Annotated in this window: 55 protein-coding genes (1 of these 55 running past the window's edge); 38 read left to right on the top strand and 17 right to left on the bottom strand. The window is 67.2% G+C overall.

Going from position 1 to position 57671, the window contains the following annotated elements; all coding sequences use genetic code 11:
• The 8 genes from fliM to fliF form a co-directional block, all read right to left on the bottom strand.
• Window positions 1-326, bottom strand: the start of a protein-coding gene (gene fliM, locus BM004_RS38010) for a flagellar motor switch protein FliM (protein WP_093131148.1). It extends 676 nt beyond the left edge of the window; 326 of the gene's 1002 nt are visible here — the first part of the coding sequence; the start codon lies at window positions 324-326; its stop codon lies beyond the left edge, outside the window.
• A 24-nt stretch (window positions 327-350) separates the two neighbouring features.
• Window positions 351-854, bottom strand: a complete 504-nt coding sequence (gene fliL, locus BM004_RS38005) for a flagellar basal body-associated protein FliL (protein ID WP_093131146.1) — start codon at window positions 852-854, stop codon at window positions 351-353.
• Between the two features lie 150 nt (window positions 855-1004).
• Complete coding sequence (locus BM004_RS38000; RefSeq protein WP_093221729.1) at window positions 1005-2450, bottom strand: flagellar hook-length control protein FliK; 1446 nt, start codon at window positions 2448-2450, stop codon at window positions 1005-1007.
• Between the two features lie 25 nt (window positions 2451-2475).
• Complete coding sequence (gene fliJ / locus BM004_RS37995) at window positions 2476-2931, bottom strand: flagellar export protein FliJ (RefSeq protein ID WP_093131142.1); 456 nt, start codon at window positions 2929-2931, stop codon at window positions 2476-2478.
• Between the two features lie 50 nt (window positions 2932-2981).
• Complete coding sequence (gene fliI / locus BM004_RS37990) at window positions 2982-4406, bottom strand: flagellar protein export ATPase FliI (protein WP_093131140.1); 1425 nt, start codon at window positions 4404-4406, stop codon at window positions 2982-2984.
• A 56-nt stretch (window positions 4407-4462) separates the two neighbouring features.
• Complete coding sequence (fliH, locus tag BM004_RS37985) at window positions 4463-5293, bottom strand: flagellar assembly protein FliH (protein WP_093131138.1); 831 nt, start codon at window positions 5291-5293, stop codon at window positions 4463-4465.
• The gene (gene fliG, locus BM004_RS37980; RefSeq protein ID WP_093131136.1) at window positions 5280-6278 is read right to left on the bottom strand and encodes a flagellar motor switch protein FliG; all 999 of its coding nucleotides are present in this window, start codon (window positions 6276-6278) and stop codon (window positions 5280-5282) included. Before fliG ends, fliH begins: the two co-directional genes overlap by 14 nt.
• Window positions 6268-8031 (bottom strand): flagellar basal-body MS-ring/collar protein FliF, encoded by a 1764-nt coding sequence (fliF, locus tag BM004_RS37975; protein WP_093131134.1) that lies wholly within the window; start codon window positions 8029-8031, stop codon window positions 6268-6270. The genes fliG and fliF overlap by 11 nt, the downstream gene beginning before the upstream one ends.
• A 292-nt stretch (window positions 8032-8323) precedes the next feature.
• On the opposite strand from fliF, the gene fliE reads away from it, so the two are divergent.
• From fliE to BM004_RS37855, 24 genes are all read left to right on the top strand, one after another.
• On the top strand, window positions 8324-8650 hold the full coding sequence (fliE, locus tag BM004_RS37970) for a flagellar hook-basal body complex protein FliE (protein WP_093131132.1): 327 nt from the start codon (window positions 8324-8326) through the stop codon (window positions 8648-8650).
• A gap of 171 nt (window positions 8651-8821) precedes the next feature.
• On the top strand, window positions 8822-10480 hold the full coding sequence (locus BM004_RS37965; RefSeq protein WP_093221727.1) for a flagellin N-terminal helical domain-containing protein: 1659 nt from the start codon (window positions 8822-8824) through the stop codon (window positions 10478-10480).
• A 172-nt stretch (window positions 10481-10652) separates the two neighbouring features.
• The gene (locus BM004_RS37960; protein WP_093131128.1) at window positions 10653-11009 is read left to right on the top strand and encodes a flagellar protein FlaG; all 357 of its coding nucleotides are present in this window, start codon (window positions 10653-10655) and stop codon (window positions 11007-11009) included.
• A gap of 56 nt (window positions 11010-11065) precedes the next feature.
• On the top strand, window positions 11066-12511 hold the full coding sequence (gene fliD, locus BM004_RS37955) for a flagellar filament capping protein FliD (RefSeq protein WP_093131126.1): 1446 nt from the start codon (window positions 11066-11068) through the stop codon (window positions 12509-12511).
• 35 nt (window positions 12512-12546) lie between these two features.
• Complete coding sequence (gene fliS, locus BM004_RS37950) at window positions 12547-12966, top strand: flagellar export chaperone FliS (RefSeq protein WP_093131124.1); 420 nt, start codon at window positions 12547-12549, stop codon at window positions 12964-12966.
• Between the two features lie 40 nt (window positions 12967-13006).
• On the top strand, window positions 13007-13339 hold the full coding sequence (locus BM004_RS37945; protein WP_256220259.1) for a flagellar protein FliT: 333 nt from the start codon (window positions 13007-13009) through the stop codon (window positions 13337-13339).
• Window positions 13340-13403: 64 nt separating this feature from the next.
• A complete protein-coding gene (locus BM004_RS37940; protein WP_093221725.1) occupies window positions 13404-14774 on the top strand; it encodes a flagellar hook-length control protein FliK in 1371 nt (456 codons plus the stop codon).
• Window positions 14771-15058, top strand: a complete 288-nt coding sequence (locus BM004_RS37935; RefSeq protein ID WP_177206762.1) for an EscU/YscU/HrcU family type III secretion system export apparatus switch protein — start codon at window positions 14771-14773, stop codon at window positions 15056-15058. The genes BM004_RS37940 and BM004_RS37935 overlap by 4 nt, the downstream gene beginning before the upstream one ends.
• 335 nt (window positions 15059-15393) lie before the next feature.
• Complete coding sequence (gene flhD, locus BM004_RS37930; RefSeq protein ID WP_256220258.1) at window positions 15394-15768, top strand: flagellar transcriptional regulator FlhD; 375 nt, start codon at window positions 15394-15396, stop codon at window positions 15766-15768.
• Window positions 15765-16352: a flagellar transcriptional regulator FlhC gene (gene flhC, locus BM004_RS37925; RefSeq protein WP_093131120.1), complete on the top strand. Its 588-nt coding sequence runs from the start codon at window positions 15765-15767 to the stop codon at window positions 16350-16352. The genes flhD and flhC overlap by 4 nt, the downstream gene beginning before the upstream one ends.
• Before the next feature lie 75 nt (window positions 16353-16427).
• Window positions 16428-17288, top strand: a complete 861-nt coding sequence (gene motA, locus BM004_RS37920) for a flagellar motor stator protein MotA (RefSeq protein WP_093221720.1) — start codon at window positions 16428-16430, stop codon at window positions 17286-17288.
• A 36-nt stretch (window positions 17289-17324) separates the two neighbouring features.
• Window positions 17325-18266, top strand: a complete 942-nt coding sequence (gene motB, locus BM004_RS37915; protein ID WP_093131116.1) for a flagellar motor protein MotB — start codon at window positions 17325-17327, stop codon at window positions 18264-18266.
• A 90-nt stretch (window positions 18267-18356) separates the two neighbouring features.
• Window positions 18357-20435: a chemotaxis protein CheA gene (gene cheA, locus BM004_RS37910; protein ID WP_093221717.1), complete on the top strand. Its 2079-nt coding sequence runs from the start codon at window positions 18357-18359 to the stop codon at window positions 20433-20435.
• Between the two features lie 97 nt (window positions 20436-20532).
• Window positions 20533-21777, top strand: coding sequence for an EAL and HDOD domain-containing protein (locus BM004_RS37905; RefSeq protein ID WP_256220257.1), 1245 nt, complete (start codon window positions 20533-20535; stop codon window positions 21775-21777).
• A gap of 87 nt (window positions 21778-21864) precedes the next feature.
• A complete protein-coding gene (locus BM004_RS37900; RefSeq protein ID WP_093131110.1) occupies window positions 21865-22740 on the top strand; it encodes a CheR family methyltransferase in 876 nt (291 codons plus the stop codon).
• A complete protein-coding gene (gene cheD, locus BM004_RS37895; protein WP_093221715.1) occupies window positions 22737-23426 on the top strand; it encodes a chemoreceptor glutamine deamidase CheD in 690 nt (229 codons plus the stop codon). Before BM004_RS37900 ends, cheD begins: the two co-directional genes overlap by 4 nt.
• 56 nt (window positions 23427-23482) lie before the next feature.
• On the top strand, window positions 23483-24508 hold the full coding sequence (locus BM004_RS37890) for a protein-glutamate methylesterase/protein-glutamine glutaminase (RefSeq protein WP_371271223.1): 1026 nt from the start codon (window positions 23483-23485) through the stop codon (window positions 24506-24508).
• A 31-nt stretch (window positions 24509-24539) separates the two neighbouring features.
• The gene (gene cheY / locus BM004_RS37885; protein ID WP_172839779.1) at window positions 24540-24935 is read left to right on the top strand and encodes a chemotaxis response regulator CheY; all 396 of its coding nucleotides are present in this window, start codon (window positions 24540-24542) and stop codon (window positions 24933-24935) included.
• Window position 24936: 1 nt separating this feature from the next.
• Window positions 24937-25578 carry a protein phosphatase CheZ gene (gene cheZ / locus BM004_RS37880; RefSeq protein WP_093131104.1) on the top strand — a complete coding sequence of 214 codons (642 nt, stop codon included), beginning with the start codon at window positions 24937-24939 and terminating at the stop codon, window positions 25576-25578.
• Between the two features lie 153 nt (window positions 25579-25731).
• On the top strand, window positions 25732-26889 hold the full coding sequence (gene flhB, locus BM004_RS37875) for a flagellar biosynthesis protein FlhB (protein ID WP_093131102.1): 1158 nt from the start codon (window positions 25732-25734) through the stop codon (window positions 26887-26889).
• Window positions 26886-28985, top strand: a complete 2100-nt coding sequence (gene flhA / locus BM004_RS37870; protein ID WP_093131100.1) for a flagellar biosynthesis protein FlhA — start codon at window positions 26886-26888, stop codon at window positions 28983-28985. Before flhB ends, flhA begins: the two co-directional genes overlap by 4 nt.
• Window positions 28982-31573 carry a flagellar biosynthesis GTPase FlhF gene (gene flhF / locus BM004_RS37865; RefSeq protein ID WP_093221712.1) on the top strand — a complete coding sequence of 864 codons (2592 nt, stop codon included), beginning with the start codon at window positions 28982-28984 and terminating at the stop codon, window positions 31571-31573. Before flhA ends, flhF begins: the two co-directional genes overlap by 4 nt.
• A 10-nt stretch (window positions 31574-31583) precedes the next feature.
• A complete protein-coding gene (locus BM004_RS37860) occupies window positions 31584-32375 on the top strand; it encodes a MinD/ParA family ATP-binding protein (protein WP_093131096.1) in 792 nt (263 codons plus the stop codon).
• 37 nt (window positions 32376-32412) lie between these two features.
• Window positions 32413-33147, top strand: a complete 735-nt coding sequence (locus tag BM004_RS37855) for an RNA polymerase sigma factor FliA (RefSeq protein WP_093221710.1) — start codon at window positions 32413-32415, stop codon at window positions 33145-33147.
• On the opposite strand, the gene BM004_RS37850 is transcribed toward BM004_RS37855, so the two are convergent.
• Window positions 33144-33656, bottom strand: coding sequence for a type VI immunity family protein (locus tag BM004_RS37850; protein ID WP_177206760.1), 513 nt, complete (start codon window positions 33654-33656; stop codon window positions 33144-33146). The two genes, BM004_RS37855 and BM004_RS37850, sit on opposite strands and share 4 nt — an antisense overlap.
• A gap of 243 nt (window positions 33657-33899) precedes the next feature.
• Here BM004_RS37850 and BM004_RS37845 point away from each other — a divergent pair, with 243 nt between their 5' ends.
• A complete protein-coding gene (locus BM004_RS37845; RefSeq protein WP_256220255.1) occupies window positions 33900-35879 on the top strand; it encodes a glycoside hydrolase family 15 protein in 1980 nt (659 codons plus the stop codon).
• Here BM004_RS37845 and BM004_RS37840 read toward each other — a convergent pair.
• From BM004_RS37840 to BM004_RS37825, 4 genes are all read right to left on the bottom strand, one after another.
• Window positions 35842-36183, bottom strand: coding sequence for a putative antibiotic biosynthesis monooxygenase (locus tag BM004_RS37840; protein ID WP_093131088.1), 342 nt, complete (start codon window positions 36181-36183; stop codon window positions 35842-35844). The genes BM004_RS37845 and BM004_RS37840 overlap by 38 nt on opposite strands.
• 42 nt (window positions 36184-36225) lie before the next feature.
• A complete protein-coding gene (locus tag BM004_RS37835; RefSeq protein ID WP_093221703.1) occupies window positions 36226-37119 on the bottom strand; it encodes an NAD(P)-dependent oxidoreductase in 894 nt (297 codons plus the stop codon).
• Window positions 37116-37700, bottom strand: a complete 585-nt coding sequence (locus BM004_RS37830) for a gluconokinase (protein WP_256220254.1) — start codon at window positions 37698-37700, stop codon at window positions 37116-37118. The genes BM004_RS37835 and BM004_RS37830 overlap by 4 nt, the downstream gene beginning before the upstream one ends.
• Window positions 37701-37767: 67 nt before the next feature.
• Window positions 37768-38529: a glucose 1-dehydrogenase gene (locus BM004_RS37825; protein WP_093131084.1), complete on the bottom strand. Its 762-nt coding sequence runs from the start codon at window positions 38527-38529 to the stop codon at window positions 37768-37770.
• Between the two features lie 166 nt (window positions 38530-38695).
• Between BM004_RS37825 and BM004_RS37820 the strand changes: the two genes are divergently transcribed.
• Together BM004_RS37820 and BM004_RS37815 are read left to right on the top strand one after the other, a co-directional pair.
• A complete protein-coding gene (locus tag BM004_RS37820) occupies window positions 38696-39649 on the top strand; it encodes a 2-hydroxyacid dehydrogenase (protein WP_093221699.1) in 954 nt (317 codons plus the stop codon).
• A gap of 15 nt (window positions 39650-39664) precedes the next feature.
• Window positions 39665-40735 (top strand): L-idonate 5-dehydrogenase, encoded by a 1071-nt coding sequence (locus BM004_RS37815; RefSeq protein WP_093221696.1) that lies wholly within the window; start codon window positions 39665-39667, stop codon window positions 40733-40735.
• Window positions 40736-40775: 40 nt separating this feature from the next.
• Here the strand turns inward: BM004_RS37815 and BM004_RS37810 are convergent, their stop codons facing one another.
• Entirely contained in the window at window positions 40776-41720 is a 945-nt protein-coding gene (locus BM004_RS37810; RefSeq protein ID WP_093221694.1) for an AraC family transcriptional regulator, read from the bottom strand.
• Between the two features lie 101 nt (window positions 41721-41821).
• Between BM004_RS37810 and BM004_RS37805 the strand changes: the two genes are divergently transcribed.
• Window positions 41822-42568 (top strand): SDR family oxidoreductase, encoded by a 747-nt coding sequence (locus tag BM004_RS37805; RefSeq protein WP_093221692.1) that lies wholly within the window; start codon window positions 41822-41824, stop codon window positions 42566-42568.
• 415 nt (window positions 42569-42983) lie between these two features.
• Here BM004_RS37805 and BM004_RS37800 read toward each other — a convergent pair whose 3' ends face one another.
• The 3 genes from BM004_RS37800 to BM004_RS37790 form a co-directional block, all read right to left on the bottom strand.
• Complete coding sequence (locus tag BM004_RS37800) at window positions 42984-43565, bottom strand: RBBP9/YdeN family alpha/beta hydrolase (RefSeq protein WP_093131074.1); 582 nt, start codon at window positions 43563-43565, stop codon at window positions 42984-42986.
• On the bottom strand, window positions 43552-44535 hold the full coding sequence (locus tag BM004_RS37795) for a tripartite tricarboxylate transporter substrate binding protein (protein WP_256220253.1): 984 nt from the start codon (window positions 44533-44535) through the stop codon (window positions 43552-43554). The genes BM004_RS37800 and BM004_RS37795 overlap by 14 nt, the downstream gene beginning before the upstream one ends.
• A gap of 105 nt (window positions 44536-44640) precedes the next feature.
• Window positions 44641-45696, bottom strand: coding sequence for a beta-keto acid cleavage family enzyme (locus BM004_RS37790; RefSeq protein ID WP_093221689.1), 1056 nt, complete (start codon window positions 45694-45696; stop codon window positions 44641-44643).
• Window positions 45697-45858: 162 nt separating this feature from the next.
• On the opposite strand from BM004_RS37790, the gene BM004_RS37785 reads away from it, so the two are divergent.
• From BM004_RS37785 to BM004_RS37740, 10 genes are all read left to right on the top strand, one after another.
• Window positions 45859-46893 carry an AraC family transcriptional regulator gene (locus BM004_RS37785; RefSeq protein WP_093221685.1) on the top strand — a complete coding sequence of 345 codons (1035 nt, stop codon included), beginning with the start codon at window positions 45859-45861 and terminating at the stop codon, window positions 46891-46893.
• Window positions 46890-49652, top strand: a complete 2763-nt coding sequence (locus tag BM004_RS37780) for a LuxR C-terminal-related transcriptional regulator (RefSeq protein WP_093221683.1) — start codon at window positions 46890-46892, stop codon at window positions 49650-49652. Before BM004_RS37785 ends, BM004_RS37780 begins: the two co-directional genes overlap by 4 nt.
• 159 nt (window positions 49653-49811) lie before the next feature.
• Window positions 49812-50693, top strand: a complete 882-nt coding sequence (locus BM004_RS37775) for a TauD/TfdA dioxygenase family protein (protein WP_371271221.1) — start codon at window positions 49812-49814, stop codon at window positions 50691-50693.
• A gap of 34 nt (window positions 50694-50727) precedes the next feature.
• Window positions 50728-51783 (top strand): beta-keto acid cleavage family enzyme, encoded by a 1056-nt coding sequence (locus tag BM004_RS37770; protein WP_093221680.1) that lies wholly within the window; start codon window positions 50728-50730, stop codon window positions 51781-51783.
• A gap of 41 nt (window positions 51784-51824) precedes the next feature.
• Window positions 51825-52796, top strand: a complete 972-nt coding sequence (locus BM004_RS37765; protein ID WP_093221678.1) for a quinone oxidoreductase family protein — start codon at window positions 51825-51827, stop codon at window positions 52794-52796.
• Between the two features lie 82 nt (window positions 52797-52878).
• Window positions 52879-53862 carry a Bug family tripartite tricarboxylate transporter substrate binding protein gene (locus BM004_RS37760; RefSeq protein ID WP_256220252.1) on the top strand — a complete coding sequence of 328 codons (984 nt, stop codon included), beginning with the start codon at window positions 52879-52881 and terminating at the stop codon, window positions 53860-53862.
• Between the two features lie 9 nt (window positions 53863-53871).
• A complete protein-coding gene (locus tag BM004_RS37755) occupies window positions 53872-54213 on the top strand; it encodes a Rieske (2Fe-2S) protein (RefSeq protein WP_093221675.1) in 342 nt (113 codons plus the stop codon).
• 27 nt (window positions 54214-54240) lie between these two features.
• Window positions 54241-55872: a 3-(methylthio)propionyl-CoA ligase gene (locus tag BM004_RS37750; protein ID WP_093221672.1), complete on the top strand. Its 1632-nt coding sequence runs from the start codon at window positions 54241-54243 to the stop codon at window positions 55870-55872.
• 219 nt (window positions 55873-56091) lie between these two features.
• Window positions 56092-57321, top strand: coding sequence for a porin (locus BM004_RS37745; RefSeq protein WP_093221670.1), 1230 nt, complete (start codon window positions 56092-56094; stop codon window positions 57319-57321).
• An 84-nt stretch (window positions 57322-57405) separates the two neighbouring features.
• A partial coding sequence (locus tag BM004_RS37740) for a CoA-transferase (RefSeq protein ID WP_305727958.1) occupies window positions 57406-57671 on the top strand: 266 nt, incomplete at its 3' end.

The following is a 57671-nucleotide window of genomic DNA, read 5'->3' as shown; positions in this document are numbered from 1 at the left end:
AGGTGGATCATGTTGATGTTCGCGGGCACCGGCAGGTGCCGCACGAACTCGCCGTACTGCTGGATCTGGACCGGCCCCACCGAGATGTCGGGGCTGCGGCGCATGAAGTTCAGCAGCGCGCTGCGCAGGCCGCGCGCGAAGCGGTCGTTGATGACCTCCAGCGTGTGCATGCGGTTGCGCACCACGCGGTCGGGCGCGCCGAGGTCGTACGCCGGCAGGCCGTCCTTGGGAGGCACGGGCGCGGCCGTCTGGTCGATGTCCCCGCCGGTGACGCCCTGCAGGAGCGCATCGACCTCGTCCTGGGAAAGCACCTGTTCATAGGCCATGGGTCGCTGGTCCGAAGGAGAAGGTCACTGCACCACGAAGGTGTTGAACGACACGTTGGAGATGCCCAGGGGCGCCTGGCCGGCCGCCAGCGGCGCGTTCAGCGTCGTGCGGATTTCCTCGGCCAGCTTGGCCTTGCCTTCCGGCGTGACCAGGGTGTCGGGGACGCGGTTCGAAAGCAGCATCAGCAGGCGGCTGCGCAGCTCGGGCATGAACTCGACGATCTGCGCCTTGGTGTGCTCGTCGGGCACGCGCAGCGCCATGCCGACCTGCAGGAAGCGCGGGCGGCCTTCGGACTGCAGGTTGACGGTCAGCGGCTCGAGCGCCAGGAAGATCGGCTTTTCAGGCACGGGCGCCTTCGCCGTTTCCGGCGCGGAGGCCGCGTTCATGAAGCGGGGAACGAAGGTGTACGCGGCCGCGCCGGCGGCGGCGAGGCCGACGGCGACGATGAGCCCGATCACGAGCTTCGACGAGCGCTTGGAGGCTGGCGCGCCGGGGAGGGCGGTTGCTGCAGGAGAGGAGGTAGCCATGGTGGAGCGGTTGGAGGGGTCCGGTCTATTCTTTGCGAAGTCCCTCTCTGACGAACGGCCGAACAAGCGCACAAAGGCGTGTCATATCCGTTCATTGCCGGGCGCCGTCGGGGCGCCCGAGAGGGGAAGAGGGGCCGTGGCCCGGCGGCGTCAGGCGAAGGTGTCGACCCCCGCGCCCGCGGTGCCGGCGGTGCTCTGGCGCACGGGCGCCACGGGGGCGGCCTGCGCGGCGGGCGCGGTGCGGCCGGCGCCGGGGTAGCTCGAGGCCTGCTGGCGGCCGCCGTTTTGCTGCTGTTGCTGCTGCGCGAAGGCGGCGTCGTTGCCGAACGGCTGGCGCGTGTCCGCGCCGACCGAGGCCTGGCCCAGGGTGATGCCCTGTTCCGACAGCGAGGTGCGCAGCTGCGGCAGCGCGGCCTCGACGGCCTTGCGCACGCTCTCGTGGGCCGACACGAACATCGCCTGGGCCTGGTTGTCGCCCAGCGACAGCGTGACCTTCAGCGGGCCGAGGCCGGCGGGGTTGAGGCTGAGTTCGGCCGTGTGCTGGCCGCTGGTGCTCATGCGGGCCAGCTGTTGGCCGAGAGCAGGCGCCCACTTGTCGCTGCCGACTTCGGGCGCGACGGTGTGCACCGGCGCGCGGGCGGCGGCGGTTTCGGTGGTGCGGTCCGCCGGCGCGGCGGTGGCGCCGGCCTGCTGCAGCACGAACGGCGTGGCCGTGTCCTGCGTGCCGGTTTCGTTGGCGCCGGGCTGGGCGGCCGTGGTGGCCGGCACGGCGGCGGCGGTGACCGACGCGCCGGTGTCGTCGGCGGGCTTGGACTGGGCGGCGCTCGCGAGCTGCTCGGCCGTGGTGGCGCTCACGGCGCGCGGCGCGGCACGGCCGCTGGCGGCGGTGCCGGTGGCCGGGCCGGCGGACGCGGCGGCAGGCCGGTTGGCCACGCCCGCGGTCTGTGCGGCGACGGCGGCGCGCACCACGTCCTGCAGCGCGGCGATCGGCGCAGTGGCCGTGGCAGCGGTGGTGTCCGCATTGGCGGCGCTCGGGAGGTCGGGCCTGGCGGCAGCCGGCCGGGTGCCGTCCTTGGTCGCGAGCGCGGCGTCGGGCGCGGCCTTGGCGTCGGCGGCCGTGGCGCCGGCCCCTGCGGCTGCTGCGTCGGGCATCAGCTTGGCGAGGGCGTTCTGCAGGGCCGGGTCGGCCGGGATGTCGGTGGCGGCGCCAGCGCCAGCGGCCGTGGCCACGCCGGTGGCCGCGGCCGTGCCGTCACCCTGGGCGTCCACGCGACCGGCGCGACCGGCGCGGCCCGCGAGGGTCAGCGCATGCAGCGGCGTGTTGGGCGGGGCCAGGAAGGCCAGGTTCGGCGCGGGCGGCAGCGCGTCTTTCGTGTCTTCGTCGGCGGCGGACTTGCGCCCGGGCTTGCGCTCGGCGGTGGCGGCGCCCGAGGCGGCGTCGGCCGTCTTCGTTTCCTGGCGGTTGCCGTGGCGCGAGCGCTCCAGGGCCGCGCCGAAACCGCGGCCCTGCGCTTCGTCGGCGTCGCTGCGGCTGCGCGAGCCCGCTTGCGAGACGGCCTGGCCGCCGGCGTTCGGCGCGACGGGGGGCATGATCATGGGTGGCATGTCGGTTCCTGGAAAGTCAAAGGGTCGTGTGCGAGCTGCGGTCGAAGAACTTGCGCGCGGCGCGTTCGTCGCTGTCGCGCTGCTCGCGCTTGTTCGCGGCCATCGTTTCCTGCGCGCGCACGCGCTCGGCCAGGGTGTCGAAGGAGCTCAGGCGGCGCTTCTGCTGCTGCCAGTCGACGCGGCCGTTGTCCAGCCGGGTCTCGGTCTGCGCGGCAATGGCGCGCTGCTGCTCGATGGCGCCGTCCAGCGTGCCCAGGAAGTTGCGGTAGTTGCGCCACTGCGAGGAGGGCAGGCCGTCGCGCATCAGCGCGTCGAGCTGGTCGTGGTAGTCCTGGCGGTACTGCAGCAGCAGCTCGAGCTTCTGGTTGGCGTTCAGGTGCGCGCTCTGCAGCGCGCCGAGGCGGCGCGCCGCGTCGTCGGTCTGCGTGTGGGCCAGGTCGATCAGCATGCCGAGGGGGAGCTTGCGGGTCATGGAAGAAATCCTTGCGTGGTATCTCTGGAATCGGGTGGGCGGCGCGCGCCTCAGTGGCGGCGCTCGGCCGTGAACAGGCCTTCGAGCTGCGCGATGGCCTCGGCATAGGCCGTGGGCTCGTGCATCGACTGCTGCAGGAAGGCCTCGATGCGCGGGTACATCGCAATCGCCTGGTCCAGCTGCGTGTCGTGGCCGGGCGCGTAGGCGCCGACGCTGATCAGGTCGCGGTTGCGCTGGTAGCGCGAGAGCATCTGCTTGAAGCGGCGCACCGTTTCGAACTGCGTGGACGGGATCAGCGCGGTCATGGCGCGGCTGATGGAGGCCTCGATGTCGATGGCGGGGTAGTGCCCGGCCTCGGCCAGCGTGCGCGACAGCACCACGTGGCCGTCCAGGATGGCGCGCGCCGAGTCGGCAATCGGGTCCTGTTGGTCGTCGCCCTCGGACAGCACCGTATAGAAGGCGGTGATGGAGCCGCCGCGGCCCTGTGCGTCGCGCGCGCCGTTGCCTGCGCGTTCCACCAGCGCGGGCAGCTTGGCAAACACCGACGGCGGATAGCCCTTGGTGGCCGGCGGCTCGCCCACGGCCAGCGCGATCTCGCGCTGCGCCATGGCGTAGCGGGTGAGCGAGTCCATGATGAGCAGCACGTCCTTGCCCAGGTCGCGGAAGTACTCGGCCAGGCAGGTGGCATAGGCCGCGCCCTGCAGGCGCAGCAGCGGCGAGTTGTCGGCCGGGGCCGCCACCACCACGGCGCGGGCCAGGCCTTCCTCGCCCAGCGTGTTCTCGATGAAGTCCTTCACCTCGCGCCCGCGCTCGCCGATCAGGCCGACCACGATGACCTCGGCGCTCGTGTAGCGCGCCATCATGCCCAGCAGCACGCTCTTGCCCACGCCGGAGCCGGCGAACAGGCCCATGCGCTGGCCGCGCCCGACGGTGAGCATGGCGTTGATGGCGCGCACGCCCACGTCGAGCACCGAGTCGATGGGCGCGCGCGTGAGCGGGTTGACGGGCGGCGAACTCAGCGGCACCTTGCGCGCGATGTCCAGCGGACCGAGCCCGTCCAGCGGGCGGCCGGCCGCATCGACCACGCGCCCGAGCATGCCTTCGCCCACGGGCAGGCGCTTGGTGTGGGCGTTGCCTGCGCCGCTCATGCCCGGCTCGATGGTGACGGGCCGCGCGAACACGCGCGCGCCGGGCACCAGGCCGGCCACTTCGGTCTGCGACATCAAAAACAGGCGGTCGCCGGCGAAGCCGACCACTTCGGCCTCGGCGTAGCGCTGCGCGTTGCCCGCCGGCAGTTCGATCAGGCAGTCGCTGCCCACGGGCAGCTGCAGGCCCACCGCCTCGAGCACCAGCCCCACGGCGCGCGTGAGGCGGCCCGAGGCGGTGGTGGTGGTGACGTGGGCGACGCTGCCGCGCGCCTTGTCGAGCGCGGCGCGCACGGTCTGCAGGTGGGGGTTGGGGGCGACGGTCTGCATCGGGAGGGAAATGGGTGTCTGGAGCGTCCGGGGTGGCTGGGCGGGTTCAGGCGAATTCAGGCGGATTCGGTGCCGTCGCGCAGCGCCGAGGAGACGCGCTTCCAGCGGGTCTCCAGCGTGCCGTCGAGTTCGCCGTTGGCGGACTGCACGCGGCAGCCGCCGCGCGTCAGGGTGTCGTCGGCGCGCACCTGCCAGCCGGCGGCCTCGATCTCGTGGCCCAGGCTGTTCTTCACCAGCGCCACGTCTTCCGGGTGCAGCAGCAGGCGCGGTTCGCCGCGCAGGGCCGGCTCGGTGTTCAGCAGGTCGCGCACCAGCGGCAGCACCCAGGCGGGCTCGGCCGTGAGCGTGCGGTGCACCACCTGGCGCGCCACGTCGAGTGCCAGTGCGAGCACGGTGTCGGCCAGCTCGCCTTCGGCCCGGCGCAGGGCGTCGGGGAAGGAGCGGGTCAGCGCGCGCAGGCGCTCGGCGTGCACGGTGGCGGCGGCCAGGCCGGTGGCCAGGCCTTCGGTGTGGCCGGCCTTGCGGCCTTCGGCGAGGCCGTCGGCCCGGCCTTCGGCTTCACCGGCGGCGCGGGCGTCCTTGCGGATGCGGGCGAGCTCGGCGAGGTCGATCTTCGGTGCGGGGGGCGCGGGCGGCGGCACGGGCACGGCGGTGCGGGCGGCGCTGGCGGCCTTGCGGCTCGCGGACGGCGGCCTGCCGTCGAGCGTGCCCATCTCCCAGCGTTCCCAGGCAGACAGCACGGGCTTGGGGCCGGCCGCGGCCTGGCGGGCCGCGGCGTGGATGGCGGCCAGGCGTTCCGGCGAGCCGCCGAAGAGCGCCGAGGCGTCGTTGACGTTGGCGTTGGTGCCGTTGGCACCGCCGTAGGAGCGGGGGTCAGACAAAGTCATCGGTGCCAGGCGCTGCAATCACGATTTCGCCGGATTCCGCAAGGCGGCGTGCCACCTGCAGGATCGCCTTCTGTTCGGTCTCGACCTGCGACACGCGCACGGGACCGCGCAGCTCCATGTCCTCGCGAAGCGTTTCCGCGGCGCGCTGCGACATGTTGTTGAGGAACTTGTCGCGCAGCTCCATCGGCGCGCCCTTGAGCGCGATGATGAGCGAGTCGCTCTCGATGTCCTTGAGCAGGCGCTGGATGCTGCGGTCTTCCAGGCCCAGCAGGTTCTCGAACACGAACATCTCGTCGACGATGCGCTGGGCCAGCGCCTCGTCCTGTTCGCGCACATGGGCGATGGCTTCCTCTTCCTGCGTGGTGCTCATCAGGTTGACGATTTCCGCCGCCGTGCGCACGCCGCCCAGTCGGCTGCGGCGCAGGCCCTGGCCGGCCAGCATCTCGCTGAGCACGTCGGTCAGTTCGTTCAGCGCCGACGGCTGCACGCCGCCGAAGGTGGCCACGCGCATGATGACGTCGTGGCGCAGGCGCGTGGGCAGCTTCTCGAGCACCTCGGAGGCCTTCATGCGGTCCAGGTGCACCAGCAGCGTGGCAAGGATCTGCGGATGCTCGTCGCGGATGAGCTCGGCCACTTCGCCGGCTTCCAGCTCGTTGAGCCGCTCGATGCCGCCGCGCGGCTCGTCGGGCTGCAGGATGTCTTCCAGCAGGTTGCTGGCGCGGTCTTCGCCCAGCGCCTTCTTCAGCACCGCGCGGATGTAGCTGGTCGAGCCCAGGTGCAGGGCCGACAGCTGCTCGGTTTCCTGGCGGAACTCCGACAGCACGGCGGCCAGCTCTTCCTTGGAGACCGAGGTCAGCTTGGACATCGCGAGGCCCAGCGCCTGCACCTCGGAGGTGGGCAGCTGGTGCAGCGCGGCGGCGGCGCGGTCTTCACCGAGCGCCATCAGCAGGATGGCGCTCTTGCGGGTTCCCGATTCACTGTTCATTGTTGTTCATCCAATGTTGGATCAGGGCCGCGACCAGCTTGGGATCCTTGTCGGCGATCTGCTGCGCGTACTCCATGTCGGCCTTCTTGCGGTTGGCCTCGCGTTCACGCAGGGCTTCTTCCTGCGACGGGCCCGAGGCTTCCGGCGCGGCGGCGGGGGCGGTTTCGTCGGGTTCCGGTGCCAGCGCGGGCGCCGGCGGCGGCGGTGCATGGCGGCGCACCAGCGGACGGATCACGGCGAGCCAGGCGAACAGTGCGAGCAGCGCGTACAGCAGGTACTGGCCGAGCGACTTGCCGATCTCGATGTTCTCGCGGTCCTTCCAGAACGGCACCTCGGGGCCCGGGCCGCTGTCGGCGTCGCGGGCGAAGGCGCTGTTGACCACGTTGAGCGAGTCGCCGCGGTCCTGGCTGAAGCCCATGGCTTCCTTCGCGAGGTTGCGGATCTGGTCGAGCTCGGCCGGCGTCAGCGCGCGGCTGGTGTTCTTGCCGGCACCGTCCACGCTGTCGCGGTTGTTCACCACCACGGCCACCGACAGGCGCTTCACACCGCCGGCGGCTTGCTGCACGTGGCGGATGGTGCGGTCGAGCTCGTAGTTGGTGGTGGTGTCCTTGCGGGTGCTGCTCGGGCCGGTGGCGGCGGTCGAGGCCGTGGACGCCGTCGTGCCGGGAGCGGCACCCGGCGTTCCCGGTGCGCCCGGGGTTCCGGGCGGCGGGGTGCCGGGGGCGTTCGGTGCGCGCGGGCCGACGATCGGCGCGGTCGGGTTCACCGGCGGCTGGTTCGACAGCGCGCCCGGCACGCCGCCCGGAGGCCCGCTGCCGTGCTGGGCCGACTCGCTGCTCTGCTGGCTGCGCACGGCGGCCTGCGAGGGGTCCTGGTTGGGCTTGTATTTCTCGTCGGTGTGCTCGACCACCGAGAAGTCGATGTCGGCCGCCACCTGGGCGCGCACGTTGCTCGCGCCCACCAGCGGCTGCAGGATGGCCTCGATGCGGCGGATGTAGCCGGCCTCGATCTCCTGCGCATATTTGAGCTGGCTCACGTCCAGGCCGCGGTCGGCGCCGCGCGCCGACGACAGCAGGTTGCCGCGCTGGTCGACCACCGTGACGCTCTTGGCGTCCAGGTCGGGCACGCTGCTGGACACCATGTGCACGATGGCGCTGACCTGGCCTTCGTCGATGCTGCGACCGCGCATGAGCGTGAGCACCACCGACGCCGAGGGCTTCTTCTGCTCGCGCACGAAGAGCGACGGCTTGGGCAGCGCCAGGTGCACGCGCGCCGCCTCGATGGTGCCGATCGACTCGATGGAGCGCGCCAGCTCGCCTTCGAGGCCGCGCTGGTAGTTCACCTGCTCGGCGAACTGGCTGGTGCCGAACTTCTGGTTGTCCATCAGTTCGAAACCGACCCCGCCGGCCTTGGGCAGGCCCTGCGCCGCGAGCTTCAGGCGCGTTTCCGCCACCTTGTCGCCCGCGATCAGGATCGCGCCGCCGCCTTCGGCGAACTTGTAGGGCACGTTCATCTGCTGCAGCGACGCGATGATCGCGCCGCCGTCGCGGTCCGACACATTGGTGTAGAGCACCTTGTAGTCGGGCGCGCGGCTCCAGAGCATGAACGCGGCCGCCGCGGCCACCACGGCCGCGGCGCCGACGATCATCGGCAGCTTGGGCTGGGCGCGCATGCGTTCCAGGATCGGCGGCAGGCCGTTGCCGGAACCGTTGCCAGCTGTCGCCATGTCGCCCGTGGGCACGGCTGTGCTCATGGGTGCACCTTCGTCAGGGCTTGGCGGCCACCAGGGGCCGATGCCGGGTTTGGAGAGGAGATTCGGTGTTGAGAGTTCATTCCGGAGGGCCGGTCGAGTCGTCCACGGCCTGTTCGTTTGGCGACGATTGTCAACAGTCAAATGGAATTCGAATGGCCGAACAGCCGGGGTTTTCTGCCTCAGTTGCACCCTTGAATCGGGGTCTTCCCTTGATACGCTGCGGGCCAGCCGGAGGACTTGCGTCCTCCTTGTCAAGTCACGCAGAAGTGTTCACACAGGAAGAAGAGATCCCATGTCGATCAGCGCCATCGAATCCGTCTTGCAACAGATGCGCGTCACCGCGCTCAACACCGGCATCGCCCCCTCGACGGGTGCGGCGGGTGCGCCGGCCGAGGCCGGCGGTTTCGCCGCCGAGCTCAAGCGCTCGCTCGCCAACATCAGCGGCGCCCAGCAAAACGCCTATGCCCAGGCCGAGTCGTTCGAACTCGGCAAGCCCGGCGTCGCCCTGAACGACGTCATGGTCGACCTGCAGAAGGCCAACGTGGCGTTCCAGACCGGGCTGCAGGTGCGCAACCGCCTGGTCACCGCCTATCAGGAAGTGATGAACCTGCAGGCCTGACGCCGGCCGACGGGGTATTTCGAGGCGATGTCAAAAATTCTTGCGGACTGCCTAAAGTTTTCCGGGGGGGCGTCGATAACTGATTCAACGACGGCTTGTGTCCCGAATCGGACCTGGTAGGCGTTGAAGGCTTCGGCCGGATTTCCCACAACTTTGTCATCTGGAGTTTTCATGGCATCCGTCATCAATACCAACTCGCTTTCCCTGGTCACGCAAAACAACCTCAACAAGTCGCAATCGGCGTTGAGCACGGCCATCACGCGCCTGTCTTCGGGCATGCGCATCAACAGCGCCAAGGACGACGCTGCCGGCCAAGCCATTGCCAACCGTTTCACGGCCAACATCAAGGGCCTGACGCAAGCAACGCGCAACGCCAACGACGGCATCTCGATCGCTCAAACGACCGAAGGCGCACTGACCGAAGTCAACAACAACCTGCAACGCGTTCGTGAACTGTCGGTGCAAGCCGCCACCGGCACCAACTCGGCCAGCGACCTGGACTCGATCCAGTCGGAAATCGGCCAGCGCCTGGACGAAATCAACCGCGTGTCGGAACAGACCCAGTTCAACGGCGTGAAGGTCCTGTCGGCCAACGCTGGCAAGCTGACCGTGCAAGTCGGCGCGAACGATGGCGAAACCATCGACATCGACCTGCAGGAAATCAGCGCCAAGACCCTGGGTCTGGACGGCTTCAACGTCAACAACACCGGTTCGAAGAACAAGGGTGCCACCGCTTCCGACCTGCTGGTCGCCGGCTTCGCCGCAGGCACGACCGCCAACGGCGTCACGCCTTACACCCGCACGCTGACCACGGCCGCCAACGGCGCCACCGCCAACGACGTGCTGGCCAAGATGCAAGACACCGGCACGGTCGCGATGACCGGCGGCGCAACGTACACGTACAGCGCAGCGACCAAGAGCTACACGGCCACGGAAGCTGCTCGCAGCCAAGCCAACACGCTCGCCTCGCTGACCCCGGCAGCTGGCACCAGCGTGACCGCCACGGTCAAGCTCGGCACCCACTCGATGGACGTCAAGATCGACAGCAACGGCACCCTGACCGACGCTGCCGACGGCTCGGCTCTGTACCTCGACACTTCGAAGAACCTGACCAAGACGGGCACCGGCACGACGACCGCCGCCACGCTGTCGGCAGTGCTCGAGCAAGCCACCGGCATGTCCGCTGCTGGCGACTCGATCACCATCGGCGCAACCGGCGCTTCCTACACCGTGGTGACGGCTGCTGCCGGCGCCAGCACCTTCAAGGTTGCCGGTGAAAAGGCCACGGCCGACCAAGTGACCGCCAAGATCAACGCTGGCGCTGGCGCCATCGACATCGACGGCGCAGGTGCTACCACGGCCTACGCAGTGGCAGCCGCTGGCGGTGCAGTGACCGGCGCCTACATGGGCGTGAGCGGCCTGACCACCACCGCCGCCGAATCGATCAACCTGAACGCCAACGGCGTGGTGACCGACGCGCAAGGCAGCACGGTGTACGCCGACTCGGCCAAGGCCGGCAAGCTGACGACCAACGCCGTCAGCGACGCAAAGTCGACGGTCGACCCGCTGAAGGCACTCGACGCCGCTCTGTCGAAGGTCGACAAGCTGCGCAGCTCGCTGGGCGCGGTGCAGAACCGTTTCGACTCGGTGATCGCCAACCTGGGCACCACGGTGACCAACCTGTCGTCGTCGCGTTCGCGCATCGAAGACGCTGACTACGCCGTTGAAGTGTCGAACATGACGCGCGCTCAGATCCTGCAACAAGCTGGTACCTCGGTGCTGTCGCAAGCCAACCAGACGACGCAAGGCGTGCTCTCCCTCCTGCGTTAATCCACAACCTCCAGTTAGCGAAAAGGAAAGCCGGATCCCCTTTGCAAGGGGGGATCCGGCAGGCGCAGGTTCCGGGAGCAAGCCCGGGGTTGCCTGCGCTGTGCTCTGTGGCCATGCCCGAAGGCGAGGCCCCAGAGCACAGCGAAACCGCCAGACCACAAGGTAGAAAACGATGTCGAACCCCGTGCCCTCCATTCCCGCGAAGGAAAGCCCCTGGACGCAGCTGCTCGCCGGCCGCGCTGGCGGTGCCGGCGCGAGCGCGGCGGCGTCGTCCGCCGCGGCGGAAGGTGCCGTGGACGAGGCCACGCCGGTGCAGGTCGAGCGGGCCGTGCACGAGGTGAACGCGGCGCTGGTGCTGCGCGAGGTCGGCCTGCAGTTCGAGGTCGACAAGGACACCGACAAACTCATCGTGAAGGTGGTCGACCGCGCCAGCGGCGAAGTCATCCGCCAGATCCCGAACGAAGAGGTCGTGCGCATCGCCAAGCTCATGCGCGAAGGCAACGGCCTGCTGGTCGACCAGTCGGCCTGAGGCCGCGCGCGAGACCTTCATCCCCGGCAGAACAAGCAATACAGGAACACATCCAAATGGCAACGATCAGCAGCCTCGGCGTTGGCGCCAACCTCGACCTTGCGAGCTTGCTCACGCAGCTCCAGACCGCCGAGAGCCAGCCGCTCGTGGCACTCCAGGCCAAGGCCAAGAGCTACACCAGCAAGCTGTCGGCCTACGGCACGATCCAGAGCGCGCTCAGCACGCTGCAGACCGCCGCCAAGAAGCTGGGCGACCCGGCGCTGTTCCAGAGCGTGACCGGCACGCCGACCGTCAGCGGCATCCTGGCCGCATCGGCCACCGACGTCAGCGCCGCGGGCAACTACACCATCGATGTGCAGCAGCTCGCGCAGGCGCAGACCGTCATCAGCGCCGGCCAGGTGGACACCAAGACCCCCATCGGCAACGGCAAGATCACGATCGACTTCGGCCAGATCGCAGGCGGCACGCTCAACGCCACCACCGGGCAGTACACCGGCGCCACCTTCACGGCGGACGCCAGCCAGCCCGCCAAGTCGATCACCATCGACCCGACCAACAACACGCTCGAAGGCATCCGCAACGCCATCAACGGCGCCAGCGCCGGCGTGACGGCCTCCATCGTGAACGACGGCAGCGGCACGCCCAACCGCCTGGTGCTGACGTCCTCGACGACCGGCGAGAAGTCGAGCATGCGCATCTCGGTGGCCGGCGACGCCACGCTGCAGAACCTGGTGGGCAACGACCCGGCCGGCACGCAGAACCTCAAGCAGACCTCGGTGGCGCAGAACGCCAAGCTGAACGTGAACGGCATCGACGTCACCAGCGCGACCAACACCGTGAAGGAAGCCATCCAGGGCGCCACGCTCACGCTGGTGAACACCGGCAAGACCGGCCTGTCGATGAAGGAAAACACGGCCGGCGTGAAGACGGCGATCACCGATTTCGTGAACGCCTACAACGCGCTGCAGAGCACCGCCAAGTCGCTGACGTCCTACGACCCCGACACCAAGACCGGTGCGGCCCTGGTGGGCGACAGCACGCTGCGCAACCTGCAGACGCGCATCCGCCAGGCGCTCACCACGCCGCAGGCCGGCGGCGCCAACGACATGAAGGTGCTCACCGAGATCGGCGTGGCCTTCCAGAAGGACGGCACGATCGCCATCGATTCCACCAAGCTCGACAAGGCCCTGTCCACCAACCTGAAGGGCGTGGCGAACCTGTTCTCCAGCGCCACCGGCAGCACCGGCGGCTACGGCAAGCAGATCGACGCGATCGTGACCGACCTGAACACCGGCGCCCTGAAGGTCGCCAGCGACGGCGTGACCTCCACCATCAAGGAGCTGGACACCCAGTACGACGCCGTGCAGACGCGCGTGGACTCCACGGTTGCCCGCTACAAGGCGCAGTTCACGCAGCTGGACGTGCTGATCAACAGCATGAACAACACCAAGACCTACCTCACGCAGCAGTTCGACGCGATGTCGAACAGCAGCAGCAAGTAAGCACACCCCGCCAGACCAGCGACACGGAGCAGCCGATGTACACACCTCACAACCTTCGCACCGGCGCCGGTGCCTATGCGCGCGTCGGCGTGGAAACCAGCGTGATGAGCGCGTCGCCGCACCAGCTCATCGTGATGCTGTTCGACGGCGCGAAGTCCGCCATCGGCATGGCCCGCTTTCACATGACGGCCGGCGAGACGCAGGCCAAGGGGCAGGCGATCTCCAAGGCCATCGGCATCGTGGAAAACGGCCTGAAGGCCGCGCTCGACGCCACGGCCGGCGGCGAAGCCGGTGCCGAACTCGTGGGCAACCTCTCTTCGCTGTACGACTACGTCGTGCGGCGACTGTTCCAGGCGAACCTGCACAACGACGTGCAGGCGCTGGACGAAGCAGGACAACTGCTCGAAAACGTCGCTTCCGCCTGGCGGGAGATCGATGACGGAAGCCACGGCTGAGCCGCGGCTGCATTACATGACTACAAAGACAGGGAACAACATGGCAGTCCGGAGTGAGGTCGTTCATTGTTATGAGGAGCTTGCAACCCACATCGCGCAGATGCTGGCGTTGGCTCGCGCCAAGGATTGGGGCAAGTTGCCCGAGCTCGAAGCGCGCTGCGCTGCATTGGTCGAACGGCTGCGGGCCATCGAGCCGCTGGAGACGCTGGACGCCATCCAGGTCGAGCGCGTGCTCAGTCTGCTGGACCGCATCCGCGTGGACCAGGCCGAAGTGTCGGGCCTGATCAAGCCGCAGATCGAGGACCTCGTCAGCCGCATGGGCAGCCTGCACAGGCAGAAGAGCCTGGGCCGCGCATACGGGCCCACGCACTGAGCCGTCCCTGACGGACCGCACGGCCTCCCGCATCTCCTGACCCTTCACCCGAACCACCACTCCCATGACTGCACTCGCCGGACTGATCGACGCACTGCTGGCCGCAAGGCTCGCACCGCGCCTCGACGTGCTGGGCATCAAGGGCGAGGCGGCCATCGGTGCGCCGGGACCGGCAGTGCCGGTCGCCAGGGTCGAGAACGATGTGCGGCTGCCTTCGAACGCCGCGCTCGATCGCCAGATCCCGGGCGCGCTGCTGGGCGGCGCTGCTCACCTGGGCGGCGGCGCGCCGGCGTCGGTGGCCACGCGGCTGTCGGTGGCGGCACGCGTCATCGGCGCGGTGCTGGCCGACCTGCAGGCGGAGCCGGGTCCGGTGCGCGGTGCGTCGCCGCTCATGGCGTCGCGCCAGCAACCCGCCAACGCCGCGGCGCTGGCCGGTGCGCTGGCGAGCACGGTGGCCGACAGCGGTCTCTTCTATGAATCGCATCTGGCGGAGTTCGCGGCCGGTGGCCGCTCGCTCGCACAGATGGCACTGGAGCCGCAGGCGCGCTGGGCCGGGCCCGTGGTCGCGAAGCCGGTGGTGACGACGGCGAACCCGTCGGGCACGGCGAATGCAGCGGTTGCCGCGGCTGTGCCCGGCGCAACCGATGCGCCGCAGGCCGCTGCCGCAGTGGCGACGGCTGTTGTGTCACAAGGCGATGCGACGCTTGCCGCAATGCCCGACACCAGCGCTTTCACAGGCAACACCAGCCAGGGCGGCGCCCCGGCGAACGCATCCGCAACGCAGGCAGCGCCCGCCAACACCGGTGCGCCGCATGGCGCCGCGCCGGCCGCCGAACCGGCGGCGCCCGCCGCGGCGGTCGAGGCCTCGCGCCTGCAGGCGGCCTACCGCCAGGGCGAAGGCGTGCCCGCGGGCAGCACCTTCGACAGCGCCTCGCCCGCGCACCGCGCCGGCGAAGCCGCGCGGCAGTCGGACATCTCCGCGGTGGCGCAGGCCGCGCGCGGCAACGAAGTCATTCATCCGCAAGCCGTCACGCTCGTGCACCAGCAGCTCGACCTGCTGGCCGGCGCCGTGTTCCGCTGGAGCGGCCAGGCCTGGCCCGACGTGCCGATGACCTGGTCCATCCAGGAAGAACAAGAGCAGGCGAAGTCCGACGCGCGCGAAGGCGCGGGCGCGGACGAAGAGGGCGTGCGCCGCTGGTCGACCACCGTGTCGCTGCAGCTGCCGCGCCTGGGCGAAGTCGACCTGCGCGTGAGCGTGGCCGGCCCCTCGGTGCAGGCGCACCTGTCGGCGCGCGAGACGGCCACGATGGCACGGCTGCGCGGCGACGCGGGCCAGCTCGCGCGGCGCTTCGAGGCCGCGGGCCTCCAGCTCCAGCAGTTGCAGGTCACGGCGAAAGCCGGGACCGAGGCCGTGGCGCAGGCGGAGGCCGCATGACCGGCGCGCTGAACCAGGGCATGGACAACCGCAACAGCGCGGTGGCCCTGTCGTACGCCGACAAGGGCAAGGCGCCGGTCGTCGTGGCCAAGGGCTACGGCGTGGTGGCCGAATCGATCATGCGCGAGGCGCGCGAGAACGGGCTGTATGTGCACTCGTCCGCGGACCTCGTGAAGCTGCTGATGCAGGTCGACCTCGACCAGCAGATCCCGCCGCAGCTGTACCTGGCGGTGGCCGAGCTGATGGCCTGGATCCATGGTCTGGAAAGCCATGAAGCGAATTAAATCTTCCCGTGGTCAATGCAAAGTCATGAGCATTTCATTTGAATCGGCAATTACGCCGTCCAGTGAATCCATGAATGCTCATAGTCTTTATTTATGTGTAATTGGTCATGAATAAATTATTGCTGATAAGCGATGTTTGTAACGACTGGTTGCACGATTGCCACGCCGCCGTTTTTCGCGAAAAGCAGCACTCCTCAGAGGGAACGTGTCGCCTTCGTGTCAGACACGTCCTACTTTTTTTGTCGCGATTTCCTACAAAGTTCGTCGAAGTGTAAAACTTTGTGTATATAATGTATACACGATTGATTAGAACCAAAGTGGACTGGAAATCGGAAATGGAACAAGACGTGGAAAACATCAATTTCAGTGCTGGCGGCGTAATGTCGAAAGAAATCGGCGAGATAAATCTGGCCTATATGCTGCTTGCGCAGAAGCTGGTCAAGCAGGACCGCGCGGAGGCCATGTTTCGCCTCGGCGTCGGCCGCGAACTGGCCGATCTGCTGGCGAACATGTCGCTCAGCCAGATCGTGAAGCTGGCGGCTTCCAACTTCCTGCTGTGCAGCTTCCGGCTGGACGACCAGCCGATGTTCGCGGTGGTCGGTGAAGGCAAGGAGCCCGCGCTTCAGCAGGCCCACATGTCGATCCTCATGGCGGCACGCCAGGCCCAGGCGCAGACCCCGATGCGTGGCGTGAGCGCGGCGGCCGCATGATCCGCAAGAGCGTCCTTGGCGAGGTCCGGGAAGTGCAGCTCGCTGTCGAGCTGATCGGACTGGGTGCGCGGCTGCAGTTTCTCGAGGCGGCGGTTGCGCTGAGCCGGGAGCGGTTGATCCGCCTGTACAAGGAACTCAAGGGTGTTTCGCCACCCAAGGGCCTGTTGCCCTTCTCTACCGACTGGTACATGACGTGGCTGGCCAACATCCACTCGTCGATGTTCTACAACATCTACCGCTTCATGCTCGATGAGGCTGACGAGAACGAACTGCCCGCGCTCATCAAGGCTTACCGGCTCTACGTGGAGCAGATCGGTTCGCACGGCGGCGAGGTGGTGCTCGACTTCACGCGTGCCGAAACCATGGTGCGCTTCTTCGACAGCGACATGCTGCAGCTCAGTACCTGCAGCCGGTGCGGCGGCCACTTCGTGGCGCACGCGCATGACAACAAGAACGGATATGTGTGTGTTCTGTGCCGCCCGCCTTCGCGTGCGGGCAAGGCGCGCAAGCCCAAGGTCGCGGAAGTGCGCCGGGCAGGCCTGACGGTCGCTGCGCCCCTGATGGATCTCGGCGGCGCGGTGTAGGAAAAGCGCTCCGCGTCCGCTTGCGGACGTTCGGAGTTTGTTGATATGAAGCCTTCGGGCGATGAGGGGTAGCGCGTGCTGATTCTGGCTGGATATATCGTGGTGATCGGTGCCGTCTTCGGCGGCTACGGCCTCATGGGCGGGCACTTCGGCGTCCTCTTCCAGCCGGTGGAGTTGCTCATGATCGGCGGCTCCGCGCTGGGCGCGTTCATTGCCGGCAACAACGGCAAGACCATCAAGGCGACCATCAAGGAACTGCCGCTGCTGCTGCGCTCCTCCAAGCACAACCGCCAGCTCTACATGGACCTGCTCGCGCTCCTGTACGAGCTGCTGGCCAAGGCCCGCAAGGAAGGCATGATGAAGCTGGAGTCCGACGTCGAGGACCCCACCAAGAGCGAGATCTTCGCGCGCTATCCGAACATCCTGGCGCACGAGGGCATCACCGTCTTCCTGTGCGACTACCTGCGCCTGGTCATCAGCGGCAACACCGATGCGCACGAGATCGAGGCGCTGATGGACCACGAGATCGAGACCATCCGCCACGAAGCCGAAGTGCCGGGCCACAGCCTGTCCCGCGTGGCCGACGCACTGCCCGCGCTGGGCATCGTTGCCGCCGTGATGGGCGTGGTGCACGCGCTGGCCTCGGCCAACCTGCCGCCCTCGGAGATGGGCGCGCTCATCGCCCACGCCATGGTGGGGACCTTCCTGGGCGTGCTGCTGGCGTACGGCTTCGTCTCGCCGCTGGCCTCGCTGATCGAGCAGAAGGTCGAAGAGGGCATGAAGATCTTCCAGTGCGCCAAGGTGACGCTGCTGGCCAACCTCAACGGCTACGCGCCGCAGCTCGCGGTGGAATTCGGCCGCAAGGTGCTGTTCTCGACCGAACGCCCGTCGTTCACCGAGCTGGACGACCACGTCCGCGGCGTCAAGGCGCGCTGACGCCCCTGGCGCAGACACAGCGAACGAGCAACGACCATGAGCGACGGCAAGCCCCAGATCATCATCAAGCACGTCCACAAGGGCGGGGGCGCCGCGCACCATGGCGGCGGCTGGAAGATCGCGTACGCCGACTTCATGACGGCCATGATGGCCTTCTTCCTGGTCATGTGGCTGCTGTCCATCTCGAGCCCCAAGCAGCGCGAGGGCATTGCCGAGCACTTCCGCATGCCACTGCGCGTGGCGATGAACGGCGGCGACAAGGCCAGCCTGAGCGCCAGCATGATCCCCGGCGGCGGCGCCGACCCGATGCACGTCGAGGGCGAGGTCAAGTTCTCCGAGACCACCAGCGAGGACGAGGCCGACGCGAGCCGCCTGGCCGACATGAAGCGCCGTCTCGAGGAGCTGATCGAGAAGAGCCCGATGTTCCAGCAGTTCCGCTCGCAGATCCTGATCGACATCACCACCGAAGGCCTGCGCCTGCAGATCGTCGACACCGAGAACCGCCCGATGTTCGAGCTGGCCAGCGCCCGCGTGGTGCCGCACATGCGCACCATCCTTCGCGAACTCGGCCCGGCGCTCAACGGCCTGCCCAACAAGATCACGCTGTCGGGCCACACCGACGCCATCGTCTACACCAACGGCGACAAGTCCTACGGCAACTGGGAGCTCTCCGCCGACCGCGCCAACGCATCGCGCCGGGAGCTGGTGATCGGCGGCATGACCGAGGGCAAGGTGCTGCGCGTGATCGGCCTGGCCGACAGCATGCACCTGGACAAGGCCGAGCCGCGCAGCCCCATCAACCGGCGCATCAGCATCATCCTGCTCAACCATCGGACGCAGGAACGCATCGAGCGCGAGAACAGCGTCGAACCCATGGGCACGCGCATCGGCAAGATTTCGTCGGCGAACGCCGGGGCGGTCGCCGTGCCCGCCGGCACCAGCCTGGTGGCGGCCAGGGCGAATGCCGTGCCGCGATAGCGATAGCTACAGCGAACAGCGAGCAGCGAGCGAAGACGCACACAAGAAACCAAACGGCCGGCGCCAACACGCCGGTCCGGAGCACAACAGATGGACCTCAGTCAATTCACACAAGCATTCTTCGTCGAAGCCATCGAGCTTCTCGCCGAGATGGAGCAACTGCTGCTGGAGCTCGACGTCGCGTCGCCGGACAGCGAACAGCTCAACGCCATCTTCCGCGCAGCCCACTCCATCAAGGGTGGTGCCGCGACGTTCGGTTTCACTGCCTTGACCAACACCACGCACGTGCTCGAAACGCTCCTGGACCGCGCCCGCCATGGGCAGCTGAACCTGAGCGCTCCGATGATCGATGCATTTCTGGAAACGAAGGACGCCTTGCAAGAACAACTCACCGCCTACCAGGCCGGCAAGGAGCCGGATCCCGACATGGTCGCGCACATCTGCGGCGTGCTCCAGCAGCTCGCGCTGGAAAACGGCGGCGACGGCACCGCACCGCCCGTGGTGGCCGCGGCGCCCGCGCCTGCACCGGTCGCTGCTCCCGCGCCGGTTGCCGCCGCGAGCGCACCGCTGGGTGACGGCGTGCTGCGCGTGCGCTTCGCCCGCCTGTCCGACAGCGAATGCGACCTGCTCGCCGGCGAGCTCGCCAACCTCGGCAAGGTCGTCTCGCGCACCCGCACCAACGACCAGCTGACCGTGCTGCTGGAAACCACCTGCGACCCCGACGACATCGTGGCCGTGTGCTGCTTCGTCATCGACGAATCGCAGATCGACATCTCGCGCGATGCCGCCGGCGCCGCCGATGCGCAAGCCCCGGCCGCCGCGCCGGAGCCGGAACCCGTGGCAGTGGCCGTGGCTGAAGAGCCGGCCAAGGCGGAAGTGGTTGTCGCCGCCGCGCCCGCACCTGCGGCAGCCGCTGCAGCGGCCCCGGCCGCCGCCGGCGCCAAGGAGTCGAGCTCCATCCGCGTCGACGTCGAGAAGGTCGACCAGCTGATCAACCTCGTGGGCGAGCTCGTCATCACGCAGTCGATGCTCACGCAGGCCGCGACCATGCTGGACCCCGTGGCCTACGAACGCTTCCTGAGCGGCCTGGGCCACCTGGAGCGCAACGCGCGCGACCTGCAGGAATCGGTGATGTCCATCCGCATGATGCCGATGGACTACGTGTTCAGCCGCTTCCCGCGCGTGATCCGCGACGTGAGCGCCAAGCTGGGCAAGCAGGTGCGCCTGGACACCTACGGCAAGGAAACCGAGCTCGACAAGGGCCTGATCGAGCGCATCGTCGATCCGCTCACGCACCTGGTGCGCAACAGCCTGGACCACGGCATCGAGACGCCCGAAGTGCGCCTGGCCAAGGGCAAGGACGCCACCGGCCAGCTGCTGCTGTCCGCACAGCATCACGGCGGCAACATCGTGATCGAGGTGAGCGACGACGGCGCGGGCCTGAACCGCGAACGCATCCTGGCCAAGGCCATGCAGCAAGGCATGGCCGTGACCGAGACCATGCCCGACGAGGAGGTGTGGCAACTCATCTTCGCACCGGGCTTCTCCACCGCCGAGCAGGTGACCGACATCTCGGGCCGCGGCGTGGGCATGGACGTGGTCAAGCGCAACATCCAGGAAATGGGCGGCCACGTCGAGATTCACTCGCGCGGCGGCCAGGGCACCACCACGCGGATCATCTTGCCGCTGACGCTGGCCATCCTGAACGGCATGTCCGTGAAGGTGGGCACCGAGGCCTACATTCTTCCGCTGAGCTACGTGATCGAGTCGCTGCAGCCGCTGCCGGAGCACCTGCACTCCATCACCGCCGAAGGCCACGTGATCCGCGTGCGCGGCGAGTATTTGCCGCTGATCGAGCTGCACCGCGTGTTCGACGTGAGCGGCGCGCAGACCAGCCCGACGCAAGGCATCCTGGTGATCGTGCAGGCCGACGACAGCCGCTTCGCGCTGCTGGTGGACGAGCTGCTGGGCCAGCACCAGGTGGTGGTGAAGAACCTGGAGACCAACTACCGCAAGGTGCCGGGCATCTCGGCCGCCACCATCGTGGGCGACGGCAGCGTGGCCTTCATCATCGACGTGGGCGCGATGCCGCGCATCCAGCGCGCGCAGGCCGCGAGCGCGGTCGCCTTGGCGGGTGCCGCGCGGAGGACCGACGCCATCGCTCTCTGACACCAAAGACGGAGACAGCTGAATGCGTTTCGATTTCTTCCGACGTGCCGGATCCGATGACTCGGCTCCAGGCAATGGCACCCACGCAGGCGCGCTCTTGTCGAGCGAGCCGGGTGCGAACGGCCATGTGGCCTACGAAATGCTGCTGGACGCGCAACGCCGCGTCATCGGCTACCGCATGGCATGGCGCGGCCCGGGCGACGAGCCCGGCGCGCGCACGGCCGCCGCGGTCGGCGTCAAGGCGCTGATGGACACGCTGGCCGTGCACCTCAACCCCGAGAACGCAGGCTGGCTGCTGGGCCCGCAGATGGTGTTCGTCGACGTCTCCGTCGACGCGCTGTTCCAGAGCGAGCTGCAGTCGCTGCCGGCGAACAACGTGGTGCTGTGCATCGGCTCGGACGACCTGCTGGACGCGGACATGCGCTCCATCCTGCTGTTCCTGCGCGAGCAGGGCTTCGGCTTCATGCTGTGCGGCGCCAAGGCGCTGCCCGACGACACCGAGCTGCGCGCCATCGTGACCCATTTCGAGGTGGAAGCGAACGACGCCGACACCGTGGCGCGCCTGCGCCAGGAGATCCTGCTGGGCCACCCCGAGGTGGAGCTCATCGCCGCGCACGTGCACACCTGGCGCGAGTTCGACGCCTGCGTGGCGCGCCGCGTCAACGTGTTCATCGACGGCGCCTTCGGCAACCCGCCGGTGCGCGAGGCCGAGGACGCGCTGCAGCCCGAGTCGCTGCTCATCGTGCAGCTGATGCAGATGATCCAGCGCAACGAGGACGTGCGCACCATCGAGGCCGCGCTCAAGCACGACGCGGCGCTCACCTACCGGCTGCTGCGCTACATCAACTCGCCCTCGGTCGGCATGGCGGTGGAGATCCACTCGCTGCGCCACGCCGTGGCCATGCTCGGCTATTCGCCGCTGTACCGCTGGCTGTCGCTCCTGCTGGCCACCAGCAACAAGGCGGGCTCGCCCTTCATGATGAAGAAGGCCATCCTGCGCGGGCGTTTCGTCGAGCTCATGGGCCAGGGCATGCTGCCGCCCAGCGAGTCCGACAACCTGTTCGTGGCCGGCATGTTCTCGCTGCTCGACCAGCTGCTGGGCGTGTCGATGGAAGGCGTGCTGCGCAAGGTGCAGCTGACCGAGGCGGTGCAGCAGGCCATCCTGTCGCGCGGCGGCCTCTACGGCCCGTTCGTGGCGCTGGCCGAGGCCTGCGAACTCGACAACGGCGAGGCCGCACGCCTGTCGGAAGCGCTCTTCGTGGGCGCGGCGCAGGTCAATGCGGCGCAGCTCGCGGCCCTGGTGTGGTCGCAGGATGCCGGCCCGGCCGCATCGGGTCCCTGAACATGCCCCCCGAAATCGCCTCGGAATTCGGCACGGAAGTGCCGGGCTTTTGCGCGTCTGATCGGCCCATTGGAAACAGTGGGCCCTATGTACATTGAAAGCCATGCTTACAGGGCAGCCGTGACTACCGAGTTCCTTTTCACCGACAGCGATTTCTCCCGAGTGCGCACACTCATCCACCGCCGCGCAGGCATCGCCCTGGGCGAACAGAAGCGGCAGATGGTGTACAGCCGGCTTTCGCGGCGCCTTCGGGAGCTCCAGCTCCCCGAGTTCACCACCTACCTCGACTGGCTCGAACAGCGTCCGGACGGGGAGGAGTGGCAGTTGTTCATCAACTCGCTCACCACCAACCTCACCTCGTTCTTCCGCGAGGCGCATCACTTCCCCACGCTGGCCGACCACGTGCGCAAGATCGGGCAGCCGGTCACCGTATGGTGCGCCGCGGCCTCGACGGGGGAGGAACCCTATTCGATCGCCATCACGCTGATGGAGGCGCTGGGCGACAAGGCCGCGGCCTCGCGCGTGATCGCCACCGACATCGACACCGCGGTGCTGGCCAAGGCCTCCACCGGCGTGTTCACCACGGAGCAGGTGCGAAGCCTCGCCCCCGAGCGGCTGCGCCGCTTCTTCAACAAGGGCACCGGCGCCAACGCCGGCAAGGTGCGCATCCGCCCCGAGGTCGCGGCGCTGGTGAAGTTCTCGCGGCTCAACCTGCTCGACAGCTCGTGGGCGGTGAAGGAACCGGTGGACGCGATCTTCTGCCGCAACGTGATGATCTATTTCGACAAGCCGACGCAGAAGAAGGTGCTCGACCGCTTCGCGCCGCTGCTCAAGTCGCACGGCCTGCTGTTCGCGGGCCATTCGGAGAACGCGTCGCTTGTCAACCAGGCGTTCCGCCCGCTGGGCCAGACCGTGTATGAAGTGGCGCGCACCCGCACTTCAGGCGTTTCAGGCATGCCATGAACGCCACGCGCGCGGCCGCACCGGGCTCGGTGGCGAGCCATCACTACTTCGACCGCGACGTCGGGCTCATGGCCGTCAAGCTGCTGCCCTCCGAGTACTACGTGACCTCGAGCGACACCGTGCTGAGCACGGTGCTCGGCTCCTGCGTGGCCGCCTGCCTGCACGACGTGGAGGCGGGCGTGGCCGGCATGAACCATTTCATGCTGCCCGACGACTGCGAGAACACCTCCGTCACGCGCGACGCCGTGGAGTCGATGCGCTACGGCGCCTACGCCATGGACGTGCTGATCCGCGAGCTGGTGCGCGCGGGCGCGCGGCGCGACCGGCTGCAGGCCAAGGTCTTCGGCGGCGGCGCGGTGCTGGCGAACATGACCACGCTGAACATCGGCGACCGCAACGCCGACTTCGTGCTGCGCTACCTGCGCAACGAACGCATCGAAGTCGCGGCGCAGGACCTGCGCGGCAAGCACGCGCGCCGCGTGTGCTTCCTGCCGTCGACCGGCAAGGCGATCGTGCGCAAGCTGCGCGCGCAGACGGAAGTCCAGCAAGTCCAGCACGAGGAGGGCGAGCTGCTGCGCAGGCTCTCCGGCCTGCGCGCGGCGCCGGATTCGGACAGAACGGGCAATGTCCCGGCCATATCAGGCATCCGCGGGGTGCCCGTGGCAGCAATCAAAGGAAACCGGTGAGCGTCAAGAAAATCAAGGTGCTGTGTGTCGACGATTCGGCACTGATCCGCAGCGTGATGACAGAGATCATCAACAGCCAGAGCGACATGACCGTGGTGGGCACCGCGGCCGACCCGCTGGTGGCGCGCGACCTCATCAAGGTCACCAACCCCGACGTGCTCACGCTCGACGTGGAAATGCCGCGCATGGACGGGCTCGAGTTCCTCGAGAAGCTCATGCGCCTGCGGCCCATGCCGGTGGTGATGGTGTCCTCGCTGACCGAGCGCGGCTCGGAGATCGCGCTGCGCGCGCTCGAGCTGGGCGCCATCGACTTCGTGACCAAGCCGCGCCTGGGCGTGCGAGACGGCCTGCTCAACTACACCGAGCTCATTGCCGGCAAGATCCGCACCGCCGCCAGCGCGCGGATCCAGCCGAGCAAGCATGCCGCGGCCGTGCGCCCCGGCGGCGACGCGCCGCAGGAATCGCTGCTGCGCAGCCCGCTGCTGAGTACCGAGAAGCTGATCATCATCGGCGCGTCCACCGGCGGCACCGAAGCCATTCGCGAAGTGCTGCAGCCGCTGCCGCCCGACTCGCCCGGCGTGATGATCGCGCAGCACATGCCGGCCGGCTTCACGCGCTCGTTCGCGCAGCGCCTGGACGGCCTGTGCCGCATCAACGTGAAGGAAGCCGAGCACGGCGAACGCGTGCTGCCGGGCTATGCCTACATCGCGCCCGGCGGCTACCACCTGTCGCTGGGCCGCAGCGGCGCCAACTACGTGGCCCACCTGGACCAGGAGCCGCCCGTGAACCGCCACCGCCCGTCGATCGACGTGCTGTTCGATTCCGCGGCCAAGCATGCCGGCAAGAACGCCATCGGGATCATCCTGACCGGCATGGGCAAGGACGGCGCCGAAGGGCTGCTGCGCATGAAGCGCGCCGGCGCCCACACGCTGGCGCAGGACGAGGCCAGCTGCGTGGTGTTCGGCATGCCGCGAGAAGCCATCGCATTGGGCGCGGTGGACGACGTATCCCCCTTGAGTGAAGTGAGCCGCCGGGTCCTGGCGCATCTTCGTACGTTCGGCGAACGTACGAACCGAGTTTGAAAAACGACATGTTGGAGCTGGAAATATCGTGATCGACAAGAGCATCAAAATCCTGGTTGTGGACGACTTCCCGACCATGCGGCGCATCGTGCGCAACCTGCTGAAGGAGCTGGAGTTCCTCAACGTCGACGAGGCGGAAGACGGCGCGGCCGGCATCGAGAAGCTGCGCGGCGGCAACTTCGGCTTCGTGGTGTCCGACTGGAACATGCCGAACATGGACGGCCTGACCATGCTGCAGACCATTCGCGCCGACCCGGAGCTCAAGAAGCTGCCGGTGCTGATGGTCACGGCCGAAGCCAAGAAGGAAAACATCGTGGCGGCCGCGCAGGCGGGCGCCAACGGCTACGTGGTGAAGCCCTTCACCGCGGCCACGCTGGAAGAAAAGATCACCAAGATCTTCGAGAAGCTCGCCAAGGAGGCCGCGTGACATGAGCCAGATCGCCACGGAGGCTGCGGACTCCACCAACACCGCGGAACAACTGCTGGGCCGCATCGGCCAGCTCACGCGCCAGCTGCGCGAAGGCCTGCGCGAGCTCGGCCTGGACAAGGAAGTGGCCAAGGCCGCGCAAGCCATTCCGGATGCGCGCGACCGCCTGAGCTACGTGGCCGAGACCACGGAGCGCGCGGCGCACCGTGCGCTCAACGCCATCGACGTGGCGCAGCCGCTGCAGGAAGCACTGGCGGCCGACGCCAAGGGCCTGAGCCAGCGCTGGGACAAGTGGTTCGAGAACCCGATCGAGCTCGAGCATGCGCGCGAGCTGGTGCTGGACACGCGCGGCTACCTCGACGACGTGCCGCAGCGCGCCAGCGCGATCAACTCGCAGCTGATGGAAATCCTCATGGCGCAGGACTTCCAGGACCTGACCGGCCAGGTCATCAAGAAGATGATGGAAGTGGTCAACGACGTGGAGACGCAGCTGCTCCAGGTGCTGATCGACAACTCCCCGGCCGAAAAGCGCGTGGAAGCCGTGCACAGCCTGCAGAACGGCCCGCAGATCAAGGCCGGCAACCCCGACGCCGTGACCGACCAGGCGCAGGTCGACGACCTGCTGGAGAGCCTCGGCTTCTGAGGCCGCGCAGCGCCCGGCCGCCTCGGCCGGCCTGCGCTGATTGTGTGAAGAACAGGGCGATAAGGGCCCTGATCGACAGATTGTTCCGGACGACTGAATTCAATAATTTGGTCATGCGCAAGGCGTCCCTCGCCACAGCGGTTCGGAGCATGAATGTCAGAGGAAAGCGATCTCGAGAAAACGGAACCCGCCTCCGAGCGGCGCCTTGAAAAGGCGCGCGAGGAAGGCAACGTCGCCCGTTCCCGCGAACTCACCACGTTCGTGATGCTGGGCACCGCCAGCGCGGGCCTGTGGATCGCCGGCGAATCGCTCAGCCGGACCCTGGACGGCGCACTGCGCCGCGCGCTGCAGTTCGACCGCGCCAGCGCCTTCGACCCCTCCCACATGCTGACGCAGACCGCGCTCATGGCCATGCACGCGCTGCTGGCCATCGGCCCGTGGTTCGGCATGATGGTGGTGGCGGCCGTGGTCGCGCCGCTGATGCTCGGCGGCTTCATGTTCTCCACCAAGGCGGTGAGTTTCAACGCCGGCAAGCTCAATCCGCTGGCCGGCATCGGGCGCATGTTTTCCGCCCAGTCGCTGGCCGAACTGGTGAAGGCGCTGGCCAAGTCGGCCCTGATCGGCGGCGTGGCGTGGTGGGTGGTGTCGCGCGACATCGAGGCGCTGATGGCGCTGATGGCGCAGCCCGCCAGCTACGCGCTGCCGCACGCGACGATGCTGGTGGCCAAGCACTGCGCGCTGATCGCGGCCACGCTCTTCCTGGTGGCGCTGATCGACGTGCCGTTCCAGCTCTGGAGCTACTACCGCAAGCTGCGCATGTCGCGCGAAGACGTGCGCCAGGAGCACAAGGAAAGCGAAGGCGACCCGCACATCAAGGCGCAGATCCGCCGCCAGCAGCAGCAGATGGCGCGCCGCCGCATGATGACCGAGGTGCCCAAGGCCGACATCGTGCTGACCAACCCGTCGCACTACGCGGTGGCGCTGAAGTACCTCGACAGCGACATGCGCGCGCCGCGCGTGGTGGCCAAGGGCACCGAGCTGGTGGCCGCGCGCATCCGCGAGCTGGCCAAGGAACACAACATTCCGATTCTCGAAGCGCCGCCGCTGGCGCGCTCGCTCTACAAGCACACCAAGCTGGGCGCCGAGATTCCCGCGGGCCTGTACACGGCCGTGGCCGAGGTGCTGGCCTGGGTGTACCAGCTCAAGCGCTGGAAGAACGACGGCGGCGACGAGCCGCGCACACCCACCGACCTGCAGGTTCCCGCAGACCTTCAATATTCCGAGACGGCTGACGCCGTGCAAGCCGCATGAACGCGATGACCAATTTCCTGCGGCTGCCGCCGAACATGTTCGGCGGCTCGCAGTTCAAGGGCCTGGCCGGGCCGGTGCTGATCATTCTCATCCTGAGCATGATGGTGCTGCCGCTGCCGCCCTTCCTGCTCGACCTGCTGTTCACCTTCAACATCGCGGTGTCTGTGATGGTGCTGCTGGTGAGCATGTACACCATGAAGGCGCTGGACTTCGCGGCCTTCCCGGCGGTGCTGCTGTTCTCCACGCTGCTGCGCCTGTCGCTGAACGTGGCCTCCACCCGCGTGGTGCTGATGAACGGCCACACCGGCCCGGACGCCGCGGGCAAGGTGATCGAGGCCTTCGGCCACTTCCTGGTGGGCGGCAACTTCGCCGTGGGCGTGATGGTCTTCATCATCCTGGTGCTGATCAACTTCATGGTGATCACCAAGGGCGCGGGCCGCATCGCCGAGGTGGGCGCGCGCTTCATGCTCGACGCCATGCCCGGCAAGCAGATGGCCATCGACGCCGACCTGAACGCCGGCCTCATCGGCGAGGAAGTGGCCCGCAAGCGCCGCCAGGAAGTGGCGCAGGAAGCCGACTTCTACGGCTCCATGGACGGTGCCAGCAAGTTCGTGCGCGGCGACGCCATCGCGGGCCTGCTGATCATGGTGATCAACATCATCGGCGGCCTGGTGGTGGGCATGATCCAGCACGGGCTGGACTTCTCGACCGCCGGCAAGACCTACACGCTGCTGGCCATCGGCGACGGCCTGGTGGCGCAGATTCCGGCGCTGGTGATCTCCACCGCGGCCGGCGTGATCGTCTCGCGCGTGACCACCGACGAGGACGTCGGCAGCCAGCTGACGGGCCAGCTCTTCTCCAACCCGCAGGTGCTGTTCCTCACGGCCGGCATCGTCGGCCTGCTGGGCATGATCCCGGGCATGCCGAACCTGGCGTTCCTGCTGATCGCGGGCGGCCTGGTGTGGCTGGGCCGCCGCCTGATCATGAACAAGCCGAAGGCCGCCGCGCAGGAGGCCGCCGCCGCGGCGCAAGCCGCCAGCGCCGCGCCGTCGGCCGAGATGGCCGAGGCCACCTGGGACGACGTGGCCATGGTCGACCCGCTGGGCATGCAGGTCGGCTACCGCCTCATTCCGCTGGTGGACCAGTCGCAGCAGGGCGAACTGCTGGGCCGCATCAAGAGCATCCGCAAGAAGATCGCGCAGGAGGTGGGCTTCCTGGTGCCGGTGGTGCACATCCGCGACAACCTCGAAATCAACCCCAACACGTACATCATCAGCCTGAAGGACGTGGAGATCGGGCGCGGCGAGGCCTACCCGAACCAGTGGATGGCCATCAACCCCGGCCAGGTGACGGGCTCGCTGCCCGGCACGCCCACGCGCGACCCGGCCTTCGGCCTGGCGGCGGTGTGGATCGACGCCGGCCTGCGCCAGCAGGCGCAGGTGTACGGCTACACGGTGGTCGATGCCTGCACCGTGATGGCCACGCACCTGAACCACCTGATCCAGACGCACGCCGCCGAGCTGCTCGGCCGCCAGGAAGTGCAGCAGTTGCTCGACCAGATCGCCAAGACCGCGCCCAAGCTCACCGAAGACCTGGTGCCCAAGGTGCTGTCGCTCAGCACGCTGCACAAGGTGCTGCAGAACCTGCTCGACGAGGAAGTGCCGATCCGCGACATGCGCACCATCCTCGACGTGATGGCCGAGCACGCGCCGAGCATCAAGGACCCGACCGAACTCACCACGCTCACGCGCCTGGCGCTGGGCCGCGCGATCACGCAGCAGCTGTTCCCGGGCGAGAGCGAGATGCAGGTCATCGGCCTGGACGGCTCGCTCGACGGCGTGCTGCAGCAGGCGCTCACCAGCAGCAGCGGCATCGAGCCCGGCATTGCCGACAACCTGCTGCGCCAGGCGCAGGCCGCCATCGTGCGCCAGGAGCAACTGGGCCTGGCGCCGGTGCTCGTGGTGCAGCACTCGCTGCGCGTGCTGCTTTCCCGTTTCCTGCGGCGCAGCCTGCCGCAGCTGAAGGTTCTTTCGCATGCGGAGATCCCTGATTCCCGCACCATCAAGATCACCGCCGCCATTGGAGGACGCACTTGACTTCCCAACACACCGACGTGCGCACGAGCGCACGCAAATTCGTCGCGGCCACCAGCCGTGAAGCCCTGCGACTGGTGAGGGAGGCGCTGGGCGCCGACGCCATCGTGCTCAGCCACCGCGTGCTTGCCGAGGGCGCGGAGATCGTCGCCATGGTCGAGGGCGAGGTGCAGGACGTGGTCGGTACGACCGCGCCAGCGGCGCCCGCCGTGCCTGTAGTGGCTGCAGCGCCTGTCGCTGCCGCCGCGCCTGTCGAACCGGTGGCGCGCATTGCGCCGCTGTCGCCGGTTGCGCCTGCCGCGGTCGCCGTGCCCGTGGCACCCGCGATGCCTGCGATGCCTGCGATGCCCGTCGCGGCTGCGCCGGCCGGACGCCCCATGCCGCTGTCGCCGGTTTCCCCGGTTGCACACGCCGTGCCTTCGCCTGCAGCACCCGCTGCCCCCGCCGACACGGTGCTCAACGAGCTGCACTCCATGCGCGGCATGATCGAGGAACAGCTCGCCAGCGTCGTGTGGAACGACAAGCAGCGCCGCGACCCCGTGCGCGGCCGCCTGCTGCGCACGCTGCTCGGCGCCGGCTTCAGCGCGCGCCTGTCCAAGGCCATGCTCGAGAAGCTGCCCACCGGCCAGACCTATGCCGAAGGCATGGCCTACGTGCGCTCGGAGCTGATCCGCGCCGTGCCCGTGCACGAAGACGAAGATGCGCTGTTCGCACAAGGCGGCGTGTACGCGCTGATGGGCCCCACCGGCGTCGGCAAGACCACCACCACCGCCAAGCTGGCCGCGCGCTGCGTGATGCGCTTCGGCGCCGACAAGCTCGCGCTGGTCACCACCGACAGCTACCGTATCGGCGCCTACGAGCAGCTGCGCATCTACGGCCAGATCCTCAACGTGCCGGTGTATGCCGTGAAGGACGCGGCCGACCTGCACCTGGTGCTGCAGGACCTGCGCGACAAGCACATGGTGCTGATCGACACCGTCGGCATGAGCCAGCGCGACCGCGCCGTGCCCGAGCAGATCGCCATGCTGGGCCAGAGCCCGCGCCCGGTGAAGCGCCTGCTGCTGCTCAACGCCACCAGCCACGGCGACACGCTCAATGAAGTGGTGCACGCCTACCGCCAGGGCAACGACCTGACCGGCTGCATCTTCACCAAGGTCGACGAGTCGACGCACCCCGGCGCGCTGATCGACACGGTGATCCGCCACCGCCTGCCGGTGCACTACATCTCCAGCGGCCAGAAGGTGCCCGAGAACCTGATGCAGGCCGACCGCGCACAGTTGGTGGACAGCGTGTTCCAGCCGCGCCAGCACAACGCGCTGTTCGTGCCCGCCGAGAGCGACCTGCAGGAAGAATCGGCCGCCGCCGGCCCCTCCGCGCAGGTGGTGCAGGCGCAAGGCGAAACAGACCGCATGCGCCTGAAGTACCAGAACCTGATCCGTGCCATGGCGCACGACGCGCAGGAACTCGCCACCACCGCCAGCGCGCTGGCCGGCGCGCAGATCGGCTTCGAGCGCGCACGCGCCCTCTGGCGCCAGTCGGGCGACGAAGAGATCGGCCAGAAGGCCGTGCTGCAGGACCTGGCCGTGCATGCGCGCAGCGAAGTGGCCGCAGGTTGCGAAACCCACGTGCTCGCGCTGTCGGGCCAGGTCGGCCTGCGTTCGAACGAAGGCGGCGACGCCTACGAATGCCACGGCAGCCTGCTGCTGTCGGACCGCACGGGCCTGCCGCTCGCGGCACCCAACCAGTGGCTCGCCACCGCCGCCACGCGCGGCATGAAGGACCCGTCTCGCAAGCCGGGCGCACGCCAGGCGCCCTGGCTGCGCCAGCAGGATTTCGGCGGCAAGGCGCTGGTGCATGTGCTCACGCGCCTGCCGGGCATCGAGGCCATGGTGCAGTGGCAGGCCACCGGCCAGCGCTGGCTGTCGCGCGCGCCGGGCTCCACCGCCGTGATCGACGCACGCACCGGCACGCCCGACACGCTCGCCCGTATCGACTTCGAGTTCGGCGAAGGCCGGCCCGTGCAGTACCGCGGCAAGCCCGCCGTGCAGTGCGAGGCGCATGTGGACGTGGTGCTGCGCTTCAACAGCGCCGCCGCGGCGGCCGGTGTGGAGCGCGACGCCATGCCCGCGCTGCGCTGCGTGGCCATGCGCGTGCTCGACGCGCGCAGCGGCAACGTGCTGGCGCAGAGCTATGCGCTGTCGAACATCGGTGCCGAAGTGCCGGTCTCGCAGCTCGCGCAATGGCAGGGCTGGGCCAACGACGCCGAGCCGTGCTTCCGCCTGCTGCGCGAAGGCGTGCAGATGGTGGGTGGCATCGGCGAGCTGGGCGACCCCGACAATATGAAGCGGCTGCTGGTCGCGGGCCAGATGACCACCACCGTGTGGCGCCTGCTGCAGGCCGACGGCGAATGGGCCGACCGCGCGCGTGCGCTGCTGGGCCAGCTCACCGGGCGTGCGGTGCGCAACGGCCGCGCCATGAGCGGCGGCGCGCTGTATGCGGGCGTGGGCAAGCTCTTCCTGCTGCTGGAAGCGCTGGGAACGGAATCGACCGCGCCGGTGCAGGCACCGCGCGAGATGGAACAGCTGGGGTGAGGAGAACGCAATGAGCAAGCTGGTTGCCGATCAGGCGGACGGACTGCGGCGCCTGCTGGCGCCGACGCCCACGCGCGTGATCGCCGTGGCGGGCATGGGGCAGGGCGCCGGGGGCACCACGACCGCCATGAACCTGGGCGTGGCGCTGGTGCAGCAGGGAAGGCGCGTGCTGCTGCTGGACGAGCACTGCCCGAAGGAAGGCTCGGCCTGCGATGTCTGGGCCATGGACCCGCTCGGCAACCTCGCCGACGTGGCCGAGCAGCGCCTGACGCTCGGCAGCGCCGAGGTCGAGTCGGCGAGCGGCGTGCACGTGCTGCCGGCGCCGCCCGGCGTCGCGCATGCCGCGACCGACCCGCGCGCGCTGTGGCACGACGGCGTGGTCATCGTCGATGCGGCCTTCGACCGCGAGGGCCGGCTGTCGCCGCTCGCGCAGGCCGCGGACGACCTGCTGCTGGTGCTCAAGCCGCACCCGGCGTCGGTCACCTCCGCCTACGCGGGCATCAAGAACCTGCACTACGCGCACGGGCTGAAGCAGTTGCGTTTTCTCATCAACGGCGTGGTCGACATCGCAGCCGCGCAGCAGATCATGAACAACCTCGCCAATGCCGGCAGCCGCTACCTGGCGCTGTCGCTGCAGCCCGCGGGCATGGTGCGCTTTGATCCGCGCATTGCCGACGCATGGCGGCTGAAGCAGACCATCGCCGAGGCCTTTCCGGCCAGCCCGGCCGCCGTGGACTTCCGCCGCGCGGCCGACGACACGAGCCGCTGGCCGTGGCGCATGGCGATGCCGCTGGCCGCCTGAGCCGCCGACCCGGAACAACGGAAAAAAAAGGACGGCCGTGTACACCGCACAGGGAACCATCGAGAAATCGCACCTGCTGGCGCAGCATCAACCGCTGGTGCGCCGCATCGCGCTGCAGATGATGTCCAAGCTGCCCGCCAGCGTGGAGCTGGACGACCTCATCCAGGCCGGCATGCTGGGCCTGCTGGACGCGTCCAGCCGCTACCAGGACAACCGCGGCGCGCAGTTCGAGACCTTCGTCAGTCAGCGCATCCGCGGCGCCATGCTCGACGAGCTGCGCGCCAACGACTGGGGCTCGCGCGGCCTGCGCCAGCAGGCGCGCAGCGTCGAGAAGGCCATCCAGGCACTGGGCCACAAGCTCGGGCGCCAGCCCAACGAGGGCGAGATCGCCAAGGAACTGAAGATCGACCTGGACGCCTACCAGTCGCTGCTGCAGGAGATCCAGGGCTGCCAGCTGCTCTACGTGGAAGACTTCTCCAAGGACGAGCCCGACAACCCCTTCCTGGACATTCACGCGCAGGACGCACGCCAGGACCGCCGCGGCAGCGACGACCCGCTGGAGCAGTTGCTGGAAAGCGGCTTTCGCCACCAGCTGGTGGACGCCATCTCGGCGCTGCCCGAGCGCGACCAGCTGCTGCTGAACCTGTACTACGACGAAGAACTGAACCTGCGCGAGATCGGTGCCATCCTGGAGGTGAGCCAGTCGCGCGTGTGCCAGTTGCACAGCCAGGCGATCAGCCGGCTGCGGGCGAAGCTGAAGGATCTGCTCTAGGGCTTGGACTTGTCGTCCTGCAGGTACCACACCACGGCGCCTGCCGGTGTGTTCGCCGGACCCGGCATGGGCTTGCCGCGCTCGACATATTCAATCTGATTGTTCAAGCGCGGGGCCTGCCAGTTGCCGCTGCGGGGGCAGGCGGCTCCTGCGTATGCACTCGAGCGGCTGCGCGACGGAGCGCAAGGCTCCGGCCGCTTGGGCGGTTCGCCGTCGACGAGCCCGCCCCAATCGCTGTCCGCGTCGAAGCGCTTGAGCCAGCGTGCCGAGGTTCGAGGAGTGAAGATGTCGTCGCGAGGGAGGTTGGGTGGAAAGCTCACCATCCAGAGCCTCTCCAATCGCGCGGGCTTCAGCGCTTCGGCCAGTGCGCGCAGATGCGCCGGAACGCCTTCTTCAACGGTGTAGAGGGCGGGAGCCTCGCCCGCTTCGATCCACAGACCGTCTCCATCCAGGCAGGATCTGATGTGGATGCCCGGTGTACCCTGCAGACCGAGGCGCAGGGAGGTCAACCCGCCAAGACTGGACCGAGAGCGTGCGCGACATCGACGACTTCCTTGCAGGGAAAAGTGGTCGGCGCAGTCTTCGGACGTGATGGAGAGCGAGTTGCAAACAATGGTCACTTCAACACTCGACCGTGAAGATTCCCGCAGCAACCGTAAAAAGCCTCCGGTGCGTCGAATAGACGTTGTCTGTCAACGAGCTGCGTCCCTTGCTGGCAACCGAGCGCCGTGGGAGCGGCAAGGCTTGCTTCCTTGCCAAAGCCTTCAAAAAAAACACCCCCCACGCTGCACGCGGCACGCCCCATCGGCGACTACGCGCTCATCGGCTCCACCCACAGCGCGGCGCTGGTCCACCGCGAGGGCGACATCGAATGGCTGTGCCTGCCGCGCTTCGATTCCGCCGCCATGTTCGCCAGCCTGCTGGGCGACAAGCGCAACGGCCACTGGACGATGTGCGCGCGCGGCGCCGACGGGCGCAAGGCGCGCGTCACGCGGCGCTACCTGCCCGGCACGGTGGTGCTCGAAACCACCATCCACACGGCCAGGGGCACCGCCACCGTCACCGACTTCATGCCGCGCCCCGCCGTGGACGGCACGCACGAGGTGGTGCGCGTCGTGCAGGGCGTGCGCGGCAGCGTGGCCATGCACACCGAGTTCCGCATCCGCTTCAACTACGGCGAGTGGTGCCCGTGGATGGAGCGGCGCGACGGCGCCATCTACGCCACGGCGGGGCCCGACGCGGTGCGCATCAGCTCCGGCGTGCCGCTGGTCAACGAGAACTTCGCGAGCTGCGCCGACTTCACCGTGTCAGCGGGGCAGTCGATTGCGTTCAGCCTCGAATGGTTTCCCTCGCACCTGACACCGCCGGTGACGCGCGACGCCAACGCGCTGCTGGCGCGCACCGTGGCCGAGTGGAACGGCTGGACCGGCCGCTGCGGCTACCAGGGCGAATTCCGTGAGCCGGTGATGCGCTCGCTGCTCACGCTTAAGGCGCTCACCTACGAACCCACCGGCGGCATCGTCGCCGCGCCCAGCACCTCGCTGCCCGAGCTGCCGGGCGGCGAGCGCAACTGGGACTACCGCTTCTGCTGGCTGCGCGACGCGGCGCTCACGCTGTACGCGCTGATCGGCTCGGGCTACGTGGAAGAAGCCAGCGCGTGGCGCTGGTGGCTGATGCGCGCGGTGGGCGGCTCGCCCGAAGAGCTGCAGGTGATGTACGGCCTGCACGGCGAACGCTCGCTCACCGAGCTGGAACTGGGCTGGCTGCCGGGTTATGAAGGCAGCAGGCCGGTGCGCATCGGCAACGGCGCACATGGACAGCGCCAGCTCGACGTGTACGGCTCGGTCATCGCGGCCTTCCATGCGGCACGGCGCGCGGGGCTGGCGGACATGGACAAGGTGTGGCCGCTGGAGCGCGCCATCGCCAGGCAGCTGATGGTGCTGTGGAAAGAGACCGACTGCAGCCTGTGGGAGGTGCGCGGCGAGCCGCGGCACTTCGTGCATTCGAAGATCATGTGCTGGCTGGCCTTCGACCGGATGATTGCGAGCGCGACCGAGTACGGGCTCGAAGGCCCCGTGGAGCGCTGGCGCGAGGTGCGCGACGAGATCCATGCCGAGGTGTGCGCGCGCGGCTTCGACGCCGCGAGCAACTCCTTCGTGCAGTACTACGGCGCCGACGCGGTGGACGCGGCGCTGCTGTGGATGCCGCTGATCGGCTTCCTGCCGATCCATGACCCGCGCGTGCAGGGCACCATCGCGCGCATCGAGAAGGACCTGATCTTCAACGGGCTGGTGTACCGCTACCGCACCGAGAAGGGTGTCGACGGGCTGGAGGGCGGCGAGGGCGCGTTTCTGGCCTGCAGCTTCTGGCTGTCGAACGTGTACGTGGCCATGGGCAAGCTGCGCAAGGCGCGGGCCTTGTTCAAGCGCCTGCTGGCGCTGGGCAACGACCTGGGCCTGTTCGCGGAGGAATACGACCCGGTGGCGCAGCGCCAGCTGGGCAACTTTCCGCAGGCGTTCTCGCACATCGGGCTGATCAACAGCGCGCATGCGCTGGTGTCGGCGGCGGGCGGCGTGTGGGAGCTGGCGGACCTGGACGGCAAGCCGGTTGCACAGAAGAAAAAGAAGGCGGCTCCGGCGGCAAAGTCCGCCAAGCCTTCCACACCTTCAAAGGCCACCAAGCCCGCCAAGGGCCTCAGGAAGACTGCGCGAGCGCGAACTCCTCGGCGCTGAACACCGTGTGGAAGACGGAGCCGTCGAACATCTCGAAGAGCTTCCTGGAGACCTCGCGGCTTTCGTAGCGCACGGGCGAGTCGAGAGCGGTGGCGATGTCCTCGCGGCTCGCGAAGCGGATCGACAGCACCATCGCGAGCTCGGGGTCGCTCACGTCGCTTTCGAGCTGGCGCAGCACGCGCACCTCGAGTGCGCCGGGAAAGCGGGTCCACAACGGCACGAGGCTGTCGTGCACATGCCGGTCGAATGCCTCTTCCATGCCGGGCTTGACCCGGCCCTTGAAGAACGCGCAGCGGATGAACATGGGTGTCTCTTTCGGGGTTGGAATTTTGTTGACGGCCGTGCTTCAGTCGCGGGCGTAGCCGCTGAACTGCCGCATCATGGCCGCCGTGTCTTCGGCGCCGAGGCCGGCCGCGACAAACGTGCGGTGCAGCTCCGACACGGCGCCCGCAAGCGGCAGCGGCAGGCGCTCGGCCTGCGAGAAGGCTTGCACCGCCTCGAGGTCCTTCAGCATGTTGTCGATGCGGCCGGTGGGCGTGAAGTCGCGCGCGGCCATCCTGGGGCCGAACTCGCGCAGGATCTGGCTGTCGGCGCGCCCGCCGGCCAATGCCGCGGGCAGCTTCGACGCGTCGACACCGCCGGCCTCGGCCAACCGCACCGCCTCGGCCACCGCCTGGAAGCCGATGGCGCACAGCAGCTGGTTGACCAGCTTGGTCGTCTGCCCCGCGCCGTTGCCGCCCATGCGCGTGTAGTTGGCGCACAGGCTGTCCATGACGGCGCGCGCGCGCTCCACGTCGTGCGCGCTGCCGCCGGCCATCACCGTCAGCTGGCCGAGCAGGGCCTTGGGCGCGCCGCCCGACAGCGGCGCGTCGACGAAGCCCATGCCCGTGCGCTCGCGCAGCGACTGCGCCAGCCGGCGCGTGGCGGGCGGGTCGATCGACGACATGTCGATCAGCAGGCGCCGCGCATCGGCAGGCGCGGCCGCGATGCCGGCGTCGCCGAAGATCGCGCGCTCGACCACGGCCGCCGAGTTCAGGCTGGTGATGACGAAGTCGCTGGCCGCGGCCGCAGCCTGGGCGGTTGGCGCGGATGACGCGCCGCGCTGCGCGAGCGCCGCCACCTTGGCCGTGTCGAGGTCGAACACGCTCACCTCGTGGTCGCATTCGAGCAACCGGCGCGCAATGGCCGAGCCCATGATGCCGACGCCGATCACGGCCACGCGCTGGCGGGGGACTGTCATGGGGAGGCTTTCGTCCGGAGAGTCGAAGGGCTGGCGCCGCCGGTCAGCCGCGCGGCGATGTCGGCCACGATCTGTGGCACCGGCGTGCCGATGCTGGCGTGCAGCACGTCGGCCTCGTCGGTGCCGGGTTTTTCCAGTGTCCGCAGTTGGCTGTCGAGCAGCGCGGGCGGCATGTAGTGGCCGGTGCGCTGCTCCAGGCGCCGGCGGATGAGCGCGGGCGGGCCGTCGAGGAACACGAAGCGCAGGCCGGGCGACGCGGCGCGCAGGCGGTCGCGGTAGGCGCGCCGCAGGGCGGAGCAGGCCACCACCACGCCGTGCGGCGTGGCCGTGGCATCGGCATCGGCATCGGCATCGGCATCGGCATCGGCATTCGCCAGGCAGGCGCCGATGCGGTCGAGCCAGGGCCAGCGGTCTTCGTCGGCGAGCGGCTGGCCCGCGCGCATGCGCGCCACGGCGTCGGCCACGTGCAGGTCGTCGCCGTCGATCCAGGGCACACCGAGCGCGCCGGCCAGTGCCGCGGCCACGCTGCTCTTGCCGGTGCCCGACACGCCCATGACCACCACGGGAAGGCGAGCTGGCAACGACGGCGCTGCTGGCGGCGCGGGTGGTGGCGAGGGCGGTGGCGAGGGCGGTGCAGCAGGCACTGTGTCAGAGGCTCGCGGTGATGCCGCCGTCCACGTACAGGATGTGGCCGTTGACGAAGCTCGATGCGTCCGACGCCAGGAAGATGGCCGCGCCGCCGAGCTCTTCCACGTCGCCCCAGCGCCCGGCCGGCGTGCGGCCCGACAGCCATGCGGTGAAGGCCTCGTCGGCCACCAGCGTCTGCGTGAGTTCGGTCTTGAAATAGCCCGGGCCCAGGCCGTTGACCTGGATGCCGTGCTTGCCCAGGTCGATCGCCATGCCCTTGGTGAGCATCTTCACCGCGCCCTTGGTGGCGGCGTAGGGCGCAATGCCGGGGCGGCCCAGTTCGCTCTGCACCGAGCACACGTTGATGATCTTGCCGCGCTTGCGCTCGATCATGCGTTGCGCCACGAAGCGGCCCACGAAGAACACGCTGTCGATGTTGGTGGTGGTGATCTTGTGCCACGCGTCGATGGGGAACTCGGCGAACGCGCCGCGGTGCTGCATGCCGGCGTTGTTCACGAGGATGTCGATGGCGCCGATGTCCGCTTCGATGGCGGCCACGCCGGCTTCCACCGCGGCGGCGTCGGTCACGTCGAAGGCCACGGCCTCGGCCGCGATGCCCTTGGCGCGCAGGGCGTCGCGCGCCGCGGTGAGCGATGCGCCGTCGCGGGCGTTGAGCACCACGCGCGCGCCGGCGTTGCCCAGCGCCGCGGCCAGCGCGAAGCCGATGCCCTTGCTGGAACCGGTGATGAGGGCGGTGCGCCCGGAAAGGTCGAACAGTTTCAAGAGGAGCTCCTGGGGGCGTGTTGCGAATGGCGGGGATACGTTACCGGTATCTTTTGAAATCGTCAACCGGTGAAACCTGCGTAGCCATTTCATTTGGCAACAGGTTAGAGTTACCGGTATCTTATTTGCGATCCCTTTTTTTCCGTCACCCGCAGGAGACATCCGCTTGACCGCTACCGCATCCTCCCCGCACGTGCTGATGGCCGGCGCCTACCCGGAATGGGACATGGCGCCCCTGCAGGCGGCCTACACGCTGCACCGCCTCTGGGAGGCGCCCGACCGGGCGGCCTTCGTCGCCGAGCACGCAGCCGACATTCGCGCGATTGCCACGCGCGGCGAGCTGGGCGCCAGCGCCGAGCTGATCGCGGCCTTGCCCAGGCTCGAGCTCATCGCCTGCTACGGCGTGGGCACCGACGCCATCGACCTCGCCGCCTGCCGCGCGCGCGGCATCCGCGTGAGCAACACGCCCGACGTGCTCAACGGCGACGTGGCCGACCTGGCCGTGGGCCTCACGCTGGCGCTGCAGCGGCGCATTCCGGCCGGCGACCAGTTCGTGCGCAGCGGCGCCTGGGCCAATGGCGCGCTGCCGCTGGCCACGCGCGTGTTCGGCCAGCGCATCGGCATTGCCGGGTTCGGACGCATCGGCGGCACCATCGCGCGCCGGCTCTCGGGCTTCGACGTGGAGCTGGGCTACTTCAGCCGCAACCCGAAGGCCGACAGCCCGCACCGCCACTTCGCAAGCCTGAGCGCCATGGCCGACTGGTGCGACGTGCTCATCGTCATCCTGCCCGGCGGCGAGGCCACGCGCGGCATCGTCGATGCCGAGGTGCTGCAGGCGCTCGGCCCCAAGGGCTGGCTGGTGAACGTGTCGCGCGGCACCACCGTCGACGAAGGCGCGCTGCTGCAGGCGCTGCAGACGCGCAGCATCGCCGGCGCGGCGCTCGACGTGTTCCTCAACGAGCCGCGCATCGACCCGCGCTTCGCGGCGCTCGACAACGTGGTGCTGACCCCGCACCATGGCAGCGGCACCGAGCAGACGCGCCGCGCCATGGGCGAGCTGGTGCGCCGCAACCTCGAGGCCCACTTCGCGGGCCAGCCCCTGATCACCCCCGTTGCCTGAAGAGAAGGAACCATCATGCGTTTGCGTTGTATGTGCCTCGTGATCCACGCCCCCGACGACCTGCGGCTGGACGAACAGGACGCCGGCGAGATCGGTCCCGGCCAGGTGCTGGTGAAGGTCGGCATGGGCGGCATCTGCGGCTCCGACCTGCATTACTTTCATCACGGCGGCTTCGGCACCGTGCGCATCAAGGAGCCGATGGTGCTGGGCCATGAAGTGGCCGGCACCGTGGTGGCGGTGGCGCCGGGCGTGGACAGCGTGCGCATCGGCGACAAGGTGGCCATCAACCCGAGCCGGCCGTGCGGTGCCTGCAAGTTCTGCCTGGAGGGCCTGCCCAACCAGTGCCTGGACATGCGCTTCTACGGCAGCGCCATGCGCACGCCGCACGTGCAGGGGGCATTCCGCAACATGCTGCTGTGCGAGGCCACGCAATGCGTGAAGGTGGCCGAGCACGTGCCGCTGCGCCTGGCCGCGCTGGCCGAGCCGTTCTCGGTGGGCCTGCACGGCGTGTCGCGTGCCGGGCCGCTGCTGGGCAAGCGCGTGCTGGTGTCGGGCTGCGGCCCCATCGGCGTGCTGGCCATCGCCGCGGCGCGCGCGCACGGCGCGGCCGAGATCACCGCCACCGACGTGGTCGACGAGCCGCTGGCCATTGCACGTGCCATGGGCGCCGACCAGGTCATCAACGTCGCGAAAGACAAGACCTGGGTGTCGCGCTATTCCCCCGACAAGGGCACCTTCGACGTGATGCTCGAATGCTCCGGCAACGAGCGCGCGCTGCGCGACGGGCTCGAGGTGATGCGCCCGCGCGGCGTGGTCGTGCAGCTGGGGCTGGGCGGCGACGTGAGCATTCCGCAGAACATGGTGGTGGCGAAGGAGCTCAGCATTTGCGGCTCGTTCCGCTTCCATGCGGAGTTTGCGCTGGCGGTGCGGCTCATCAACGAAGGGCGCGTGGACCTGTCGCCGGTGGTGACGCACACCTTCCCGATGCTGCAGGCGCGGCAGGCCTTCGAACTCGCGAGCGACCGGCAGAAGGCGATGAAGGTGCTGATCGACTTCGCGGACGTGGGCGAGCCTGTCGCGGCTTGAGGGCCTGAGCCAGGCGTCGGGCGTCGGGCGCTGGGTCGGGTCAGCTCCCCGCCAGGGCGCCCGAAGCTTCCCCCGCGGCCAGGGCCTTCGTCTGCTCGCGCGCATAGCGCCCCGGGGGCGAGCCGACATGGCGCGTGAAGGCCACGTTGAACGTGCTCGCCGAGCTGTAGCCCACGCGCTGCGCGATCTCGGCGATGCCTGCCTCCTGCCGCCGCAGCAGGCTCTTGGCCATCGCCATCCGCCAGGCCAGCAGGTACTCCATGGGCGATACGCCGACCGCGCGGCTGAACCGCTCGAAAAAGGTCGAGCGTGAAAGCGCGGCTTCTGCCGCCAGTTGCCCGACGGTCCAGGGGCGCGCAGGGCTGTCGTGCATCTGCCGGATCGCGACCGCGAGCCGCGCGTCCGCAAGCCCGCGCAGCAGCCCCGCCGACGCCGCGGTGCCCGCCGTCGAGCGCAGCGCCTCGATGAACAACACCTCGAGCAGGCGCGCCAGGATGACCTCGCGCGCGGGCCGCTCCTCGCGCGACTCGTCGACCACCAGTTGCACAAGCGTTGCCAGCCGGTGCTCGCCGCGAACATGAACGAGCTGCGGAAGAAGCGCGGTCAGCATGGCCGCATCGGGCGAGCCGAACACGCAGTAGCCCACCAGCAAACGAACGTCCGGTGGACCGCTCTGCTCGCCATGGCGCGTTTCGCCGGGCCGCACGGACACGGTCGACGGGTCGACCCCATCGGGTGTCGGCGGCTCGAGGCCCGACATCGTGAAGCCGTGCGCCGAGGGAACCAGCACGAAGTCGTTCGCCAGAAGAACGACGGCCTCGTGCCCGTCCACTTCGAGGCGGCATGAGCCCTCGAGGATGACGCAGTAGAACGGCCGCCCGGCTTCCGAGCGGCGAACGTGCCAGGCGCGCGCGCCGCTCACGACCTTGGAGAACTGGGCCGCCGGTTGAAGCAAGGTCACGACCTGGGTGAGTGGGTCTTGCATGCCTGGACTATCGAACAATGAATGCGGACTTTTGAAGGTAGAAAGTCCGGAGTTTGCGCCTTATCGTTTCGGTACTGCAACCATTTCCCAGGAATTTCTCCATGCAAACCGTTCTGATCACCGGCTGCTCTTCGGGCTTCGGACTTGAAACCGCCCGGTATTTTCTGGCGCGCGATTGGCGCGTCATCGCCACCATGCGCACACCGCGCGAAGACCTTCTGCCGCGCTCCGAGCACCTGCGCGTGCTGCCCCTGGATGTGACGGATCCGCAAGGCATCCGCCAGGCCGTCGAGGCCGCGGGGCCGATCGACGTGCTCGTCAACAACGCAGGCGTCGGCATCATGGGCGTGGTCGAAGGTGCTTCCATGGCGCTCGCCCGCGAGGTCTTCGAGGCCAACACTTTCGGCACCTTCATGACCACGCAGGCGGTGCTGCCTCAGTTCAGGCAACGCCGGTCGGGCGTCATCGTCAATGTCTCGTCGAGCACCACGCTGAAGCCGTTGCCCCTGCTGTCGGTCTACACGGCCAGCAAGGCGGCGGTCAACGCCTTCACCGAATCGCTCGCCCTCGAACTCGCGCCGTTCAACATCCGGGTGAACCTGGTCCTGCCGGGGCGCTCGCCCGAGACGCTGTTCAGCCAGAACGCGCGGCCGCGCATGGCAGGCGGCATTCCCGAGGCCTATGCCGACTTCGCCAACGGCGTCTTTGCTTCGATGGGCGATTCGTCTTCCCCGGTCACGCATGCGTTGGACGTGGCGCAAGCCGTGTGGCGTGCGGCGACGGACCCTTCGTGCCCGCTTCGCATTCCGGCGGGTGCGGATGCCGTGGCTTTGGCTGCGGGGCGCTGAACTGGGTCGAGGGTGCGTGCCGGTTCTGTCCGGCCTCCCGTTGCAAGCGCTCTGGCTGCGCAGCCGTACTGGTATCTGCGCGGGGCCGAGGAGCCATCGGTTTTGGCATTCGCGCTGTCGTCGGTCGAGTGGGCTGGTTGCGCGCTCACCGATGGCGTAGTGGATCTGAGGCGTGCTGGGTGTAGCAGGAGGCCGCTATGCACCCCATGGCCGACACTGGGCGCCCCCGAAAGCAGTCACTCATTCAGGGGGCTGCATCGCGGCTACCTGTTCGCCGGCCGGCATTGGCCAAAGTCTTGCCTCCAGGTCCCTGGGTCATCGAATCGTCAAGGCGGGGCGACGAGCCGCATACCTTCGCAGTGGTGCAAGGTGTCCGGCAGCGCCACCTGAGGCCTCTGGCAAGAGGAGCCTGGCATCAAGAACAAATCAGTTCGGCAACCAAATCGACGGCGTCTGGCCAAGGCCCATATCCTGATGCGGGGTTGAGGTGACCCACTTTGCCAAGATCGACCAGACTGCTTCCCCATCTGGAAGCCAGATCGGCGACCCGATCAAAGGTTGCAAGCGGGTCGCTGCGGCTTGCCGCGACGATGCTCCGAAATGGCAGCGTTGCCTTTGGCACGGGCAGCCAACCATTCTTCTCGAGAACGTCCATCGAGGAATGTCCATCGGGCATCGGTGTTTCGAAATCCGGCGGCGTCGCGAGCAGCGCCCCATGGATCGCACGGTTGTAGCGCTTGGCCCATTGCACGGTGGTCATCACGCCAGCGCTGTGCGCAATGACGATGACAGGGCCTTCGATCCGTGTGATGACCGCATCGAGCGCGGCGACCTGCGCGCCGCACTTCATCCTGTCCTTGTCCAGTGGGGGCATGGTGATGGCGTTCGGCAACTGCGCAGCCAGGAACGTCTGCCAATGCTCGGGGACGAAGTCGCGCAAGCCTGGAACGATGAGAAACGCCGGCTTCACAGGGATCGTTCGCTTAGTTGAGGTCAACCTTGAATTCCTTGATGATCTTGTCGATCCGCTCGAAGCCGTCCTTCTCGATCTTCTCCAAGGCCTCGATCGACTGTGGCTGCACCGGCTCGAGCCCGAAATCCGCCAGCCGCTTTTGCACCGGGGCAGCGGCCGCCGCTTTCTGCACCGCCGCCCGGATCTTCGCCACGACTTCAGGGGGAACGCCAGCCGGCGTGATCACGACCGCCAGATTGCTGAAGCTGATCTCGGGGTACCCAAGTTCGGCCATGGTCGGCACATCCGGGAGCGCCGGCAGCCGGGTCGGCGAGATGACTGCAAGCGCGTTGAGCTTTCCGCCACGAATCAACGGCAGCGAGGTCGCAATGCCGTCGAACATGAAGGGCGTCTGCCCCCCCATGATTTGCACCAAGGCCGGCGGCGACCCGAGGAACGGCACATGCTGCAGATTGATGCCTGCGCGGGCTCCGATCATGAGACCCGCGTAGTGCGAGGCGGATCCGACCGCGTAGGAGGCAAAGGTGTTTTGCTGCGGATGGGTGCGCAGGTACGCGATCAACCCGTTGAGGTCCTTGGCGGGCAAGCCCGTGTTCGCCACGAGAACCAGACTGCTCCTGGCGAATGCCGCAACCGGCTTGATGTCCTTGAAGACAGAGAAGTTGGGTTTGATGACGTGCGGGATCTCGGTGAGGATGTTGTCGATGGCGATCATGATGGTCTGCCCATCGGCCGGCGCCCCCAGCAGTGAGCCAACGGCCACGTTGCCACCGGCCCCGCGCTTGTTGTCCACGATGAACGGAACACCCACGTCACGAGCCAGCTGATCGGCCAGGGCTCGAGCGACCACATCCATCGTTCCGCCTGCGACAGCGGGCACCACTACTCTGACCGGCTTGGTCGTCCAGGCATTCGCGCATGCGGTCATCGCGAGCAATGCGGCGCCGAGCGCCGCAGACCGCACATGCGAGGCGCCTCGAAGGAACTTGAACATCGTGTCTCCTTTGATTTTCATGATCTTGGTTGCAGCGAACACGCTGGGAAGTGCCGCACTCTTCGCCCATCGCCGCGATGGACGAGGGGCGATGCGGGCATCTGCTCAGACCACATTCCAGCTGGGTTGGCCGCGCTCGTTCTCTCTGCGGTTCGGCAGGTAGCCGACTTTTTGCAGTGTCTCGTCGACGGTCTTGTACTGCTCGCCGATCCGATAGATGCGACGTGCTTCGTCGGCCGTCGCGACTTCGCGATAGAGGCTGCGCGACATGCCGACCAGACGCTCGACCTGCTTGACCGACGAAAGGTGTTCGCCCTTGGCACCCCACAGCGTGTCCTCGATGCCGCAGCGCGCATGGAACCCCATGGCGATCGCCATCGTGGTCAAGGGGTGGACGTAGCGCATGAAAGACTCCACCGTGAACACGGCGTTCTCCGGCAAGCGATTGACCATCTCCAGCAGGTTGCGCGGATTGGGGCCTTCGGAGCCACCGCCGAGCTGAACCCAGTTCACGAGCAGCGGACCTTTGTAGATTCCTCGGCGGATCAGCCGCTCGATGGATTCGAGCTTGCCGATCTGGCCAACCATGAAGTGAGGCTGGATGCCGGCCTCCTGCAAGCGCTTGAGATGCTCCTCGACGAACAATGGACCCGCCTCGTAGGACATGTTGCGGTAGGCGTCATAGAAGGCGGGCTCGGCGATGGACGTGCCTGCGAACTCTTCTTTCGGATGCAGCTCGGTGATGTTCATGGTGGCGCTGTTGACCACGATCGTGACCTGATCCGGCTTGGGGTCGAGATCGGCAAGCATGTGACGCGTGTCGTCCGACAGCCACTTGGCGGCCTTGCCCTCGCCTTCGGGTGCGAACGAGATCGATCCGCCGACCTGCAGGATCATCTTCGGCACGGCTTCGCGCAGGCGAGCCAGCATCTCGTTGAACATCGAAAGGCGCTTGCTTCCCTTGCCATCGGCTTCCCGCACGTGCACATGCAGCACAGTGGCGCCGGCGTTGTAGCAGTCCACAGCCTTTTGCACCTGCGCGTCCATGGTGACGGGGATGTCGTCCGAATCTCGCGGCAGAAACTGCGGACCGTAAGGGGCGACCTGAATGACCAGCGGTTGTTGGTTCTCGGGAAGCAGGGAGTCGTCGATGTATTGCATCTTTTTCCTCGTGGCGGTGACATGAAATCCGACGGCACGACACGAATCAGGATGGATCCGGCATGACGGCGACACAGCGCAGAGTGTGGGCGGGTGTGCGTCATGGCGATGTACATTTGGGGTCATACGATTTCCATTTCGGGACATTCAGGGAAAACGCGCATGACGTACTTCGTACGCTCGACGGCCCTCACGAACTACGTGCGTGTCGCGCACGAGCTGGGCATCGACCCCCACAAGCACTTGAACAAGGCAGGCATTCGCCGGGCGGCATTGCTCGACCCGACGACGATGATTCCGGCGGATGCACTTCGCAGCCTCTTGACTGCGTCCGCCAAGACCGCGGGCATCGAGGACTTCGGGCTGCGAATGGCGGAGACGCGGCAGTTGACGGATCTCGGGCCATTGGGGTTTGCGATTCAGGGCGCTCCCACGCTGCGCAAGGCTCTCGAATCCATGATCCGGTATCTGCGCCTCCAAAGCGAGACGGTCGTCATGGTCATCGAGGAAGTCGACGAGCTGCTGGTGATCCGCGAGAGCCTTTTGATCGAGGGGTCCATGGCACAACGGCAATCCATCGAGTTGGTTGTCGGCGGCGTCTTCCGGTTGCTGAAGCGATCTCTCGGCGATGCCTGGAAGCCGCGCAGCATCTGCTTTTCTCATTCCGCCCCCAAAGGGCCCACCCGGCACGCGCACGTGTTCGGCATGCCGGTTCTGTTCGACCAGGAGTTCGATGGGATCGTGTGCCGCGCGGTGGACCTCGAGGCGCCACTGGCCGCCTACGATCCCCTCATGGCGTCGGAGGTACAGGCGCATCTGGACTCCTTGCTGGAGAACGCGCACCTGTCGTTTGCCGAGGCTGTTCGCAGGCTCGTCTTGTCCATGCTTCCGTCCGGTACCTGTTCGATCGACAACGTTGCGCAGCACCTGGGCATGGATCGTCGTACCGTGCACCGAAAGCTGCTTCGTGAAGGCGAGACCTATTCGGCGATCTACGACGGCGTGCGCTCGGGCCTCGCCATACGTTTGGTCGAATCGAAGCACCGTTCCCTGGCCGAGATGGCGACGCAGGTGGGCTTCAGTTCCGCCAGCGCATTCGCGCGCTGGTTTTGCGGCCGCTTCGGCTGCACTACGACGCAGTGGCAGGCGCAGCGTGCTGCCGAGCCAATCCGAAAGAACAGCGAGGCATCGAGATGACACCGCAGAAAAACGCGAAGGAGCCGATCCCCGATGAAGCAGCCGGCAAGGCCGAGCTGAAGGGGAATGACAGCGCGAGCGGCTTTCAAGAGTTGCTTCTCAAGGTGACGCCGCCACGCGTGAGCCGGCAACTGATCTCGCGCCCGCGACTGCTGTCCAGTGCAGGAGCCCTGCGTGACCATGTGTCGTTCGCGGTCCAGGCTCCTGCCGGGTTCGGAAAGACCTCGCTTCTCTCGCAGTGGCGACGCGAGTACCTGGCTTTGGGCGTCGTGGTGGCGTGGGTCTCAGCGCATGAAGCCGACGATCCACGGCGCCTGGCGCAGAGTTTGGCGCTGTCCGTGCGCGTGGCCGCGGGCCGTCCGGACTTTGGGGCCGAGCTGCTCGAAGCGGGGGCTCCCGGCGGGACCGAGGCCATGACACTCTTCCTGGCCGAGCTCGCGCATGCGGCCTGGAACATCGTGCTTATCGTCGATGAAGTGGACCGATTGCCAGTCTCCTCCCGCGAAGCGTTGATCTATCTCCTGCGCAACACACCCGTGAACACCCGGATCGTGATCGCGGCACGCGCCGATTGCCAGCTCGATCTTGATGACCTGATGGACTACGGAAAGTGCCTCGCGGTCGGGGCGGACGCCTTGCGGTTCCGCTTCGAGGAGACGCTTGAACTGGTTCGTACCCGACTTGGCACGGCAGTGTCGAGCGACACCGCAGCACGCCTGCACGAGCTGACGGAGGGTTGGCCACTCGGGTTGCAACTGGCGGTGGCTCTGGTGAGCGACGTATCCGATCCGGATGCCGAGCTAGACGCCTTGTCGAAACAGGGAGGCCGACTTCGCGAGCATCTGGTCAGCCGCCTGTTGGCCAACCTGGCGCCCGCAGACCTCGAATTCCTGACCCGGATCTCCATCCTCGATCCGTTGCATCCGCAGCTTTGCTGCGTGGTCGGCGAGGTCGATGACGCACGGGAGCGCCTGGAGCGGATGAGCGTGGACACGCCCATCCTCATCGCCGGTGAGAAACGGGAGTGGCTGCGCATGCACTCCCTGGCTCGCGATGCCTTGCTGTTGCAATTCGCGCGGCTGCCGGCAGACCAGCGCAAGGCATTGCACGAACGCGCGGCGCAATGGCTCATCGCGCACGGCCATGTCGAACCTGCAGCGTGGCATGCGCTCGAAGCAGGCCAGTACGAGCAGGCGTGCGACCTCGCCGAAACAAGCCTCTACGAATTCATCACGACGATCATGACGCGTGGCCGACTGGGGGTCGTGACGGAATGGCTGGCCATGTTGCCACCGGCCGCATTGGAATCGCGTCCACGCCTTCTCCTGGCCGCTGCCTGGGCGATGGCCTTGAGTCAACGCGACGTCGACGCCGGTCAGCTCGTGGCGCGAGTATTGGCGCGTCCGGATGTTGACGAAGCGGTTCGCTGCGAGTGTGCGCTGATCCTGAGTGGTGGCGCCCTGTTTGCCGACGACCCCGACCGGGCCGCAGGTTTGCATGCGCCATGGCCGGAAGACCCGCCGTTGCGCGATCCCTTGCTCCGCCAGATCTTTGCGAACCGCACTGCGTACTGCACGCTGCTCGAAGGAGACCCCGCGCTTGCGCGACTTCGGCAACAAAGGATGTCGCGTCAGGCAGCGGACGCCTTGCCCAGTTACCTCGAACTATGGGGAGAGTTCCACATTGCGATGACCCATGTATGGGAAATTCAGATGCAGCCGGCGGAACGCATGCTTCGCGGCATCCAACGTCGAGCAGAGTCGGAGCTTGCGCGCCGCAACCCGTTCGTGTGTCAGGTGGCGGCGCTGTTGGCAGCCGTACTGTGGGAGCGCGACGCTCCAGTGGAGGCCATCAACCTCCTCGCGAACAGGCTCGATGTCATCGAACAGACCGCATTGCCGTCGTGCCTTCTGCTGGCGTACCGGACCCTCGCAAGCATCGAGCTCGCCCGCGGAACCGAACAGCGCGCACTGGGACTGTTGGAGGCGATGGGTGCGGCAGGATCGGCCCGGGGCCTTGAGCGGATTCGAATCCTGAGCCTTTGCGATCAGGTTCGGTTGCACGCGAGGCGGTACCGAGCTCAGACCTGCGCGGACCTCTGCTTGCGTATCGACGCTGAGCTCGATGAGGCGATGCAACGCCACGGCCCGTTGTGGCACCGCATGGTCGCGCCTGCGCGCGCGCTGGCCTGGGCCTATGCAGCCGTCGCCGCGCGCGACTGGGAACGCGTGCTGGAACACCTGGAGCAAGCCGAGGGCGCCGCCCGCGCGCTGCGGATGGGCCGAGTGCATCTGGAGGTCATCGCTCTACGGTCTCTTGCACGGTACCGCAGCACCGGCACGGGCGACAACGCGATGCGGGAAGCCATCGACCTGGCCGCATCCCATGGCTTGCTGCGGATCTTCGAGGACGCTCATCCTGAACTGGGCGAGTGGGCTCGCGAACTGTCGACTCCGTCGCCTTCCCCCGAGGACCTCCCGGGCGCGATGGGCCACGCCGCCATCGCGCTTCCCGATACGTCGTCTGTTGTCACAGGGCGACGCACCCCTGGAAGCACCGCGTTGACCCCCAAGGAACGCGAAGTTCTGGACCTGCTGGAGCGCAATCTGTCGAACAAGGAGATCGGCGTCGCGATGCAGGTGGGTGAGGAAACCATCAAATGGCACGTGAAGAACCTCTTCACCAAGCTGAATGCGAGCTCCCGCAAACATGTCGTCCTGCGCGCCCGTGTGCTCGGACTGCTGGCGCCCGGTGACTGACCTGTCGACGGCGCGCCATCGCTCCACCTGACTGTCGCCCCCCTCTTCGTGGGGGGCAGACGGGGGGGAAGCGAGTTTCTATTCTTCGTTTCATCGGAATCCGCTTGAGCGCTGCTCGGTGGACTGCACAACCCGATCGAAGTATCACGGAGACAAAAAATGAAGACGGAATCGTCCACGCGGAGTGCCTCCATCGAGGTCCGTCCGCTGACTTGCACGATCGGCGCCGAACTGCGCGGCGTTGATCTGGGTACGGCGTCACGCGACCCGGCGCTGTGCCAGGAAATCCGGGAACTCCTCCTCAGACATCGCGTCCTGTTCTTTCGCGACCAGGACATCACGCGCGCTGAGCACATCGCCTTTGCACGTCACTTCGGTGAGCTCGAGGACCATCCCGTGGCGAGCAGCGATCCTGATCACCCGGGCCTGGTCCGCATCTACAAGACACCGGAGTCACGCAAGGAGCGCTATGAAAACTCCTGGCATACCGACGCCACCTGGCGCGAGAAACCACCGTTCGGGTGCGTGCTGCGTTGCGTGGAGTGCCCACCGGTCGGTGGTGACACCATGTGGGCGAACATGGTGGAGGCCTATGCGCGCTTGCCCGAGGTCATCAAGGCGACGATCTCCGAACTGCGCGCGCGTCACAGCATCGAGGCGACTTTCGGTGCGGCGATGCCGACGGTGGAACGCCTCGCGTTGAAGGCGCGCTACCCGGATGCGGAACACCCGGTTGTGCGTACCCATCCCGAGACCAACGAGAAGGTGCTGTTCGTGAATACCTTCACGACGCACTTTTCGAATTTCCATACGGCCGGCAATGTTCGTGTTGGCCAGGACTTCACTCGCGGCGGCTCCGACCTGCTGCAGTACCTGATCTCTCAAGCGGCCATCCCCGAGTACCAGGTGCGCTGGCGCTGGCGGGCCAACGACGTGGCCATGTGGGACAACCGGTCCACGCAGCACTACGCGGTCATGGACTACGCCCCCTGCCACCGAAAGATGGAACGCGCAGGAATCGTCGGCGACGCGACCTTCTGAATCACCTCCCCACACACAGTCAACAGGAGTAGACATGAACTTCATCGATGGGTCTCTGTATCCCGAGAACCAGGAAAAGCTCGTCATCACGGTCGCGCCCTATGGCCCGCAGTTCGAGGTCAGCGACTTCCCCGAAGACATCCCGGTCACCATGGAGTCGCATGTCCAGAAAGCCGTCGACTGCTACAACGCCGGCGCCACGGTGCTCCACCTGCATGTGCGCGAACTCGACGGCAAGGGCTCGAAGCGCCTGTCGAAGTTCAATGAGCTGATCGCCGGTGTGCGCGAGGCCGTGCCCGACATGATCATTCAAGTCGGCGGTTCGATCTCCTTCGCTCCTGAAGCGGAAGGCGAGATTGCCAAATGGCTCTCCGACGACACGCGGCACATGCTGGCGGAGCTGACGCCAAAGCCGGATCAAGTCACGCTGGCCATCAACTCGAACCAGTTCAACATCATCGAAGCGATCTCGGATGCCGACGTGGCGGGCACCTCGTTCGCAGACCCGGTGAAGCGTCACGCCTACAGAGAAATGACCACGCCAGCCGGGCCGTTCTGGGTCGAGGAGCATGTCCGGCGCCTCACGAACAACGGCATCCAGATTCAATTCCAGCTGGGCAACATCAACTCACTGGAAACGGTGGAGCGAATGATGCGTCGCGGCGTCTGCAACGTGCCGCTGGTCATGACGTGGATTCCGATCGGCGGTGGTGCCGACGCGATGACGCCCTACAACATGACCAACTTCCTGAAGGCGACACCCGACGGTGCCGTGCTGACATTCGAAGCCCAGATGAACAACGTGCTGCCACTCAACATGATGGCGATTGCGCTGGGCCAGCATGTGCGTTGCGGCATCGAAGACACGATCTGGTGGCCTGATCGCTCACGCAAGATGAGCAGCGTGGAACAGGTCGAACAACTGGTACGCATCGCCAGGGAATGTGGTCGCCCAGTCGCCAATGGCAAGGAAGCGCGCCAGATCTACAAGATCGGCACCTTCTACAAGGACGCCGAAGAGACCTTGGCCAAGAACGGCTTCGCGCCCAACCGCAAGGCCGGACAAAAGGGCTTCCTGCAGCACGCCTGAGCCTGCTGCTGCCTTTCACTCACACCACCAGAGTCATTCCCATGCCAAAAGCCATCCGCCTTCACGCAATCGGCGGCCCCGAAGTCTTGCAACTCGAGAGCGTCGATGTCGGCGAGCCGCAAGCCGGTGAGGTTCGAATCCGTCACACCTTCATCGCGGTGAACTTCATCGATGTGTATCACCGGACCGGGTTTTATCCGACGAAGCTGCCCAGCGGTCTCGGCTCGGATGCTGTCGGCGTGGTCGAGGCCGTCGGACCCGATGTGACCGATGTCCGGGTCGGCCAGCGGGTCGGCTACATGATGGGCCCGCTGGGTGCATATTCCGATGTCCGGCTGGTCCCGGCCGCGGTGTTGATCCCGTTGCCCGATGAGATCTCGGAGCGCAGCGCTGCCACGCTGATGATGAAGGGACTGACTGCGCAGTACCTGTTCCGCCAGGTCTATCCGTTGAAAGGCGGCGAGACGATCCTATACCACGCCGCGGCAGGAGGCGTGGGCCTCATCGCTTGCCAGTGGGCACGGGCCATGGGTGTCCACATGATTGGCACCGTCAGCACCGACGAGAAGGCCGAGATTGCCAAGCTCAACGGCTGCGAGCACGTGATCGTGACCTCGCGCGAAAACATCGTCGAGCGCGTCAACGAGATCACCGACGGCAAGGGCGTGCCGGTGGTCTACGACTCCGTGGGCAAGGACACGCTCACTGCGTCGCTCGAATGCTTGCGGCCGCGCGGCATGCTCGTGAGCAACGGAACCTCTTCGGGGCCCGTGGTGATCAACACGCTGGAGCTGGCCTTGAAGGGCTCGCTCTTCGTGACACGGCCGGCGATGGTGCACTACATCCATCCGCGAGCGCACATGCTCGAGATGGCCGGTGAGGTCTTCGACCTGGTCAAGGCGGGGAAGATCGTCAGCGAGCCCAGGCAGATCTATGCACTGGGCGATGCCGCCGAGGCGCATCGTGCCCTGGAGTCCCGCTCGACGACTGGTGCGACCGTCCTGGTTCCCTGACGCTCCCCAAGGGCTGCTTGCGACAAGTCGTCTGGCAGCTTCATCGAAATTGCACGTACAGACATAACAACCGGAGACAGCCGTGGCATTTCAATCGTTTCGAGTTCGTGCGCTGGCAAGCCTGCTGTGCGCAACCACGTTTGCCGCAGCGCCCGGCGTGGCGAACGCATGGGGCGACAAGCCGCTGAGGATGATCGTTCCCGCGCCGGCCGGGGGCACCATGGATGTCGTGGCACGAATCCTTTCCGACGAGCTGTCGCACGAGATCGGGCAGCCTGTCATCGTCGAGAACAAGCCGGGCGCAGGTGGCGTGGTCGCGGTGCAAACCATGAGATCGGCAGCACCCGACGGCAACACAGTCATGGTCACCGCGAGCAATCTGCTGACGGAGACCCCGATCGTCATCAAGGTGAACTTCGATCCGATCAAGGACATCCGTCCTCTCGCGGTCGTGGCGCGAACGGGCCTTGTCCCGGTGGGATGGCCCGGCGTGCCGGCCAAGGACATGAAGTCGCTCGTCACCTATGTGAAGGCGAATCCCGGAACGGTTTCGTTTGCCTCGTACAGCACCGGCACGGTTTCGCATTTCGCTGGAATGATGCTCAACCGGAAAGCCGGACTGGACATGCAGCACGTGCCGTTCCCCGGTTCCCCGCCCGCGCTTGCGCAGGTCATGGGAGGCCAGATTCCGATCATGTTCGACGGCATTCCAACCTCGAAGCCACTGCTGGCGTCTGGAAAACTCAGGGCCTATGGCGTGACGTCCAAGTCGCGTTCATCGTTCCTGCCTGATGTGCCCACGCTGGCGGAACTGGGCTATCCAGAGCTGGCGTTCGACAACTGGGTCGGCGTTGTGGTGTCGGCCAGCGTTCCCGAGGACATCTCGGAAAAGATCCGCGCAGCCACGGTGAGGGCGACCGCGACGGCCAAGGTGAAGGAGCGCTTGACCACCCAAGGCTTCGAGCCCGGCGGAGATGCGACCCAAGCCCAGATGGCCCGGATGGTCAAGGACGACTACGAGCGAAACGCCGCCATCGTCAAGGAGTTCGGAACCAAATTCGACTAAGGGCACGACGTGACATCGCTGCGGCTGCCGCCGCCAAAGGTTCCGACGACAGGCCAGCGCGAGGTGCTGTTTCACGAGGGGCGCAGCTTCGTCGTCTTCAACATCGACGGGCAACTGCATGCCATCGAGGACGAATGTCCTCATGCGGGCGCGGCACTGTGCACCGGGCGTCTCGCGGGTCACGTGATCCAGTGCCCCGCGCACGGGCTTCGCTTCGACGTGCGGGACGGCGCCATGCCGGGCAACCCGGGGCTTCGCGTCTCGGTCATTCCGGTGAGACGTGACGCCGAAGGCCTCTTCCTCGAAGTTGCGGACAAGGGTCATGTCGCAGGGTCGCAGTGCGCCAACTAGAAAAACCAGAAGGCAATCAGGACAATCATGAACGGACAAATGATGCAGCAGCCGCTGCTGATCTCTTCTCTGCTGATCCACGCGGAGCGCCACCACGGCGAACAAAGCGTTGTCTCACGCAGAGTCGAAGGTGACATCCATCGCTGCTCCTATGGGGAGATGGCCTCGCGTTCGCGCCGCATGGCCAAGGCCCTCGCCGCCCTGGGCGTCGGGCCCGGACAAGTCGCCAGTACGCTGGCGTGGAATGGCTATCGGCACATGGAGCTGTACTTTGCGGTCTCCGGGACCGGAGCCATCCTGCACACGCTCAATCCGAGGTTGCACCCCGACCAGGTCGCGTGGATCGCTGACGATGCAGAGGGTCAGGTCCTGTTCTTCGACCTCACGTTCCTGCCGTTGGTCGAGGCAGTCGCGTCGCGACTGAAGACGGTGCGCCACTTCGTGGCGATGACGGACCGGGCACACATGCCGCAGTCTGCAGATGTCCCGGGCCTGCTTTGCTATGAGGACTTGATCGAGGCCCATGACGATCGGTACGACTGGCCGCGCCTGGACGAGGAGAGCGCTTCGTCGTTGTGCTACACGTCCGGCACGACCGGCAATCCCAAAGGCGTGCTCTACAGCCACCGATCGACCCTGCTGCACGCGTATGCCGGTGCATTGCCGGACAGTTTGAACTGCTCGGCACGCGACGCAATTCTTCCGGTCGTTCCGATGTTTCATGTCAACGCCTGGGGCCTGCCATACATCGCAGCGATGGTCGGCGCCAAGCTGGTGTTTCCCGGCCCGAATCTCGACGGTCGGTCGCTGTATGAACTCATCGAGAGCGAGTGCGTCACGATGGCCGCCGGCGTGCCGACGGTGTGGCAGGGGTTGCTGGCACATGTGGAGTCCGTGCAGGGCAGGTTCAGCACGATGACTCGCACCGTGATCGGTGGGTCCGCATGCCCGAGCGCCATGCTGCGTACTTTCGACGAGCGATACGCCGTGCAGGTGATCCATGCGTGGGGCATGACCGAAATGAGTCCCCTCGGCACGGTTTGCACTTTGAAGTCGAGTCATCGGGATCTGGATCGGGAGGAGCGCTACGCCGTGCTCTCGACTCAGGGCCGGCCACCGTTCGGCGTCGACATCAAAGTGACCGGCGATGACGGTGAGGAACTGCCGCGTGACGGCAAGGCCGCAGGGGAGCTCATGGTGCGCGGACCGTGGATCATCACGAACTATTTCAAGGGTGCGGGCGGGAGCCCCTTGGTCGACGGCTGGTTTCCCACCGGAGACGTCGCGACCATCGACGCCGAGGGCTACATGCAGATCACCGACCGCAGCAAGGACGTGATCAAGTCCGGCGGTGAGTGGATCGGCTCGATCGACCTCGAGAACATCGCGATGGCCCACCCGGGTGTGAGCATGGCTGCGTGCATCGCCGCGCGCCACCCGAAGTGGGATGAACGGCCGCTGCTGGTGGTCGTGAAGAAGCCAGGGCAATCATTGACCCGCGAAGCGTTGCTCGGCTTCTATGAGGGAAAGATCGCCAAGTGGTGGACGCCGGATGACGTCATCTTCGTCGAGGCCATACCTTTGGGCGCTACCGGAAAAATGCAGAAAAACCTGCTGCGCGAGGCCCATCAGAACCATCTGTTGAGCCGGCCGCAGTAGCGGCGCGGCGTGCCTCGTGCGTGGCCGACGAGAGGCCCGCACCCTGCGACCTCGCGCTTGCCGCGACGCTCGCGCACCTCGGTTCGTGCCCGACTCGCATCTCGATGCTTGCGCAGATGGGCAGGAAGCACGGTGGTGGTTCCATGCCATTGCCGCGCCTCGGGGGCGGTGGACATGCAGCCGCCGCATTTCAATCGGTTGAGTGAGGAGACATAGAACATGAAAAAAATACTTCCGGTGCTGTCGGCGCTCGCGGTTGCGGGGACCGCGGCAGCGCAATCGTCTGTCACCCTTTTTGGCGTCGTCGATGCGGGGATCAGTCGCTACAGCACCAAGAGCAGCGCGTGGGGTCCTGTGCCGGCTCGCGATTCGAGCCAGAGGCAGACAGTGCTCTCGTCCTCCGGCAACAGCTCCAGCAGAATCGGATTTCGCGGGACGGAAGACCTGGGCGCAGGACTGGCCGCCGGGTTCTGGCTGGAAGCGCCTGTGGCCAACGACAGCGGTGCCAGCGGTGTCGCCGACTTCGGTCGGCGTTCCACGCTCAGCCTGTCGGGAGGCTTCGGCGAGCTTCGCTTGGGACGCGACTACACCGCTTCGTTTTGGAACGATGCGGTGTTCGACCCGTTTGGTGTCAACGGCGTGGGTACCAATCTCATCGCGGTCGTCAACAACAACCTGGCCGCTTCGAGAGCGCTTGCGACGGGTGGGTTGCTCAACGGTGCGCTTTCTGCCGGGACCGACAGCTACGTGAGGACCAGCAATGCGATCAGCTATTTCTTGCCGCCGCTGGCCAGCGGTGTCTATGGGCAGGCGCAGTACGCTTTTCCTGAAAACCTGAATCGCAGCGACACACCCGGCGGCACGCCGAGGCGAGGGCAATATGCGGGCGCTCGGGTGGGATGGGCCAGCGGTCCGGCCGACGTGGCGCTGGCCTACGGTCAGAGCACGCTCGACAGCGGCATTCATGGGGACGAAAAGATCAAGACGTTGAACGCCGGTGCGTCCTATGACTTCGGGGTGCTCAAGGCATTCGGTGACTGGTCCCGCGTGCGCGACGTGCAAGGCGGCGCTTTTCCGACCGTGCCCAGGCGGACGGACCGATACGACGGTTGGATGTTCGGGGTGAACGTGCCGGTCGGCGCTGGCACGATCCGCGGTTCCTTCGCGCGGGTCAAGTTCCAGAACGGCAATGGGCTTCCCGACAGCGGCGCCGCAGTCAACAAGCTGGCGCTGGGGTACGTCCACAACTTGTCCAAGCGCACCGCGCTGTATGCGAGCGTCACCCGCATCGGCATCCGGGACGGTCATAACAACCCCGCGGTGATGGGCGTCACTCCGCTCGTGTTGAGCATCCCGACCATCGTGCGCCAGGCCAGCTTCACCACCACTGGTGGATTGGAGCCGCGCTCGGCGGTGGGCTACGACTTCGGGATCCGGCACGCGTTCTGAGTCCGTGCGTCCCACGGCCGGTGGCTTCGCGTACCGACGCGCTGCCGGCCTGGGGAATTTCCTTTTCGATCGCAAGAGAATTTCATGATCAACAAGATTGCGCCCAAGCTGGTCGACGCGCTGGGCCATGTTTCCGACGGTTCCACAGTCCTCATCGGTGGGTTCGGGACTGCCGGTGTTCCTGACGAGCTGATCCAGTGCATGCTCGAGCAGGGCGCCAAGGACCTCACCGTCGTCAACAACAACGCGGGCAATGGCGAGACCGGCCTGGCGGCGCTGCTCAAAGCCGGCCGCGTGCGCAAGATCATCTGCAGCTTCCCGCGCCAGGCCGACAGCCAGGTGTTCGACGG

Source organism: Variovorax sp. OK212 (assembly GCF_900112425.1).
In the GTDB taxonomy this organism is placed as follows: Bacteria; Pseudomonadota; Gammaproteobacteria; order Burkholderiales; family Burkholderiaceae_C; genus Variovorax.
The sequence above is the reverse complement of the archived record's forward strand: the minus strand, read 5'-3'. Positions and strand labels throughout refer to the sequence as shown.

Excerpts from the sequence above, each read along its gene's own strand:
- fliH (WP_093131138.1), bottom strand. The coding sequence starts at position 5,293 with ATGACTTTGTCTGACCCCCGCTCCTACGGCGGTGCCAACGGCACCAAC.
- BM004_RS37805 (WP_093221692.1), top strand. The coding sequence starts at position 41,822 with ATGCAAACCGTTCTGATCACCGGCTGCTCTTCGGGCTTCGGACTTGAA.
- BM004_RS37785 (WP_093221685.1), top strand. The coding sequence starts at position 45,859 with ATGACGTACTTCGTACGCTCGACGGCCCTCACGAACTACGTGCGTGTC.
- BM004_RS37765 (WP_093221678.1), top strand. The coding sequence starts at position 51,825 with ATGCCAAAAGCCATCCGCCTTCACGCAATCGGCGGCCCCGAAGTCTTG.
- BM004_RS37935 (WP_177206762.1), top strand. The coding sequence starts at position 14,771 with ATGACCGGCGCGCTGAACCAGGGCATGGACAACCGCAACAGCGCGGTG.
- BM004_RS37860 (WP_093131096.1), top strand. The coding sequence starts at position 31,584 with ATGAGCAAGCTGGTTGCCGATCAGGCGGACGGACTGCGGCGCCTGCTG.
- fliE (WP_093131132.1), top strand. The coding sequence starts at position 8,324 with ATGTCGATCAGCGCCATCGAATCCGTCTTGCAACAGATGCGCGTCACC.
- BM004_RS37960 (WP_093131128.1), top strand. The coding sequence starts at position 10,653 with ATGTCGAACCCCGTGCCCTCCATTCCCGCGAAGGAAAGCCCCTGGACG.
- BM004_RS37780 (WP_093221683.1), top strand. The coding sequence starts at position 46,890 with ATGACACCGCAGAAAAACGCGAAGGAGCCGATCCCCGATGAAGCAGCC.
- fliD (WP_093131126.1), top strand. The coding sequence starts at position 11,066 with ATGGCAACGATCAGCAGCCTCGGCGTTGGCGCCAACCTCGACCTTGCG.
- BM004_RS37835 (WP_093221703.1), bottom strand. The coding sequence starts at position 37,119 with ATGACAGTCCCCCGCCAGCGCGTGGCCGTGATCGGCGTCGGCATCATG.
- cheD (WP_093221715.1), top strand. The coding sequence starts at position 22,737 with ATGAACGCCACGCGCGCGGCCGCACCGGGCTCGGTGGCGAGCCATCAC.
- fliS (WP_093131124.1), top strand. The coding sequence starts at position 12,547 with ATGTACACACCTCACAACCTTCGCACCGGCGCCGGTGCCTATGCGCGC.
- BM004_RS37965 (WP_093221727.1), top strand. The coding sequence starts at position 8,822 with ATGGCATCCGTCATCAATACCAACTCGCTTTCCCTGGTCACGCAAAAC.
- BM004_RS37745 (WP_093221670.1), top strand. The coding sequence starts at position 56,092 with ATGAAAAAAATACTTCCGGTGCTGTCGGCGCTCGCGGTTGCGGGGACC.
- cheZ (WP_093131104.1), top strand. The coding sequence starts at position 24,937 with ATGAGCCAGATCGCCACGGAGGCTGCGGACTCCACCAACACCGCGGAA.
- motB (WP_093131116.1), top strand. The coding sequence starts at position 17,325 with ATGAGCGACGGCAAGCCCCAGATCATCATCAAGCACGTCCACAAGGGC.
- BM004_RS37810 (WP_093221694.1), bottom strand. The coding sequence starts at position 41,720 with ATGCAAGACCCACTCACCCAGGTCGTGACCTTGCTTCAACCGGCGGCC.
- cheA (WP_093221717.1), top strand. The coding sequence starts at position 18,357 with ATGGACCTCAGTCAATTCACACAAGCATTCTTCGTCGAAGCCATCGAG.
- BM004_RS37890 (WP_371271223.1), top strand. The coding sequence starts at position 23,483 with ATGACAGAGATCATCAACAGCCAGAGCGACATGACCGTGGTGGGCACC.
- BM004_RS37790 (WP_093221689.1), bottom strand. The coding sequence starts at position 45,696 with ATGCAATACATCGACGACTCCCTGCTTCCCGAGAACCAACAACCGCTG.
- fliJ (WP_093131142.1), bottom strand. The coding sequence starts at position 2,931 with ATGACCCGCAAGCTCCCCCTCGGCATGCTGATCGACCTGGCCCACACG.
- BM004_RS37750 (WP_093221672.1), top strand. The coding sequence starts at position 54,241 with ATGAACGGACAAATGATGCAGCAGCCGCTGCTGATCTCTTCTCTGCTG.
- fliL (WP_093131146.1), bottom strand. The coding sequence starts at position 854 with ATGGCTACCTCCTCTCCTGCAGCAACCGCCCTCCCCGGCGCGCCAGCC.
- BM004_RS38000 (WP_093221729.1), bottom strand. The coding sequence starts at position 2,450 with ATGATCATGCCCCCCGTCGCGCCGAACGCCGGCGGCCAGGCCGTCTCG.
- BM004_RS37840 (WP_093131088.1), bottom strand. The coding sequence starts at position 36,183 with ATGTTCATCCGCTGCGCGTTCTTCAAGGGCCGGGTCAAGCCCGGCATG.
- fliI (WP_093131140.1), bottom strand. The coding sequence starts at position 4,406 with ATGCAGACCGTCGCCCCCAACCCCCACCTGCAGACCGTGCGCGCCGCG.
- BM004_RS37815 (WP_093221696.1), top strand. The coding sequence starts at position 39,665 with ATGCGTTTGCGTTGTATGTGCCTCGTGATCCACGCCCCCGACGACCTG.
- flhB (WP_093131102.1), top strand. The coding sequence starts at position 25,732 with ATGTCAGAGGAAAGCGATCTCGAGAAAACGGAACCCGCCTCCGAGCGG.
- BM004_RS37940 (WP_093221725.1), top strand. The coding sequence starts at position 13,404 with ATGACTGCACTCGCCGGACTGATCGACGCACTGCTGGCCGCAAGGCTC.
- fliF (WP_093131134.1), bottom strand. The coding sequence starts at position 8,031 with ATGAGCACAGCCGTGCCCACGGGCGACATGGCGACAGCTGGCAACGGT.
- BM004_RS37770 (WP_093221680.1), top strand. The coding sequence starts at position 50,728 with ATGAACTTCATCGATGGGTCTCTGTATCCCGAGAACCAGGAAAAGCTC.
- flhD (WP_256220258.1), top strand. The coding sequence starts at position 15,394 with ATGGAACAAGACGTGGAAAACATCAATTTCAGTGCTGGCGGCGTAATG.
- BM004_RS37775 (WP_371271221.1), top strand. The coding sequence starts at position 49,812 with ATGAAGACGGAATCGTCCACGCGGAGTGCCTCCATCGAGGTCCGTCCG.
- BM004_RS37795 (WP_256220253.1), bottom strand. The coding sequence starts at position 44,535 with ATGTTCAAGTTCCTTCGAGGCGCCTCGCATGTGCGGTCTGCGGCGCTC.
- flhA (WP_093131100.1), top strand. The coding sequence starts at position 26,886 with ATGAACGCGATGACCAATTTCCTGCGGCTGCCGCCGAACATGTTCGGC.
- BM004_RS37945 (WP_256220259.1), top strand. The coding sequence starts at position 13,007 with ATGGCAGTCCGGAGTGAGGTCGTTCATTGTTATGAGGAGCTTGCAACC.
- flhC (WP_093131120.1), top strand. The coding sequence starts at position 15,765 with ATGATCCGCAAGAGCGTCCTTGGCGAGGTCCGGGAAGTGCAGCTCGCT.
- BM004_RS37900 (WP_093131110.1), top strand. The coding sequence starts at position 21,865 with ATGTACATTGAAAGCCATGCTTACAGGGCAGCCGTGACTACCGAGTTC.
- fliG (WP_093131136.1), bottom strand. The coding sequence starts at position 6,278 with ATGAACAGTGAATCGGGAACCCGCAAGAGCGCCATCCTGCTGATGGCG.